Annotated in this window: 63 protein-coding genes and 1 tRNA gene (2 of these 64 running past the window's edge); 49 read left to right on the top strand and 15 right to left on the bottom strand. The window is 51.5% G+C overall.

All coding sequences use genetic code 11. The features are described from left to right. Both HPS54_RS01730 and HPS54_RS01725 read left to right on the top strand, forming a co-directional pair. Positions 1-660 carry the 3' end of a glycoside hydrolase family 88 protein gene (locus HPS54_RS01730; RefSeq protein ID WP_172343733.1) on the top strand. It extends 2,955 nt beyond the left edge of the window, so 660 of the gene's 3,615 nt are visible here — the last part of the coding sequence; its start codon lies beyond the left edge, outside the window; its stop codon occupies positions 658-660. A 15-nt stretch (positions 661-675) separates the two neighbouring features. Beyond that, positions 676-891: a hypothetical protein gene (locus tag HPS54_RS01725; RefSeq protein WP_172343731.1), complete on the top strand. Its 216-nt coding sequence runs from the start codon at positions 676-678 to the stop codon at positions 889-891. Between the two features lie 174 nt (positions 892-1,065). Here HPS54_RS01725 and HPS54_RS01720 read toward each other — a convergent pair whose 3' ends face one another. Together HPS54_RS01720 and HPS54_RS01715 are read right to left on the bottom strand one after the other, a co-directional pair. Continuing rightward, positions 1,066-2,181, bottom strand: a complete 1,116-nt coding sequence (locus HPS54_RS01720) for a CapA family protein (RefSeq protein ID WP_216653011.1) — start codon at positions 2,179-2,181, stop codon at positions 1,066-1,068. Between the two features lie 11 nt (positions 2,182-2,192). After that, positions 2,193-2,744, bottom strand: coding sequence for a C40 family peptidase (locus HPS54_RS01715; RefSeq protein ID WP_172343729.1), 552 nt, complete (start codon positions 2,742-2,744; stop codon positions 2,193-2,195). A gap of 404 nt (positions 2,745-3,148) precedes the next feature. On the opposite strand from HPS54_RS01715, the gene HPS54_RS01710 reads away from it, so the two are divergent. Together HPS54_RS01710 and HPS54_RS01705 are read left to right on the top strand one after the other, a co-directional pair. Beyond that, a complete protein-coding gene (locus HPS54_RS01710; protein WP_172343728.1) occupies positions 3,149-4,330 on the top strand; it encodes a phosphoribosylaminoimidazolecarboxamide formyltransferase in 1,182 nt (393 codons plus the stop codon). A gap of 281 nt (positions 4,331-4,611) precedes the next feature. Then, positions 4,612-4,800 carry a hypothetical protein gene (locus HPS54_RS01705; RefSeq protein ID WP_172343727.1) on the top strand — a complete coding sequence of 63 codons (189 nt, stop codon included), beginning with the start codon at positions 4,612-4,614 and terminating at the stop codon, positions 4,798-4,800. Positions 4,801-4,917: 117 nt separating this feature from the next. Here the strand turns inward: HPS54_RS01705 and porT are convergent, their stop codons facing one another. Continuing rightward, the gene (gene porT, locus HPS54_RS01700) at positions 4,918-5,664 is read right to left on the bottom strand and encodes a type IX secretion/gliding motility protein PorT/SprT (protein ID WP_172343726.1); all 747 of its coding nucleotides are present in this window, start codon (positions 5,662-5,664) and stop codon (positions 4,918-4,920) included. A gap of 233 nt (positions 5,665-5,897) precedes the next feature. On the opposite strand from porT, the gene HPS54_RS01695 reads away from it, so the two are divergent. Continuing rightward, on the top strand, positions 5,898-6,065 hold the full coding sequence (locus HPS54_RS01695; protein WP_172343725.1) for a DUF362 domain-containing protein: 168 nt from the start codon (positions 5,898-5,900) through the stop codon (positions 6,063-6,065). Positions 6,066-7,554: 1,489 nt separating this feature from the next. Here HPS54_RS01695 and HPS54_RS01690 read toward each other — a convergent pair. After that, positions 7,555-7,989, bottom strand: a complete 435-nt coding sequence (locus HPS54_RS01690; protein ID WP_172324768.1) for a helix-turn-helix domain-containing protein — start codon at positions 7,987-7,989, stop codon at positions 7,555-7,557. Positions 7,990-8,170: 181 nt separating this feature from the next. Between HPS54_RS01690 and HPS54_RS01685 the strand changes: the two genes are divergently transcribed. The 10 genes from HPS54_RS01685 (at position 8,171) to HPS54_RS01640 (ending at position 14,404) form a co-directional block, all read left to right on the top strand. Then, positions 8,171-8,557, top strand: coding sequence for a hypothetical protein (locus HPS54_RS01685; protein WP_172324770.1), 387 nt, complete (start codon positions 8,171-8,173; stop codon positions 8,555-8,557). Between the two features lie 966 nt (positions 8,558-9,523). Then, positions 9,524-10,591, top strand: a complete 1,068-nt coding sequence (locus tag HPS54_RS12870; protein WP_253951902.1) for a Mu transposase C-terminal domain-containing protein — start codon at positions 9,524-9,526, stop codon at positions 10,589-10,591. Positions 10,592-10,618: 27 nt separating this feature from the next. Then, positions 10,619-11,470 (top strand): AAA family ATPase, encoded by an 852-nt coding sequence (locus HPS54_RS01675; RefSeq protein ID WP_172343723.1) that lies wholly within the window; start codon positions 10,619-10,621, stop codon positions 11,468-11,470. After that, entirely contained in the window at positions 11,437-11,742 is a 306-nt protein-coding gene (locus HPS54_RS01670) for a hypothetical protein (protein ID WP_172343722.1), read from the top strand. The genes HPS54_RS01675 and HPS54_RS01670 overlap by 34 nt, the downstream gene beginning before the upstream one ends. A gap of 5 nt (positions 11,743-11,747) precedes the next feature. Beyond that, complete coding sequence (locus HPS54_RS01665) at positions 11,748-12,383, top strand: ATP-binding protein (RefSeq protein ID WP_172324777.1); 636 nt, start codon at positions 11,748-11,750, stop codon at positions 12,381-12,383. Positions 12,384-12,396: 13 nt separating this feature from the next. Beyond that, positions 12,397-12,879 carry a hypothetical protein gene (locus tag HPS54_RS01660; RefSeq protein ID WP_172324779.1) on the top strand — a complete coding sequence of 161 codons (483 nt, stop codon included), beginning with the start codon at positions 12,397-12,399 and terminating at the stop codon, positions 12,877-12,879. A gap of 2 nt (positions 12,880-12,881) precedes the next feature. Then, the gene (locus HPS54_RS01655) at positions 12,882-13,052 is read left to right on the top strand and encodes a hypothetical protein (protein WP_172324781.1); all 171 of its coding nucleotides are present in this window, start codon (positions 12,882-12,884) and stop codon (positions 13,050-13,052) included. Positions 13,053-13,073: 21 nt separating this feature from the next. Further along, positions 13,074-13,526, top strand: a complete 453-nt coding sequence (locus HPS54_RS01650; protein ID WP_172324783.1) for a DUF4406 domain-containing protein — start codon at positions 13,074-13,076, stop codon at positions 13,524-13,526. A 20-nt stretch (positions 13,527-13,546) separates the two neighbouring features. After that, entirely contained in the window at positions 13,547-13,714 is a 168-nt protein-coding gene (locus HPS54_RS01645) for a hypothetical protein (RefSeq protein ID WP_172324785.1), read from the top strand. 24 nt (positions 13,715-13,738) lie between these two features. After that, positions 13,739-14,404: a DUF3164 family protein gene (locus HPS54_RS01640; protein WP_172324787.1), complete on the top strand. Its 666-nt coding sequence runs from the start codon at positions 13,739-13,741 to the stop codon at positions 14,402-14,404. Positions 14,405-14,798: 394 nt separating this feature from the next. Here HPS54_RS01640 and HPS54_RS01635 read toward each other — a convergent pair whose 3' ends face one another. Both HPS54_RS01635 and HPS54_RS01630 read right to left on the bottom strand, forming a co-directional pair. Beyond that, complete coding sequence (locus HPS54_RS01635; RefSeq protein WP_172324789.1) at positions 14,799-15,281, bottom strand: hypothetical protein; 483 nt, start codon at positions 15,279-15,281, stop codon at positions 14,799-14,801. Further along, positions 15,278-15,736 carry a phage virion morphogenesis family protein gene (locus HPS54_RS01630; protein ID WP_172324791.1) on the bottom strand — a complete coding sequence of 153 codons (459 nt, stop codon included), beginning with the start codon at positions 15,734-15,736 and terminating at the stop codon, positions 15,278-15,280. The genes HPS54_RS01635 and HPS54_RS01630 overlap by 4 nt, the downstream gene beginning before the upstream one ends. 57 nt (positions 15,737-15,793) lie before the next feature. On the opposite strand from HPS54_RS01630, the gene HPS54_RS01625 reads away from it, so the two are divergent. Further along, the gene (locus HPS54_RS01625; protein ID WP_172343720.1) at positions 15,794-16,030 is read left to right on the top strand and encodes a hypothetical protein; all 237 of its coding nucleotides are present in this window, start codon (positions 15,794-15,796) and stop codon (positions 16,028-16,030) included. On the opposite strand, the gene HPS54_RS01620 is transcribed toward HPS54_RS01625, so the two are convergent. Genes HPS54_RS01620 through HPS54_RS01595 form a run of 6 tightly spaced genes read right to left on the bottom strand, consistent with a single transcriptional unit; the run spans position 16,013 to position 21,652 of the window. Beyond that, on the bottom strand, positions 16,013-17,599 hold the full coding sequence (locus HPS54_RS01620; protein WP_172343719.1) for a phage minor head protein: 1,587 nt from the start codon (positions 17,597-17,599) through the stop codon (positions 16,013-16,015). The two genes, HPS54_RS01625 and HPS54_RS01620, sit on opposite strands and share 18 nt — an antisense overlap. Positions 17,600-17,658: 59 nt before the next feature. Further along, a complete protein-coding gene (locus HPS54_RS01615) occupies positions 17,659-18,909 on the bottom strand; it encodes a phage portal protein family protein (RefSeq protein WP_172343718.1) in 1,251 nt (416 codons plus the stop codon). Between the two features lie 26 nt (positions 18,910-18,935). After that, positions 18,936-19,361: a phage protein Gp36 family protein gene (locus HPS54_RS01610; RefSeq protein WP_172324801.1), complete on the bottom strand. Its 426-nt coding sequence runs from the start codon at positions 19,359-19,361 to the stop codon at positions 18,936-18,938. A gap of 5 nt (positions 19,362-19,366) precedes the next feature. Beyond that, a complete protein-coding gene (locus HPS54_RS01605) occupies positions 19,367-19,627 on the bottom strand; it encodes a hypothetical protein (protein ID WP_172324803.1) in 261 nt (86 codons plus the stop codon). Beyond that, positions 19,621-21,174: a hypothetical protein gene (locus HPS54_RS01600; RefSeq protein WP_172324805.1), complete on the bottom strand. Its 1,554-nt coding sequence runs from the start codon at positions 21,172-21,174 to the stop codon at positions 19,621-19,623. The genes HPS54_RS01605 and HPS54_RS01600 overlap by 7 nt, the downstream gene beginning before the upstream one ends. A gap of 1 nt (position 21,175) precedes the next feature. Next, a complete protein-coding gene (locus tag HPS54_RS01595) occupies positions 21,176-21,652 on the bottom strand; it encodes a terminase gpP N-terminus-related DNA-binding protein (RefSeq protein WP_172324807.1) in 477 nt (158 codons plus the stop codon). 186 nt (positions 21,653-21,838) lie between these two features. On the opposite strand from HPS54_RS01595, the gene HPS54_RS01590 reads away from it, so the two are divergent. The 31 genes from HPS54_RS01590 to rodA all read left to right on the top strand — a co-directional run bounded on the left by HPS54_RS01590 (position 21,839) and on the right by rodA (position 50,491). Next, a tRNA-Met gene (locus HPS54_RS01590) sits at positions 21,839-21,910 on the top strand. A 119-nt stretch (positions 21,911-22,029) separates the two neighbouring features. Then, positions 22,030-23,052, top strand: a complete 1,023-nt coding sequence (locus HPS54_RS01585; RefSeq protein ID WP_172324809.1) for an HK97 family phage prohead protease — start codon at positions 22,030-22,032, stop codon at positions 23,050-23,052. A gap of 35 nt (positions 23,053-23,087) precedes the next feature. Beyond that, positions 23,088-24,173, top strand: coding sequence for a phage major capsid protein (locus tag HPS54_RS01580; protein WP_172324811.1), 1,086 nt, complete (start codon positions 23,088-23,090; stop codon positions 24,171-24,173). 2 nt (positions 24,174-24,175) lie between these two features. Continuing rightward, on the top strand, positions 24,176-24,643 hold the full coding sequence (locus HPS54_RS01575) for an N-acetylmuramoyl-L-alanine amidase (RefSeq protein ID WP_172324813.1): 468 nt from the start codon (positions 24,176-24,178) through the stop codon (positions 24,641-24,643). 19 nt (positions 24,644-24,662) lie between these two features. Beyond that, on the top strand, positions 24,663-25,040 hold the full coding sequence (locus tag HPS54_RS01570) for a hypothetical protein (protein ID WP_172324815.1): 378 nt from the start codon (positions 24,663-24,665) through the stop codon (positions 25,038-25,040). Continuing rightward, positions 24,964-25,545 (top strand): hypothetical protein, encoded by a 582-nt coding sequence (locus HPS54_RS01565; RefSeq protein WP_172324817.1) that lies wholly within the window; start codon positions 24,964-24,966, stop codon positions 25,543-25,545. Before HPS54_RS01570 ends, HPS54_RS01565 begins: the two co-directional genes overlap by 77 nt. An 11-nt stretch (positions 25,546-25,556) precedes the next feature. After that, the gene (locus HPS54_RS01560) at positions 25,557-26,735 is read left to right on the top strand and encodes a DUF2586 family protein (RefSeq protein WP_172324819.1); all 1,179 of its coding nucleotides are present in this window, start codon (positions 25,557-25,559) and stop codon (positions 26,733-26,735) included. A 1-nt stretch (position 26,736) separates the two neighbouring features. Beyond that, entirely contained in the window at positions 26,737-27,171 is a 435-nt protein-coding gene (locus tag HPS54_RS01555) for a hypothetical protein (RefSeq protein ID WP_172324821.1), read from the top strand. An 89-nt stretch (positions 27,172-27,260) separates the two neighbouring features. Next, the gene (locus HPS54_RS01550; protein WP_172324823.1) at positions 27,261-27,611 is read left to right on the top strand and encodes a hypothetical protein; all 351 of its coding nucleotides are present in this window, start codon (positions 27,261-27,263) and stop codon (positions 27,609-27,611) included. 29 nt (positions 27,612-27,640) lie between these two features. Further along, positions 27,641-27,832 (top strand): hypothetical protein, encoded by a 192-nt coding sequence (locus HPS54_RS01545; RefSeq protein WP_172324825.1) that lies wholly within the window; start codon positions 27,641-27,643, stop codon positions 27,830-27,832. 18 nt (positions 27,833-27,850) lie between these two features. Then, a complete protein-coding gene (locus tag HPS54_RS01540; protein ID WP_172324827.1) occupies positions 27,851-30,016 on the top strand; it encodes a phage tail tape measure protein in 2,166 nt (721 codons plus the stop codon). A gap of 1 nt (position 30,017) precedes the next feature. After that, positions 30,018-30,629 (top strand): DUF6046 domain-containing protein, encoded by a 612-nt coding sequence (locus HPS54_RS01535; RefSeq protein ID WP_172324829.1) that lies wholly within the window; start codon positions 30,018-30,020, stop codon positions 30,627-30,629. 21 nt (positions 30,630-30,650) lie between these two features. Then, positions 30,651-31,604, top strand: coding sequence for a hypothetical protein (locus HPS54_RS01530; protein WP_172324831.1), 954 nt, complete (start codon positions 30,651-30,653; stop codon positions 31,602-31,604). After that, positions 31,604-32,212, top strand: coding sequence for a hypothetical protein (locus HPS54_RS01525; protein ID WP_253947653.1), 609 nt, complete (start codon positions 31,604-31,606; stop codon positions 32,210-32,212). Before HPS54_RS01530 ends, HPS54_RS01525 begins: the two co-directional genes overlap by 1 nt. A gap of 4 nt (positions 32,213-32,216) precedes the next feature. Further along, complete coding sequence (locus tag HPS54_RS01520; protein WP_172324833.1) at positions 32,217-32,498, top strand: hypothetical protein; 282 nt, start codon at positions 32,217-32,219, stop codon at positions 32,496-32,498. Positions 32,499-32,570: 72 nt separating this feature from the next. Then, positions 32,571-33,020, top strand: a complete 450-nt coding sequence (locus HPS54_RS01515) for a hypothetical protein (RefSeq protein WP_172343717.1) — start codon at positions 32,571-32,573, stop codon at positions 33,018-33,020. After that, a complete protein-coding gene (locus HPS54_RS01510; RefSeq protein ID WP_172324837.1) occupies positions 33,020-33,679 on the top strand; it encodes a hypothetical protein in 660 nt (219 codons plus the stop codon). Before HPS54_RS01515 ends, HPS54_RS01510 begins: the two co-directional genes overlap by 1 nt. A gap of 479 nt (positions 33,680-34,158) precedes the next feature. Next, positions 34,159-35,232, top strand: coding sequence for a hypothetical protein (locus tag HPS54_RS01505; protein ID WP_172343716.1), 1,074 nt, complete (start codon positions 34,159-34,161; stop codon positions 35,230-35,232). Between the two features lie 16 nt (positions 35,233-35,248). Next, entirely contained in the window at positions 35,249-36,751 is a 1,503-nt protein-coding gene (locus tag HPS54_RS01500) for a hypothetical protein (protein WP_253951901.1), read from the top strand. Positions 36,752-37,172: 421 nt separating this feature from the next. Further along, positions 37,173-38,573, top strand: coding sequence for a reverse transcriptase/maturase family protein (locus tag HPS54_RS01495; RefSeq protein ID WP_172324841.1), 1,401 nt, complete (start codon positions 37,173-37,175; stop codon positions 38,571-38,573). Between the two features lie 35 nt (positions 38,574-38,608). After that, on the top strand, positions 38,609-38,977 hold the full coding sequence (locus HPS54_RS01490; RefSeq protein ID WP_172324843.1) for a hypothetical protein: 369 nt from the start codon (positions 38,609-38,611) through the stop codon (positions 38,975-38,977). Positions 38,978-38,988: 11 nt separating this feature from the next. Continuing rightward, a complete protein-coding gene (locus HPS54_RS01485; RefSeq protein WP_172324845.1) occupies positions 38,989-39,864 on the top strand; it encodes a hypothetical protein in 876 nt (291 codons plus the stop codon). Next, positions 39,861-40,367, top strand: coding sequence for a hypothetical protein (locus HPS54_RS01480; RefSeq protein WP_172324847.1), 507 nt, complete (start codon positions 39,861-39,863; stop codon positions 40,365-40,367). The genes HPS54_RS01485 and HPS54_RS01480 overlap by 4 nt, the downstream gene beginning before the upstream one ends. Before the next feature lie 10 nt (positions 40,368-40,377). Further along, complete coding sequence (locus HPS54_RS01475; RefSeq protein WP_172324849.1) at positions 40,378-41,709, top strand: hypothetical protein; 1,332 nt, start codon at positions 40,378-40,380, stop codon at positions 41,707-41,709. 356 nt (positions 41,710-42,065) lie between these two features. Then, the gene (locus HPS54_RS01470) at positions 42,066-42,899 is read left to right on the top strand and encodes a DNA adenine methylase (protein ID WP_172324852.1); all 834 of its coding nucleotides are present in this window, start codon (positions 42,066-42,068) and stop codon (positions 42,897-42,899) included. A gap of 939 nt (positions 42,900-43,838) precedes the next feature. Further along, positions 43,839-44,432 carry an IMP cyclohydrolase gene (locus tag HPS54_RS01465; RefSeq protein ID WP_172343715.1) on the top strand — a complete coding sequence of 198 codons (594 nt, stop codon included), beginning with the start codon at positions 43,839-43,841 and terminating at the stop codon, positions 44,430-44,432. A gap of 211 nt (positions 44,433-44,643) precedes the next feature. Further along, positions 44,644-45,666, top strand: coding sequence for a rod shape-determining protein (locus HPS54_RS01460; RefSeq protein ID WP_172343714.1), 1,023 nt, complete (start codon positions 44,644-44,646; stop codon positions 45,664-45,666). Positions 45,667-45,780: 114 nt separating this feature from the next. Further along, positions 45,781-46,656 carry a rod shape-determining protein MreC gene (mreC, locus tag HPS54_RS01455; protein ID WP_172343713.1) on the top strand — a complete coding sequence of 292 codons (876 nt, stop codon included), beginning with the start codon at positions 45,781-45,783 and terminating at the stop codon, positions 46,654-46,656. Positions 46,657-46,663: 7 nt separating this feature from the next. After that, positions 46,664-47,158: a rod shape-determining protein MreD gene (gene mreD / locus HPS54_RS01450; protein WP_172343712.1), complete on the top strand. Its 495-nt coding sequence runs from the start codon at positions 46,664-46,666 to the stop codon at positions 47,156-47,158. A 32-nt stretch (positions 47,159-47,190) separates the two neighbouring features. Then, on the top strand, positions 47,191-49,044 hold the full coding sequence (mrdA, locus tag HPS54_RS01445) for a penicillin-binding protein 2 (protein WP_172343711.1): 1,854 nt from the start codon (positions 47,191-47,193) through the stop codon (positions 49,042-49,044). Continuing rightward, positions 49,025-50,491, top strand: a complete 1,467-nt coding sequence (rodA, locus tag HPS54_RS01440; protein WP_172343710.1) for a rod shape-determining protein RodA — start codon at positions 49,025-49,027, stop codon at positions 50,489-50,491. Before mrdA ends, rodA begins: the two co-directional genes overlap by 20 nt. On the opposite strand, the gene HPS54_RS01435 is transcribed toward rodA, so the two are convergent. The 3 genes from HPS54_RS01435 to HPS54_RS01425 all read right to left on the bottom strand — a co-directional run bounded on the left by HPS54_RS01435 (position 50,492) and on the right by HPS54_RS01425 (position 53,460). Further along, on the bottom strand, positions 50,492-50,971 hold the full coding sequence (locus HPS54_RS01435; protein WP_172343709.1) for a gliding motility lipoprotein GldH: 480 nt from the start codon (positions 50,969-50,971) through the stop codon (positions 50,492-50,494). Then, entirely contained in the window at positions 50,968-52,191 is a 1,224-nt protein-coding gene (locus HPS54_RS01430; RefSeq protein ID WP_172343708.1) for a regulatory iron-sulfur-containing complex subunit RicT, read from the bottom strand. The genes HPS54_RS01435 and HPS54_RS01430 overlap by 4 nt, the downstream gene beginning before the upstream one ends. Before the next feature lie 105 nt (positions 52,192-52,296). After that, positions 52,297-53,460, bottom strand: coding sequence for a DNA polymerase III subunit (locus tag HPS54_RS01425; RefSeq protein ID WP_172343707.1), 1,164 nt, complete (start codon positions 53,458-53,460; stop codon positions 52,297-52,299). 184 nt (positions 53,461-53,644) lie between these two features. Between HPS54_RS01425 and xylE the strand changes: the two genes are divergently transcribed. Together xylE and HPS54_RS01415 are read left to right on the top strand one after the other, a co-directional pair. Further along, the gene (gene xylE, locus HPS54_RS01420) at positions 53,645-55,105 is read left to right on the top strand and encodes a D-xylose transporter XylE (RefSeq protein WP_172343706.1); all 1,461 of its coding nucleotides are present in this window, start codon (positions 53,645-53,647) and stop codon (positions 55,103-55,105) included. 400 nt (positions 55,106-55,505) lie between these two features. Then, positions 55,506-55,780, top strand: partial view of a 5'-nucleotidase C-terminal domain-containing protein gene (locus tag HPS54_RS01415; protein ID WP_172343705.1) — the 5' end (the start) only. The gene runs 499 nt beyond the window's last position; the window shows 275 of its 774 coding nt (coding positions 1-275); its start codon is at positions 55,506-55,508; its stop codon lies beyond the right edge, outside the window.

The following is a 55,780-nucleotide window of genomic DNA, read 5'->3' as shown; positions in this document are numbered from 1 at the left end:
ACTCTGCCGTTTAATATGACGGAAAATGAAGTAAAGACAGTTTTCGGTGAAGGTACACAGATAATAATTCTCGAGAAAGCAGAGATAAGCGGAGATGCCGCAAACCTGCACTTCAGATATCACGAGATACAGAACATTCTCGCCGGCTATCCTTATCTGATAAAGCCGACCAAAGCAGTAACATCGTTTGCCCTGAATAATAAATATATAGACCCGTCTATTGTGCAAAACGACATAGACTGCGGCAGCTACACTGCCAAAGGAACACCCGGATATTCCACCGCCAACGTTGAAAATGCTACCGGCACTGCAGGCTACAGCGTAAACTACAAGAAAGGAGACATCTTCCTCAGCGACGGCAACGGCAAACTGTATATATCGCAAGGTACATCCTACGGCAAAGGATATCGCTCGTATATAGAGAAAAAAGACGGCACACCGGCAGCAAAGTCCATAGCAATGTCGTACACGGGAGTGGAAGACAACAACGAACACGGCGGCACAACATCTATCGGCTTCACGGAACTTTCACGTGACACACTGTCAGAAATCGGATTAGGGGGGGTATATAACCTCAACGGACAAAGAATTTCCGAAACGACCAACGGACTGCCAAAGGGCATATATATCGTGAACGGACAAAAAATGATTGTAAAATAAATAAAAGACATTTCAATGAAAACGATATATATCAAACCCTGCTGTGAGATAATAAGAGTATATACAGACGGCGGCATGCTGGCAGGTTCATCCGATAAGAACATAACAGTAGACACTTCACCAGACGTTAATGAAGACATCACCGGTCCCGAATATGGCGACGGAGAGGTTCCCGACGAATCAAAACCCAACCCGGGATATAATATATGGGACGACGAAGAAGAGTTCTAACCGTTGATTTTTAACAGGCGACAACATAAAATAACGTAGGTGCGACGAAGTCAGACTTACGTTAAAATAAAAAAGGAATGTCAGGATTATTATTTCTGACATTCCTTTTTTATTCTATCCCTTGTCCGAAAGCACTGTCACAAACGTGCGACAAGAACAAGATACAGCAGCGGTTCACTTTTTGTCTTTCTCAATCACGCCGTTATCCGATATGCTTATCTTGCCGCCTTTTATATCCAATCCGGTAAGAGTTCTTATCTCTTTCACGACAACTCCTGTGGTGTCGCGCCGCGGTCCTATGCCATAACGCTGTACAAACGGGTGTATCTGTCCTGACAGAAACTCGCCACTGCGGTTCACCTTTATGCTCACCACCGGAGCATAACCGGAAATTCCCGTAGTGTTTATTCCGTATGGAGTACAGAAGTTTCCAAGACTGTAAGCAATGAAACGGTCTTTATAAACCTCCATACAGCGCACAACATGCGGTCCGTGCCCATAAACAATATCGGCACCGTTGTCTATACAGAAATGTGCAAAATCACGCAATGAGCCGCGATCTTCATTAAGAAAAGTTTCTTTGCCATATGGAAGACGGCGACAAGCCTTTCCCTCCGCTCCGCCATGAAAAGACACAACAATGATGTCCGAACATTCTTTCAAACTGTCGAGTATAGCTTTCACACCGTCAAGTTCCTGCGTACGGAATGTATATCCGTTATGTCCAAAGGCACAGAAGCCGAATCTTATACTGTCACGCTCAACAACAGCCATTGCCGTCCGCCCTCGCAGACCTGCATACTTTATGCCCTGCCCCTCTAATACTTTCTCTGTAGACATGACTCCATCTATACCGAAATCGAATGCATGATTGTTTGCCATGCTAAGAAAATCATATCCGGCATCTCTCAACAACGAGGCATAGGCAGGCGGAGTGCGGAAAGAATAGCTGTGAACCGTCTTCTTCTTTGAAGTATCTTCAACATCACACAACGTGCCCTCAAGGTTACCGACGGCAATATCGGCATTTACAAGAAACGGTCTTACATCGCGGAACAAGTCTTTTCCGCCGTTTGCAGGCAGCCTCACTTCCGGAAAAGTTGTGCCCATCATTATATCTCCTGTCAGCGATACCACAAAAGTATCACGTCTGTTCTCCATACCCACTCCTGCGGTATCGGTGTCCGCAACCACACTGTCATTAACGACAACAGGCACGGACAACTGTCTGTCCGTACCTGCCGATGTACAAGCAGCTATATTCAAAGCTGCCAATATTGCCATTATCATAATATTCTGCATTACATAACCCTCCGCGCACCAACATAACGCCGTGCGTAATAGGCATCGTTGGAGTTGCTGACCTTGACGCCCTTTATACTCGCATGAATGAAATTAAAACTGCCGTTGACATGATTGACATCCACAACTATACCTACATGACCAATGGAACGTCCCGAACGCGGACTGGTAAAAAACACGAGGTCGCCGCTCTGAAGGTCGTTCTTCACAACAGGCTCACCCTGACTGTACTGGTCGCGCGACGAACGATTGAGCTGAATGTTCAGTTTTCCATAGACATAACTTGTAAATCCGGAACAATCGAAGGCGTGTGGTCCCGACTGTCCCGAGCGGTAACGTGCCCCTATGTGAGAGAAAGCTTCATCAAGCATATTGTCTACAGCTGCAACGTCATAGTTATAATCAGCATCGCTTCCGCCATAAAGAAAGTCATAATTACCAATTTCATCATATTCGCCGTCATTGTCATTGTCGTTATCAGGCACGGCAAAGACCGGAGATATGAAAATGAAAAACAACAGTATGAAAATTCCAAATATTTTATTATTCATCACAATAGACTAAAGTATTTATTATATCTTACATAAAGGTAAGTAGTTCGAAACCTAAACAAGGCAGGTTTTTAAACAACGATTGCGAAATTAATAAAAAAATATCAAACTATACCGTGTGTTCACATCTTTTTTAAATGGTGAAAAACAAGGCAACCGCAAACCGCATATCAAATTACACATTCATTTTCAGCGACTTACAATAACACACTTATAATAAAGGTTTAAATAATATTATTTACATTGTTTAACAATCAAGTCTATTATTAGTTAAGACATTTAAACATTAACATATACTTTAGGCTACACTATATTCAGCACAACAAGCTATCAATTAATACAAAAATTTGCGTAAGTTCTATATTTACAGTAACTTTGCACGCATAACATCTTCAACAACAGAAATGAAAGAATTAGCACTAAAGTACGGATGTAATCCAAATCAGAAGCCTTCACGCATATTCATGACCGAAGGCGAACTACCCATAGAAGTCATAAACGGCAGACCGGGATACATTAACTTCCTCGATGCCTTCAACAGCTGGCAACTGGTAAAAGAACTTAAGGCTGCCACGGGACTGGCTTCGGCTGCAAGTTTCAAGCACGTGTCTCCCGCAGGGGCGGCAGTAGGTCTTCCGTTGAGCGACACACTCAAAAAGATTTACTTTGTTGACGACATCAAAGAAGAGATGTCACCGATAGCATGTGCATACGCAAGGGCACGCGGTGCCGACCGCATGAGTTCATACGGTGACTTTGTGGCACTCAGCGATACCTGCGATGCCGTTACAGCCACACTCATCAAGCGCGAGGTAAGCGACGGTGTCATCGCTCCCGACTACACACCGGAAGCAATAGAAATTCTGAAATCAAAGCGCAAAGGGACATACAACGTAATAAAAATCGACCCAAATTATATTCCCGAACCCATAGAACGCAAACAGGTGTTCGGCATAACATTCGAACAGGGACGTAACGAGATAAAACTCGATGACCCTGCATTGTTCGAAAACATACCCACACAGAACAAGACATTCAGCGAGGAAGCCAAGCGCGACCTGATAATAAGTCTCATAACACTTAAATATACTCAGAGCAACTCAGTATGTTATGTAAAGGATGGACAGGCAATAGGCATCGGCGCCGGGCAACAGAGCCGCATACACTGTACGCGTCTGGCAGGCAACAAGGCTGATATATGGTGGTTGCGCCAGCATCCCAAAGTAATGGGTCTGCCGTTTATCGACGGCATACGCCGCGCCGACCGCGATAACACGATAGACGTGTATATCAGCGAGGATCACGAAGACGTGTTGGCAGAGGGCACATGGCAGAAGTTCTTCAAGACAAAACCCGAGGTATTGACAATGGCGGAAAAGAAAGAATGGATTGCCAAGAACACGCAAGTGGCATTGGGCAGCGACGCATTCTTCCCCTTCGGCGACAACATAGAGCGTGCACACAAGAGCGGTGTTGAATACATTGCACAGGCAGGCGGCTCTGTACGTGACGACAACGTAATAGAGACGTGCGACAAATATGGCATGGCAATGGCTTTCACGGGTGTGCGTCTGTTCCATCACTAATTTTTTATTAAGGTTTTGAGGTTGTAAGGTATTGATGTTATGAGGTGATAAATGTTGTATTATGATAATACAAACTAAGGTTTTGAGGTTTTAGGTGATAAGGTTGTAAGGTGATAAATCACATTTGAAATATAACATTATCACCTCATAACTTCAAAAGTCAAAATCTTAAAATCCACACTTCACACCTAAAAACCTCATGACCTTAAAACCTCTACCCCCAGCCTTGCACTTCACACCTCAAAACCTTATAACCTAAGAACCTCAAAACCTCAAAAGACATGGACAATATAGATGAGATAATTGCAGGAGGAGGGATAGTATTCCGTCCTGCAAAGTCCGACAAGGGCAAAGACAAGAAAGTGAAGACAAAAGCCAAGAAAAAGGCATATATAACCGGTGCACACGGCAGCGGCTCCGCCCGACAGAAAGCAAAATACAGGGAACAGAGAGCCAACAGAAAGAAATAAAACAGGAACAATAAAAATCCGGAGCACAAAACGACTCCGGATTTTTATTTCTTATAGGGCTTACAAGTCTTATAGTACCTATATGTCTTATAGGATTTATAAGCCTTAAAAGAACAATCACTCAAAATAAAACGTCAATGCAATCATCTTGCTCCTTGCTTCTTTCACCGACTTGGCATACATAAGCATATTCTTATCGCGCAGCTGGTCGGGATGTTTTGTGTCGAGGCTGTTTATCAGACTGTAGCTAAACTTAAGTTCAGGACGTAACTTGAAGAAAGGAAGATAAAAGTCGCAGCCCAGACCGATCTCAAACAAGCAATCATAAGGCTTCAACTTTATATAGTCATTATCCTTTGGCGAAAGATTAAGCATGGGGTTCAGTCCCGCCACAATATACGGACGGTAATTGTTAAGACGCGGTGCTGCAAAAATAATGCTTGCTGTAGATGCAACATATATCGACTTAAGGTCCTGACTCTCCGTCACCGCCTCGCCCGTATCCATTTTGTCCGTGTGATTGTAGAAAGTAAGATGCCGCGTACCGAAATACATTGTCGGCGCAAGACGGAACGCAAAATTATCACTAAGCCTGAACTCGCCAAGCACTCCCACGGTAAATCCCGTGTCCCATCGGTCTTGATCGCATGTAACAAGTTTCTCTGCCGCCACCCCGTCTTCACCGGTAATCATCTGCGGTCCCACATTTTCAAACTCCATATCCTGTAAATGAGTACCCACCAGGACACCGAAATGGAACGGACGCAAGTCCGTATATGGACGATTCTGCACCTTTGTACCCTGCGCGCCGGCTCCCAGCACACAGAGACTTAATATAATAATGTGTATAAGTCTGCGTTTCATATATCTTTATAACGCCCTACCCCCTTCTATTATTGTATCCGCACTCCACAGCCGTTACACTTTCCCACCTCATACACAAAAACTACGGCACATCTTACGTAAACATATCAAGTTGTTAAAGAAAATAAAAAGAAATACCCTACATTAGGTATTTAGAATAAATATACTACCTTTGCATAACCTAAAAGTAGGTAATAAACATTAATTATTAACAATAAAAACTTAATATTATCATGGCATACGTAATTGGTGACGACTGTATCGCTTGCGGTACATGTATCGATGAGTGTCCGGTAGGCGCTATCTCTGAAGGCGAAAAGTATTCAATCGACCCTGAAACATGTACAGAGTGCGGTACTTGCGCTGATATTTGTCCTTCTGAGGCAATCAGCCTTCCTTAATGAAAGGAACATAAAGGAATTTAAAGGTGGCTCAATAATGAGCCACCTTTTTTAGGTGTTTAGCCTTGATTATCAAAACTTTTAATTGTAAATTCAGTAATTTGTGAGCAATCCATTCAGTAATTTGTGAGACTATTGGATTTTTTGACATACAAGAACCTGTTGGAAACAAGACTAAGATTGTATCGTTTCTAACCACATTGCAATCAAAGAGGCGGATCATCATTAAACCACCTATTTATAAAAGGCAATGCACGCCTCATCTTTTGAACACCGTAAGCCACGATCGTCAATACGTGGCATTACAGTAACCTGTCTGACGCCTAAGGTGGACGACGTGCAGTAACGCCTCTGCTTTTCAAGTCTTCTATAAACCAATTAGCATATCCTCTAAATAATTATAAAACCCATCGGTTGAAAATGCACGGGCTTAAGCCCTCAACCGGGCTGACATAATGAAACATATATCGCCATTCGTGTGTCATTGTGATTTCAAAAAAAGTGCAGAGATTTTTCTCAAACTACGCTTCACGGCAGCATGCGGATATGGGCAGGAAAACGAAACGAGCATAATGTGTGAGTGTGGGAAATGACGGGATGGCCTTTATTTATAGGAAGTTACAGAGGTTTGGAGGGTTGGACGCTGGAAAAACGAAACGTGCAAAAAGTTGAATTTGCTTTAATTCTGGTTTAATTTTGGAGGCGCACCCGTTAAATGGGGCTTTAACGCAGGTTTAATTCTGGTTTAATTTGGTTTAATCGACAGCTGGAAATGGTGGGGTTTGAGCTTTGAGCTGGACGCACCAGACGCTGGAGCTGCTGACGGCATGGAGCCGCTGGGCATGACCGCTAAAAACGGCACGCCTGGCGGCTTTTCTTTTGCCTGACGTGGGAACGGACGGAAACGGCGCGAAACGCGGCGACAGCGGGGGTTATGGGGCTTTCTGCGGTGTGTCTGGGCGTGTGGTGGGATACCATTTGCGTGTGGCCACGAAAAAGCCCCCATTTCGGAGGTTCCAGGGCATCGGACAGGGGCGCAGCTGGGTGGCATGGTGGCCGCTCATGGGCGACGAGGCAGGCGGCTGGAGGGGTGTTTACACGACCGTTAAATGACCCGTTAAATGGGCAGGGCTGGAGGCCGAAAAAATGCTGCCCAAAAGTGCCTTTTTCGTTCCATTTTCGAGGTCGCAAAAAGGGCTAAAAATGGGGTTGGGGGGGACAGTTGGGGGGGGACAAATGGGTGGACAATTCGTGCAAGCATAGACCCCTTTAAGGGAAAAAATCAAGGCAAAAACCGCGAAAATCTGGCAGAACCCCCCCTTTAATTCCATTTAACGCATAGGAAAAACACCCCTAACAAATAGGGTATTTTGCACTGAAAATAAGCAAGTTAAACGCATTTAACGGCGATTTAACGTGCAGAAAAAAGCGTTTTAGTGCCTTTTACGTTATTTCAGGGGGTCGCGGGGTGCCCATAGTGACCACCCCATTACCCTGCATTTGCAGTAGTTTCGGTGTTCGCAGCATCGGCACTTTTTTGTAGTCTATCCTTTAGCTGCACTATCTGCTCACGCAGACGGCCTATTTCTTCGGCCTGCTGTATTATTTTTGCATCTTTACGCTGAATATATGGCTCGTACTGCTTAAAAAAATCAACTAAATGCGACTGGTCAGTTAGAGGTTGTGGCGTTTCCTCTGGCTGGTTAGGCAGTGTATGATACCCCAACCCTGTGAGCAACCACATGGCATTAACCTCGTAAGATATTACGATTTTCTCCAAAATATCAGCTTTTGGCATTACGCCCTTTAGATAGCTGCGTATATTTGCCTCGGAAACACCTAATTTATCGGCAAATACGGTGTTTTTTCCGCCTGCTTTCTCATTGATTAGCAGCCTTATTCTGTCGTTTATTGTTGTACTCATTGCATTATTTTTTGAGTTAAACCGTAATTTATTACGATTTTATTTGGTCATGTCGCAAGAAATTGCGAACTTTGCAGCGTTGTAACATATTACAGCGCGGACAAAATTACAAAATTTTGCCCACATACGAAAAAGGAAAACCCTAAAAGTAAGTATTGTAAACCCATAAAGAATAAAGGACATGACAGCAAGAAAACAAATCGAGGTAAGCAAGCAGACCCGTGAAATGCTTGTAAAATCTTTCGAGACTACGAGTGTGAGCGTATGGCGCGCATTATCATTCAGGGACAACAGCCCCAAGAGCCAGCGCATACGCAGAGCAGCAGAGCAGAACGGCGGCGTGCTGCTTATGCTGACCCCCGCCATGGAGACCATACACGACGCGGACAACTTCATGCGGCAGTATCTGCCTGGCGGTGTACTCATTGAGTGCAACAAGAATAACAGCCATGTTGACCTGCTTAAAAATGGCAAAGTCGTAAAGAGCTGGGACAATGTCCTGCTTAAAAATCTGGAGGAAATACAGCAGGAAGCTGTAAAGCTCTGCGGCACTCATGTGATACTGTAACGAGAGGAGGGCACTATGGAAATGTATAACAATGCGCTTTGCGTAAGTCCGCAGGAACTTACAGGCATTATTAGCCTGGAGGCTCTAAAGAAAATGAGCCAGCGCGGCACAGTGCAGCAGGTACGCCGTGCCTGTTATGGTAGCTGCGCGTTATATGTGGTCGAGAGCCTGCCCGTGCAGTACCGCGCAGAGGTTTACCGCCGTTATCCAGACATTAAGGAGCAGGCCGAAAGCAAGCCATTTGTGGAAAGCGTGGAGCCTGACGGCAAGGCGATGCAGTTCTTTGCCGACTACGTATTGAGCGACGGGCGGCACCTGACGACCGAGAAGCAAAGAGAGTATGCCAATAACTGCTCGGTGCTGGCCGCTTTCGGCCAGATGCTGGACAGAGCGAACAGCCACCGCATGAGGCAGAGCAAAGGCAGGATAAACGCGGGCGAGTTCTGGGCAAAGGCTGCCGCCGCGCTGCCGCGTCTGTGCGACCGCTGGCCTAACAGCCTGCCGCAAAGCCCGCGCCGCCTGCGCATGAAATATGCGGAGTATCAGGCACAGGGCTATGAGTGTATGATTAGCCGCAAGTTCCAGAACAAGAACGCCGCCAAGGTGCTGGACGCGGAGCAGACCGCCAGCTTGCAGGTGCTTTTGGCACACCACAACAACCTGCCCGACACGGAGGTGGCGCGCAGATACAACCAGGTGGCCAAGGTGAAAGGCTGGCCGCAGATAACAGCCAGCGCAGTGGCCGTGTGGCGTGAAAAATGCGACCTGGTAACGGCAGCCGCCCGCCGTGGTGCTACCAATTTCCGCAACGAGCGCACCATGCAGGTGAAGCGCAGCAGGCCGACCGCGCCGTTCCTCATGTGGTCGCTGGACGGCTGGACATGTGAGCTGCTATTCCAGCAGACGACCGTAAACAAGCAGGGGCAGCGCACGACGACCTACCACAACCGCCTGACGCTGGAGGTGGTGCTCGACCCGTGCTGTGATTACCCCATTGGCTACGCCATAGGCAGCCATGAGACACCCGCGCTTATTACCGAGGCACTGCGGAACGCCGCCCAGCACAGCCGTGAACTTACAGGCCAGATGCTGCGCAGCTGTCAGATACAGTGCGACCGCTACGCCATTAAGACCATGACCGACCTGTACGAAATGATGGCTCGCCACGTTACCCCTGCCCGTGCTCACAACGCAAAGACAAAGCCCGTGGAGCCTTATTTTAAGCACCTTAATATGGGCTACTGCCAAAAGTTCGATAATTGGTCGGGCTACGGCGTAACGACAGACCCCAAGAAGCAGCCGAACAGCGAAGCACTCAACGCGCTGCGCCACACGTTCCCAGACGAGCAGGGCGTGCGTGAACAGATACACCAAATAATGGCCTACGAGCGTGCCACGAAGCGCGAACAATTCATGCAGATGCTGGGCAACCTGAAAGAGGAAAACCGCCTGCCGCTGTCGAAAGAAAGCTATTTGCTGTATTTCGGAGCCACCACAGGACTGACCAACGCGCTGGAGGGCTGCGGCCTGCGCCCCACACTGCTGGGCATTAAGCGCGATTATGACTGTTTCGACCTGACATTCAGAGAGCACGCAGGCGAAAAATGGCAGGTGCGCTTTGACCCCGACGACCTCACCGAGGTGCTGGCAGTGAACGAGGACGGCAGCCGCCGTTACATGCTACGCGAAAAGTACGTCCAGCCCATGGCATTGGCAGAGCGCAAGCCAGGCGACGCGGAACAGCTGGCGGCTGTGCGGGACTTTAACAAGCAGCTGGAAAACCATGTAACGGAGCAGCTGGGCGAGGCATGGGAGACCGTCGACCGCATGATACAGGACACCGACCGACAGTCTGCGCTCCTGTTAGGCCGCCTGCTGCTGACCGACAGCCACGGACAACACAAGCTGCCAGCAGCGCAGCAGCGCATGAGCCAGGCCGACATAGCCGACGTGCAATATGAGACTGTGGAGCCTACGCCCGCCATGCCTGTGGGCTGGCAGGCCGAAGACCCCGAAAACTTCGATATTTTCTAAATGCAACAACCATAAAAACGTAAAACGATGATAAAGGACGAAAAACAACAGATTGCCGCACGCCTGAAAGAGTATTGCGACAAAATGGGCAGCCAGAACAAGGCAGCCCGCAGCCTTAACGGCACCAGCACTGCCACCGTCAGCAAAATGCTGTCAGGGCAATGGGACACAATCAGCGACGAGCTGTGGCGCGCAGTGGCCGCCCAGATAGGCCACGACACCAGCGCGTGGCAGATAGTGAAAACAGGGGCGTACAAGCGCATGGCGTTCTTAATGGAGCAGGCCAAAGAGGAAAGCCTTGTAATAGCCATTACGGGCTTTGCAGGCTGCGGAAAGACCGAGGCCATAAAGAGCTACGCCAAGGGCAGACAGAACGTGTACCATTTAATGTGCAGCGAGTATTGGAACAGGCCGACGTTTATAAACAAGCTGCTGCGTGCGCTGGGCAAAGATGTGGGCGGCAGTGTGAGCGACCAAATGGACGCCATAGTGGAGACGCTGAACAGTGCAGACGCGCCGCTCATCATTCTGGACGAGGCCGACAAGCTGCGCGACCAGGTGCTCTATTTTTTCATTTCCCTGTATAACCAGCTGGAGGGGCACTGCGGCATTATCATGGTGGCCACGGAGTACCTTAAAAACCGCATAGAACGCGGCGTGCGCCTGAAAAAGAAAGGCTATGAGGAAATATACAGCCGCATAGGCCGCAAGTTCGTGCAGCTCCAGGTTATCAATGGCGAGGACATAGCCGCCGTGTGCAAGGCCAACGGCGTGAACGACCCCAAGACCATACAGGAAATAATAGCAGGCGCGGAGTGCGACCTGCGCCGCGTAAAACGCGCTGTATGGGCAGCGAAAAAGAAAGGAGGGGCACAGTAATGGCACGCTTTAATATCATACGCCCTAAACGCACGCCTAATTGGGTGCTGTCGCTGCTGGTAGGCTTTCCCTACGACAGAGGGGCAGAATACGCCGACGCAGAGTGTGAGTCCGTTATAAATGGGGTGCTGGACTATGTGCGCAGTTTTCAGTATTTGCGCAGGAACGCATGGGAGTGCCTGGGTTCCACACATTTTATAACTTCAACAGACCGCAGCATAATTATAAGCACCCCTAACGGCGTGCCACAGCTGACAATATCCCTAAATTAGAAGACATGCGCAGGGCGATAAGTAATAAGAACGTGATGCAGGCCAAGTTTGAAACAGCCCCTTTTACAGGGGCGTGGCTTGCAAGCCTGGGACGGCCAGAACTGCGGGGCGCGTGGATAGTGTACGGCGGCAGCGGAAGCGGTAAGACGACCTACGTAATGCAGCTGTGCAAATATCTTACCAACTTCGGACGCGTGGCCTACAACAGCCTGGAGCAGGGTTTGAGCTTGTCGCTGCAAAAAGCCTGGGAGCGTGTCGGCATGGAGGAAGCAGGCAGCAAAATAATACTGCTGCAAAAGGAAAGCCTCAAGGACATACGGGAACGCCTGACCAAAAAGAACGCGCCCGACATTGTGGTAATAGACAGTGTAAATTATTGGATAGGCTTTACCATGCGCGACTACACCCGCCTGAAAGACGACAACCCCAACACCCTGTTTGTCTTTATAGCCCATGAGGACAAAGGACAGCCAAAGGGCAACATGGCCAAAAACATACGCTACGATGCTGACATAAAAATCCGCGTGGAGGGTTACAAGGCATTTGCCACCACCCGCTACGAGGACAGCGACAAAGGCGAGGGCGGCCAGGACTTCACTATCTGGGAGCAGGGCGCACGTGAGTATTGGGCAGAACTTTAACACCACCAAGACAATGAAAGAAAACAAAACCATGGACGAAATCCACAGAGGGCTGCTTAAAAAGTTCCACACACTTTGCAGCGTGCTGGGCATGAGCGACGACGAGAAGCGCAGCCTCATAGAGGCATACGGCGTGGAGAGCAGCCGCGACATAGACACCCACGACCTGGTGGACATTTGCGGCAAACTGTCGGCACAGGCGGGCGGCCACAAGCAGCAGGACTATGACAAGCTGCGCAAGCAGTGCATGGCAGCCATAGGGAGCTGGCTAAAGATGTGCGGGCGTGAGAGCAACGCCACGGTCATAAAGGCCATAGCGTGCAGGGCGGCCAAGAAAGCCGACTTTAATAAAATCCCGCTGGAGCGTCTGCGCAACCTGGTGTACCTGTTTAACAACAAGGTGAAAGACCACGACGCAGTGGACGACGTAACCACAGAACATAAAAAGGTGGTCTTTCTGTACCCCACAGAAAGCGGCCTTAAACACATGAACTGACCATGAGCACGGACAGCATGATGCGCGAGACCCAGCGCAAAATAAATGAGGCCACCATAGACATGGACACCGAGGCATATTGCTGGTTTATGCGTGAGCTGGCAGAGTGGTGCCAGACACAGGCAGACATGCAGGAATACCGCGACGACGTGGTCTATGATGAAAACGAGTAACAACCAATTAAATAAAACGAAATGAGTAAAAAGAAAGACAAGAAAAAGCAGAGTATTACCGTGCACGGGTACTGCTTTAAGTGCGACGTGCGCGAGTTCTACAAGCCCGTAAGTGGTGGCGACCCGATACGCGAGGCATTGGACAGGCTGGCGGGCTTAAAAAAGCTGCGCGAACAGAACGCCCCAAAGTGTTACATAAGTGGAGCCATAGCCCACCACGACCTTGTGGAGCGCATGGACACGTTCGACAGAGCAGCCGCAGTGCTGGAAAAGGCAGGCTATGAGCCTGTAAACCCGTTTCACAACGGTGTGCCGCAGTCAGAGCATTGGACAAAGCACATGCGCAGGGACATAGGTCTGCTGGTGCGCTGCGACTATATTTACATGCTGAAAGGCTGGGAGCTGTCGAAAGGCGCGAAGCTGGAGCTCGACGTGGCCAGCTCATGCGGCATAAAGGTGCTATTTGAACATTAACCCATAAAAACAAAAAGACAATGAAAAAGAATGTATTAAACTATCTGAAGGTGGCAGTTCGTCTGCCGTTGGCCGTTTTAGGCGGCCTGCTGAAAATCACAGCCGTGGTGTTCCAGGTTCTGTCGTTCCTGGTACATGGCGACACCGAGGGCGCAAAGACTTGCACCGACACGTTAAAGAGAATATAAACACCTATTAAAACCCCGTTAAACATGGACGAAAACAAAACAACGACTGTCGAAATGACAGCAGAGGAACAGGCACAGTTTGCAGCGTTCAAAGAGGAACAGGAAAAGAAAGCCCGCCAGCAGAGGCGCAAGGAAAACCGCGAAATGTACGCGCAGCTTGTGGACGAGCAGGTGGCTTTGGCCATTCCAGAGCTGCAAAGCCTGTCTGAACAGATTAAGGCCGTAAAAAATACGGTGTTCGGCAATTTCCGCACGGTTCTGGACATGAAGGCCGACGTTATGAGCCTGACCAAGCAGAGCGGCCAGCACAGCCACACGTTTACCACCAGCGACGGAAACATGCGCATAACTTTGGGCAGTAACACCATAGACGCATACCGCGACACAGTGGAGGACGGCATCGAAATGGTGCGCAACTACATAGAGAGCCTGGCAAAGGACGAGAACAGCCGCACGTTGGTGAACGCTGTAATGCGTCTGCTGGCACGCGACCAGAAAGGCACGCTAAAGGCCAGCCGTGTGCTCCAGCTGCGCAAAATGGCCGACGACAGCGGCGACGAGACATTCCAGGAGGGTGTGCGTATCATCGAGGAAAGCTACCAGCCTGCCGAAACAAAGCAGTACATTCGCGCCGAGTACAAGGACGAGAAAGGCTGGCACATTATCCCGCTTTCAGTAACAGACGCATAGGCCATGAAAGCGGCCATAAAAAAAGCACGGCCCCCGTAAGCCGTAGCCCTGGAAACCGCGCACCCGATGTGTTATAAAGGACGCTGCAAAAGTACAAAAAAATCGGGAAATGGGCAAATTTCGGCATTACAAAAGCACGTATGACCGTGTAAAATTGATTAAGGCGTTGACCGAGCAGCACTATGAGCCTGGGAATAACGCAAAATGCTACAAGGCGGTGTGGAAAAAGTATATTTACCCCATTTACCCGATGTGTTATAGAACGTACTTAAATTATCTGAATATACCACCAGAACCACCCGCCCCACCACAATCGCAGCAACCCGACCTTTTCGGCGGTCTGCTGGAGTTTTAGGCAAAAGCCCGTCAGCATTACAGAGCTGGCGGGCTTTTCTCATTTCAGGCGTAGTGTGTCTATGGGGTGCAGCTGTGCCGTTCTGGCTCCAGCAGTGAACTGCGCACGGGTAACGTAGCGTTCAATGCTTTCTATTAGTTCGGCGTGGTTGTGGTTGGTGGCCGAGGTGGTCAGCATAAAGGTGCTGAAATTGTCGCCCGCCAGCGTCGCCATGGCCGCGTGCACCTGGTCTATCAGGTCGAAATAGTCCAGAGCCGCCTCGAGGCGTTTGTCGTCTATGCCAGCGGTGTAGTTTTTCGTGCGTGTAATGATGTGGAGCCGCACGGGCACGTCGGCCATGCAGACGCGGTTAGCGCACTGCCGCACGTCGTACTGTTCAAACTCAATAAAGACCGAGGGCACAGGCCACGCCGTAGTGCTTTTGATTTCGGCGAGGTGCTCATTCCACAGGTCGATAAACTTAATGCCTGGCACCTGTTCTTTAATGCGCTGGGCAATCGCTAAAAATAGTTTCTTTCTCATTTTTTCAGTGTTTTTATTAGTTCCTGGTTGTATTGCTCCAAGTTGTCGTCGATAACATTCTGTATAATGCGCTGCGTCTCTTTGCCGTCGCCGACAAACTGACGCTGTGGCACCTTAACGGCACGGGTGTGCTGCTTTACGGTGTACGTCTTACCCTTTTTACTCTTTCGGGTGTGCTGTCGCACCGTTACCGAGCCTTTGCCGCCCTCATTGTGCAGGGTGGCATAGGGCTGGTTGGAGGTGAACTTAACCCCGTCGGGCGTTTCCTTTGCCTGTATGGACTTACGGAGGCTGCCCGTAACGACCAGCAGCGAGCCGAGGGCGTTTGGGTTCCTGCGCTTTTTCCACTTTTCGGTAAAAAAGGCTTTGCGGTTGAAATTCTTGTCAAATTCCTCTGCAAGGTCTACCCGCATGTCGCTAATTATGTCTTTTTTGAGCTGTTCGGGGGTTCTCATTGTTATTTTTTACGATTTATTTGTCTACATATCAGGAATAATTTGTAATTTTGCGGCATGAAGAAGCAAACTATACCAAAACAAATTCAGGAAGCCTTTGCATCAGAGGTGCAACGCTACGGCAACCACATTTACCATTTGGGTAAAGAGGCGGGGGTCGCTTACTACGGCTTTGCCTATCCTGACGATTTGGACATTTGCCTTCCCTCTGTCTATGGCTACGACGGCCATAGCGTCGTTATCACCGACAGCGCAGAGGTCGCGCGCCTCTTTTCTCTATTCGGTGTCGAATAAGTCCATATAACCTGCATTAAAAATTTTGTTATCTACGCGGAGCACGCCACGTTTTGGGTGTGGGTTTCCTGCGCCTTTCTTGCATAGTTCGTCTATGTCTCTTTTTGCCGCTGTTCCGTTATATTCCTGTGGCTCTATATATGCCAGCGTACCATCGGCGAAACGCTGTAAAATAGTAGCATGACCGCCGCGACCTTTCCAGCCTATTGTGAGAATATAAACGCCCTCCTCCTTTGTTACTTCCTCAAAGTATTCGTGATAGCGTTTTTCTGTCATGGTCTTATAGCCTTTTTTCTCTTTCCATTCATAGGTGTAGGCTGGCTTTGCAGGTGTACCGTCTGCATTTGTCCACATGTCGAAGCTGTGCCCATTCATAGCCCACTCGTTACGACTGCCTGAACGCTCCACGCAGCCCTTTGCCGTAACATTGAAGCCACGCAGGCGCAGTGCGTATGCAGGTGAACATGTGGCGCAATTTATACTATACCGCTCATCCCGTGACTTTTTATAGTCAGGGTTCAACTTGTAACGCTTACCTGCTTTATCGCGGTATGTGCCGTTGGGGTCTTCAATAAACTGCAAAACGTGTTTAGGGTTCGCGCTCTGTTTGTCTGCATCATCCAGGCTCATGGGTACACCTTTGCGTATTTTAGCCGCTTTTTCTATGTCTATGTAATTTTGCACAATGGCCTCCTTTTCCGCATCGGTCAGGCTGTCGGGCAGTTCTGCTTTATAACGGTCTTTTCTGACCTGTTCGCTTTCTTCCTGGACGACTTCCTGTACTACCTTTTTCGCCGCCGCTGGAGCCTTAAAATACGGGTGTTTCGGCGGAAACAGTTGCATTTCCTTACCAGCGTTAAAGCGGAAAATCTGCTGCTTTGCCGCCTCTGTGGCACTGTCGCCCAGCTCCATGGCCGCCTTTGGGTCGCTTTCGGTGTATTTGCCACGGCGTACCTGTACGGCGGTGCATCGGCAGCCCCAGCCATTCGGCGGGTAGTATTTAGACCAGAACGGGTCGGAAGGCGGCAGTGTTATGCCGTCCAGGGCTGCGTGGTCTTCGCGCACGCGGTTATCCTCTGCCGTGCGGTACTGCAACAGGTAGCGGTCGCCGTCGGCCTCTATACCCACCCATTTGGCTGCCATTTGGCTGGTGCTTATGGCGTGTTTATATTCGGCATACAGATAGGCTTTGTTATACTTGTTGTTGAGCTTTATCACGTCGGCCTGAAAATCGGCGTACTGCTTTATTTCGCCTTTGTCGTTCAGCAGCGACAGCCCTATTTCGCGCATGGCGTGGAACGTCTTAAAGCCTGAAAATATAAAGCTGTTTTCTTCCAGGGCATAGCGCAGCGTGTCGGGCACGTCGGTAGGCAGGTGCGTGTTTACGCCCCTGTTAATGGCTGCCGCCGTCTCGATCAAGAGTTTGCGCGCCGCAGGGTCTTTAACCTGGTTTATGTCGAAGCCGCCAGCCTTATAGATAAGGTCGGCCACAGCATCGAAGACAGACGGGGCAAGGCTGGGCGCGTCGTCATCGGCGGCCAGCTGGAGCGTGTCGTCCTCATAAAGCATATTTACTGCTGCATGGAAAGCCCCGTATTTTTCGCGCAGGTCAGCAGCGTGCGCGGGGCTTACCCGAAAAAAGCGTCGGGCTGTGTCTTTTTTTCACGCACGCCTGTGATAGGCACGTTGTATTTGTCTGTGAAATACTGCGGGTCTATTTCGTAATACTCCAGAAGCACGCGCTCCATTTCGCGCTGTTCTGACGGTGTAAAGGCCGCCGCGTCGTCCCACTCAAAGCGCAGGCCGCCGACAGGGAAGCCGTGCGCCTGCATGAACGGCAGCAGGTGGTCGTTCACATTGTTAGACAGCATTTTTTTGTCGGCCTCTATGACATTCTCGAACACGTCCAGGTGCGTTTCAGACTGTGAAAGCGAGCTGCCCGCGTCTATGGTCATGGTCTGGTTAAGTATGCCCTTTGAAATTTCGCTGTTACATCTGTCCACGCGCTTGTCATAGACGTTGTAAGCGTCGCCCCTGCTGCTTTCCTTTATGTCTATTTCGGTGCCGTCAGGGAACAGACCCCAAAACGCGCTGCCCATGTTTTCGAGGGCACTTTCAATTTTGGCACGTTCCGCGTCGTCTGTGGTGGTGGCCTTTGCTATACGCATAGGCGCGCCGAAAATTTCGCCGAACATGTCCCAGAAACCTAGCATATTTTTTTTGCTTATGCACTGCGGGGCGCATTTCAGCAGCAGGCCGAGGTCGTAGGGTTTGCCTATCTCCAGGCACCAGCTGGCCAGCTCACCCTCGCGGTAGCTTATGCCGCTGCGCCAATCGTCGCCCGTGTTCCGCAGCAGCATACCATGCTCCTGGCACACATGCTTACGTGGCACCAGCTCCACGCCCTCAAAGCTCAACCCGTCCGAGGTCTTCACAATGTCGCCAAACTGCACAAGGCTGTGCCCCCAGAAACGGGAGTCCAGAGCCAGGGAGCAGTAGTCGTTAAACCATTCGCGCTCAAACATAGCCGTGGCCTTTTCCACCTCTTTGCCGTCTGCGCCCACCATGCGGAACTTTTGTTTCATCACCATGCCTTTACGCTGGCCTATGCAGCCCTCAAGATGCAGGTCAATGAGGCAGTCGGTATAAATGTCGTAAAGGTTCTGCCGTTTGGGGTTGTCTATGTTTATGGCCATTTGCCAGGCCTGCCGCCACATGCCCACGTCCTTTTTTGTCAGGCTGTCGGTCTGTCGTATGAGTTCGGCGGTAAGGCGGCGACCCTCTTTGCTTTTGACAAATTCGGCAATGCGGTGCACCTCTGCACTGCTGTACGTCTGGCCGCCTGTAAAGATATTGCCTATTTTCTGTAAAATGTTCATTTAACGGGTGTTTAACGGTTTGTAAATTACCATGTGCAGCTGCCCACCTTATCCAGGCCAGAGCCGAAGCGCACGGGGTTGTGGCTGTCAGTGTCGCCGTCGTCGCTTATGTATCTGGGCAGGTCAGGCGTGGCCTTTGAGGCTTGCACGTCTTTGAGCCATTTAATGCTGTCCTCATACATCTGGTCGCGTCTTTCGCTGCCCATGTCTCCAGGCAGACGGTGTACAAGTATATACAGCGCAATGTTTACGGCGCAGTCCACCAGCATGGCGTTACGGCAGTCGCCTTTCTGGGCAAACGCCTTTTTCATGTCGTAGCGGTCGCGGGTGTAGCTGCTTATTTTCTCCATGGCGGCCTTTTCGGCCTGCTTTCGTATGTCGGTGTGTGCCTGGAGCTGTTCAAACTCGAAATCGTCGCACACGGACTTGTAGTCCTCATCTGTAAGAAACATTTGCTTTACTTTTTAATGGGTTGCGGGTCTGCCACATAAAGGGCTATTTCGCGGGCTTTCTCTGCCGTGAAGCCCTTTGCAAAGCGGTGGCACCGTATGAGCTTTTTAACGCCCTGCATCGACACGACAACGGGCTTTCCGTTCTGTACCAGCACCAGGAAACGACGGCGCAGGAGGTTAGCATCTTTCTGCGCCTTTTTTATGGCGCGTTTTCTGCGCCACTCAAATACGGTGGCGCGCACAAGTTTTTTAATAAAAGTTACCATGTTACATTTTTTGCGTTTCGCCGCTTTCCGAAAGACGGCGTGAAGTTTGTAATTTTAGAGTGTTTTTGCAGTATGCTAATAGCCGACTCGTCAGCGTCTGGCGCATCATCGTGGCCGCGCATACCCTTTTGGAATGCCAGCGTCTGGTCAAGGCCGCGCAGCATGTCGGGGTCGTCCTTTTGGCTCTCGTCGTAAAAGACAAAGCCGCGCTCCCACAGCGGTGCGGAGGCCTCAATACGCTGGAACTTGTCGGGCTTTTTGCGTTTGTCGCCAATAATAGGCAGCTGGTAGCCGCGCAGGTCGCCCTCCTTTGTAAAGTCGTCCATTAACATGTCCTGCATGAAGTTGGCCTCCATGTAGAACTTTATGGCCACGCCTGTGGCCTGTGCCCATTCGTAGAGGTCGTAACACCAGCGCACCATTTCGGCCACGGTAGCCTGCCGCACGAAAGCGCGCAGGTGCCACAGCTGGCCGCCTTTGACCTTACCCCAGAGCTTTGCGGCTTTGTAGTCGTTCTTTGTTGAGCCTTTCCATGAGGGGTCGATATACAGGACTATTTCCTCAAACTGTCGCCACTGTGGCCGTTTTGCCCACCTTATCCATTCCTGGCGGAACACGGCACCCTCGACAATCGGGTTGTTCATGTACTCTTTTTGAAATGAGCGGTACCCCTGGAAGTCCTCAATGGCCTGCACCTCTGCGCGTGTCCATTTGGCCGCCCATGAGACGTTGCCGTTCTCGTCCAATATATTGACCTGCGACACGCGCACGCCTTTGGTCTCTGAAATCTTTTGCAGTACGCTGTTTTTGGCTATGAGGTTGCCGACCATGATAAAGCGGCCACGGCCACCGTCCAGGGCACCGAACAAAGCCTCCTTTACCCAATCGGTAAGCCTCTGCACGCGGCTGGGGTTTTCGCACAGCTCGTCGTCGTCCAGGTCGTCTATGACAATGTAGTCAGGGCGGTGGCTGCGGTATCGCAGACCACGGGGCGACTGACCACGGCCACGGGCAAAAAAGGCCGTGCCGTCCTTTGTAACAAATTCGCCCTCCTCCCATGAACCGCTGTTGTACTGTTCGCCGAAATCGTTAATATAACGCTGGTTGTACTGAAGCTCTGCCTGCACGTCAGCCAGCAGGGTATTTGCGTTGTCTTCACTCTTACCCACCAGCACCATGACGTTAATTTCGCGCTGTTCCTGACACTTTAGCCACAGGGGGATAAATATGTCCAGGTGTGTGGACTTTGCCGCGCCACGGTGCCATTTATAGACCGCCCGCAGGTTCCTGTTTGCCTTTACCTCTTTGGCCGCCTTAATGTGGAAAGGCGCGCATGGTGTTTGCGCGCCTGTCTGCGAGTTCTGGGTGTAATGGGGAAAATAGTAATCGACAAACGCGGAATAATCGGCACGCACACGCTTAATGCGCTGCTCCCGCTGGGCGTTTGTTTCGCCGCGCCCTATCATGGTGGCCGTCTGCACATCAGCACAGTGCTGTTTCCACAGTTCGAGTGCCTCTTTTCTTGTCAGTTTGTCGTAATTTGGCATGTTACTTTATAAGTTTGTTTTGCATCAGGTAGTCGATATATTGGTTGTGGTATCTGTTTATGGTTTTGAGCAGTTCGGGTGTTATCTCATCATCAAACTGCGCCTGGAACTGTAACCACTTACTAAAGGCCATAAAGACCTCGATAACGTCCACTATGCTGGTGTGTTTGTCCAGCTTTTCAATGGTGGCCGAGAATTTGGCCAGCTTGTCGCCCAGGCCGTTTATGGCCGTCGGGTCTTCGCTGTTGTTTACGCTCTCAAGCATTTTGTCAATGGTGCGCAGCAGCTTGTTTACAAGTTCGGGGCGTGTGATATTCTGCGCCGCCCGCTGTTCCTGCCAGCCCTCACCGTTCACCCACTTTGTAATGGTCTGCGCGCTTATGCCTGTCTTTTCGGCTATGACCTTTTGGCTGTCTCCCTGCATAAACAGAATGCGGGCGTAGTCTTTCTTTTCCTCACGTTCTTTTTTAGTTGCCATTCATAACTTTTTAATGTGTTAGGGCAGCATATGGAAAATACCAAACGCTGCGGGGTTAATACTGTTAAAACTGCTGCAAAATTCCGCATTATTATTGGGAGTAAAAAAAAGTGTGTCAAGTCTTTACACTCTTTTTGCGGGGGCAGAAAAAAGCCCGCAAATTTGCACAGAAAAACCTAACCACATCGCGGCGTAGAGCAGTGGTAGCTCGGGAGGTTCATTCCCTCCAGGTCGCAGGTTCGAGTCCTGCCGCCGCAACAACCCAGAGTAGAAAAATGACGCTGACGGCACAGGCTGGCAGTCCACGCAAAAGAGTGCTTAAACGGGTTTAGCACCAGGGCTGCCGCCTACCGTCTTTTTAAGACCTACGCAATGAAATGGCAAAAGAAATGATTATCAGCACCAGCCGCCTGAACAGTTACGGCAGCCGTGTGATTACAGCGGGCATCGACATTTCGCAGTACTCAAAAAATCCCGTGCTGCTGTGGATGCACCGTAGGAGTTTTAGCAATGGCACCCCGCTGCCTATCGGCAGGGTGGAAAACTTGCATTTTGACGGGGACGCGCTGAAAGGCACGCCCGTGTTTGACGTGAACGACCCATTCGCCAAACAGATAGCCGACAAGTGGGAGGGCGGGTTCCTGAAAATGTGCAGCGCAGGGCTGGACATCGTGGAGACCAGCGTCGACCCCGTGCACCTGCTGCCTGGCCAGACGCGTGCCACTGTGCTGCGCTCCAAACTTACCGAGGTCAGCATTGTGGACATCGGCAGCAATGACGACGCTTTGCAGCTGTCAAACAGCGGCCAGCTGCTGACGCTGGCGGCGGGTGAGGCGTGCGAGGCTCTGCCCCTGCTGGAGCTGTCCAAGACCGACGGGCAGGACGACACGACAGACGACAAAGGAAAGGCCAAGGGCGGCAAGCCTGCGGCAAGTATTAACAATAACAATAATAAACGCATGAAGAAAGAAACCTTACAGTTGCTCGGTCTGGCCGAAGAGGCGACCGAGGAGCAGGTACACAGTGCTGTGCAGCTGCTCAAACAGAGTGCCGACAAGGCGCAGAGCATGGAGCTGGCCGCTATCACTGCGGCGGTTGACCAGGCAGTCAAGGACAAACGTATTACGGAAGCCAAGCGCGACCACTTTATCCAGCTGGGTAAAAATGTAGGCGTGCAGCAGCTTAATGAAACGCTGGAGTGCATGTCGCCCGCCAGCAAGCCGCTGGACATGATTAACCAGCAGCCTGGCAGCAACGGTGCGCCCGCTGGTGCGGAGCATCAGACCTTTGCCAAACTGTCCGAGGTGCCCGCCGACAAAATCGAGAGCCTGAAAAAGGAGCAGCCCCAGGAGTATGCCCGCCTGTATAAGGCAGAGTATGGCATCGACCTGCCCCGCTAACCGTAGTTAAACAACCATTTAACAAGTTATAAACAATGAAAGCAATTACAAAAATTTTCAGCTGTCTGCTTATGATGCTGGTAGGCATCGGAGTAAACAGCGCAATGGGAGCCACAATTTCCTGTGCCGTAGGCGGCACCCCTGTGGTGGGTGCACTTGCAGCCAACGGCGTGGCTTTGCTGGCAGGCGGCTTTATGCCTGCAAACGCCCTCCATGCAGGTGTACTTACTGAAATCTGGACAGGCGAAATGATTAAGGCGTTCCGCACCGCGCCCGAGTCTCTGGGCTGGTACGACCGCATCCGCTCTTATGACCAGTATGTGGAAAATGACGTTATCCACTTTACCGAAATCGGCGGCGACCCTAAAGTGCTGGTAAATAACACCACCTACCCGCTGAACATCACATCGCTGGACGACGCGGACAAGCCTGTGAGCCTGGACAAGTTCGACACCGAGGCCACCCCCGTAACAGACGACGAGCTCCACGCTGTCAGCTATGACAAAATGGCCAGCGTGCAGGAACGCCACCGCGAAGCTCTGAAAGAGAAGAAACGCGAAAAGGCCATACATGCCATCGCTCCAGACAAGGCCGAAGCTGGTAAGACCATAGTCCTGCGCACCACAGGAGAGAAAGACGCTGCCACCCTGCGCAAGCGCATGGTGCCTGCTGACCTCATCGCATTAAAGGCCGCATTTGACAATATGGGCACACCTGCAAAAGACCGTATTTTGGTGCTTTGCAGCGACCACGCAAATGACCTGCTCCTTGTCGATCAGAAATTCCGCGAACAGTACAACATCAACCAGACAGAGGGTAAGATTGCCCGCCTTTACGGTTTTGACATCTACGAGTATAACGGCACACCGTTCTACACCAGCGCAGGCAATAAAAAAGCCTTTGGCACCACGGCAGCCGCTACCGACCGCCAGGCCTCTGTGGCTTTCTATTGCCCTGGTATGATGAAAGCGAACGGCAGTGTGAAAATGTATTACAGCGAAGCAGAGAAAGACCCGCTTTACCACCGCAATTTGGTGAACTTCCGCAACTGGGGTATCTGTCTGCCTCTTAAAGCCGACAAGACCCGCGCGGCAATCGTCAGCACGGTAGAAACTGCCTAAAGATGAAACAGGAACTTAAATATCTGGTACTTCACTGCACTGCCACCCCCGAGGGGCGCGACGTGTCGGCGGCTGAAATACGCCGCTGGCACACGTCGCCCGTCTCTGCGGGCGGCAGAGGCTGGAAACAGGTAGGATATACAGACCTGGTGCACCTCAATGGCAGCGTGGAGCGTCTGGTCGCCAACAACGAGGACGCATGGGTAGACCCCTGGGAAATCACCAACGGCGCAAAAGGCTACAACAGCATAAGCAGGCATATAGTCTATGCTGGCGGTGTGGCAGCAGACGGAAAGACCCCCAAGGACACCCGCACCGCAGCCCAGAAGGCAGCCCTGGAAAAGTATGTTAAAGACTTCCACACCGCGCACCCGAAAGTAAAAATTATCGGCCATAATCAGGTAGCCGCAAAAGCCTGCCCGTCTTTCGACGTGTCAGCCTGGCTGCGTGAAATCGGCATAAATCAGTAATAACCCATTAACCCCCTGAATGAGCAGCATAACGACAATTATACTCGCAATTATCGGCAGCAGCACCATAAGCGCGTCCCTGGGCGCGTGGTTAGGCTCCATATTGACCCGCGACAAGTACAAGGCTGAAATCGACGCACTGCGCGCCGAGGTGGCCGCCAAAATGTCAGCTGTGGAAAATTCGGAGCTGGACAACGTACGCAAAGCCAATCAAATGCTTGTGGAGACTGTCGTTGAGCCGCTCCAAAAGGAAATAACAAGCCTACGCCGCAATGTTGATAAATTCCGCAAAGCTATTGAAAAAATCCCTGGCTGTCCTCATGCTAACGAGTGCCCTGTATCTCGTCAGCTGTGGGACGACGAAGGTAACGACGACAACCGCCAGGGCGCAGTATGACCGCGCCGCTGAAAGCGTCGCCGACAGCATCGGAGCTGAAACAACCGCGACGCAGACACGAATAAAGGCGCAGGTCGATAGTCTGTTGCAGGCTGCCTTACAGCAGACATTTGACCAAGAGAGTGAGGCCAGCGTTGAACAGACCCTGCACCTTTTACTATTCGATACGACACAGCCAGCCGACACGGCCACAGGGCTGCCGCCTGTCAAAGCAGCTTTAACGCAGACCACAGCGACCAAGCGAAAGGACACGACCAGAAGCACGGCGCAGGCCGACATTAAAGCGGAGCTGACCAAGGAACAGACCGACAGCACGCAGACTGTTACCGACCGCACGGCACACGTGCAGACGGAACAGCAGACGACCGAGGCCGCCAGGACCGACACCACGGACAACGTAAAGACCCAGCGCAGCAGCTGGAAAGCCTGGGCGGTCATTATCCTGGCACTACTGCTTGCAGCAGCGGGCTGCGTCTTTTGTCTGCGTAGATATTACAAACATTAAAAACAAAGAAAATGAACTCTTTAGAAATCAAAAGACAGAACGGCAACGTCCCCAAAAGTCTGCCAGGCCAAGACCATGTGTCAGGCATGATTTTCTACGTAAACGAAGCCGACATCCCCGAAGACTTCAAAGCCGAAGCCGTGCAGGCCGTCAGCACCATAGACGCAGCCGAAGCGTTGGGTATCACGTCAGACGCAACGTCCTGGGCTGCCCGTGTCATGCACTACCAGCTGTCCGAGGTGTTCCGCATTAACAACGGCATAACGCTGTATGTGGGTATTTTCACGAAGCCCGCCGCGCACACCTTTGCAGAGCTGGCCACCGTGCAGAACTACGCCGACGGCGCAATCCGTCAGTTCGGCATTTGGGACGGCCTTACAGAGCTGACAAAGGAGAACGTCACCCTGCTGCAATCGCAGGCCGACGCTTTAGACCTCAATAACGCCCCTGTATCGGTGGGCTACGCACCGAGCCTCAAAGGGGGCTACCAGGCACTCCCTACCGACATAGCAGGAGCCGCCCCGCGTGTGTCCGTTATCATCGCCCAGCCAGGCGGTACCAACGACACGGGCGCGCTGCTTTTCGCGGAGGCTACCAACAAGACGACCAAGAACGCCGTCAGCTGCATAGGCGTGTGGCTGGGGCATGTGTCTGCGGCGGCAGTTCACGAAAGCATTTCATGGGTTAAGAAATTCCCGTCTGGCATTTCCCTGCCCGCCTTTAGTGACGGCACCCTGGTGCGTTCAGTGGACAAGGCATGGCTGGAGAAATTGGACACAGCGCGCTATTTGTTCCTGACCCCCATTGTGGGCGTGTCGGGCAGCTATTGGAACGACAGCCATAACATGGACGCGGCCATTAGCGACTACAACGCCATAGAGCTGGTGCGCACCATGGACAAGGCGTGCCGTGGCATACGCACTTACTTGACCCCAGAGCTGGGCGGTAACGTGTATATAGACGCAAACACGGGCAAGCTCCAGAGCTACACCGTGGCTTATCTGGAGACCGTGGCCAACAAAGCCCTCGAGGACATGGAGAAAGCAGGCGAGCTTTCAGGCTATGAGGCTAAAATCGACCCTGAGCAGGACGTTTTGAGCACCAGCACCGTAGAGGTGGTAATCAAGAACGTGCCCGTGGGTGTTATCCGCAAAATGAAAGTAAAAATCGGTTACGTAAAATCACTGTAATATGGTAGGAAACAACGGCGTGCCATTCATCAATGGCAAATTATATGATTGGGCAGACATCGTGCTCGTCATAGCAGGTGTGCCCGTTACAGGCATTACGGGCATCGAATACAAGGACGATCAGGACATCGTAACAAAGTACGGCGCAGGCCGCTACCCTGTCGGCTACGCGAAGGGGCGCATTACTGCGACGGGCAAAATTACACTGTACCAGGAAGAGGTCGAGGCAATCCAGCGGCAGAGCCTTACGGGCAGGCTTCAAGACATCGCGCCTTTTGACATCATCGTCAACTATCTGCCCGACACGGGCATCGTATCAACCGACAAGCTGCGCAATGTCATTTTCAAGAACAACGGGCGCGGCTGGAAAGAGGGCGACACAGGCCAGGAGGTGGAAATCGACCTCGTAATGTCGCATATCGAGTGGAACAAATAAGCGCGGGTGGTGGGCGGCCATAGTGCCGACCCACCGCCAACGTAAAGCAGTTTTAAGACACATTAAAAACCCATTAAAGACCCATTAAAATGAATACAGACACCAAGGCTGCACAGGCAGAAAAGCACACCTACGACGGAGGTGTAACACAGGAAACCATTAACAAGTGGAAAGCCCAGCACAGAAAGGTTACGCGCATCGACGTAGAGGACGACGGCGACCTGCATGTGGGCTATTTCAAACGTCCGAGCATGGAGACCATGGCGGCGGTCAATAAGCTGGCAAAATCAGACGAAATGCGAAGCGCGCAGACGCTCTTCGACGGTTGCTGGTTGGGCGGCAGTGAAGACCTGCGCCATGACGCTGTGCTCTTTACTGCATGTATGGGGCAGCTCAATGTGGCGTTTGCCTCTGTATCTGCAAGCCTAAAAAACTTGTAGAGGCGCACCAGCTCAACGCACAGGACGACGTGGAGGACAAACCCGAGGACGGCTTTCTGAAAGCCTGCGCCCTCATCAGGTCAAACCTGCACATCGACCCGACCGCTGGGAGTGCCGAGGACTTCGCAGCATATTATGCGCAGGCCGTATGGCTGGAAAATTGGAGGCTGAAACGGCAGGCCGAAATGATAGCCGCACTTTTTACACCAAAAGACAAATAAACAAGTAACACAGCAACCATGCAGGCGTTTAATTATCAGTTTAACGTAAACGGCGACTTTACTTCCAAAATGTCGCAAATGAACGAGGCGGTCGGCGAGTTTTCCGCAAAGGTGGAGAACGCGCAGGGCTGGGTCGTGAGCATGGCGCAGAAAATGGCGGCCTTTGAGCTGGCCAGCGGCTACGTGGAACGCCTGGCGAGCACCTTTGAGGGGCTGGCAAGCAGCGGCGTAAAGCTGGACAGCCAAATGCACGACCTTTCAGCTGTGGCAGGTGTTACAGGCGACTCGCTCAAAGAAATAGAGGGCTACGCCCGCCAGAGTGCAAAAGCCTTTGGCACGGACGCGTCCGTGGCCGTGGAGGGCTACAAACTGCTGCTGTCGCAGCTGACCCCAGAGCTGGGCAAATGCCCCGAAGCTCTGCAAGCCATGGGCAACAGCATACAGATAACAAGCAAACTTATGGGCGGCGACGGCGTGGCCGCCGCGCAGGTGCTGACCACCGCCATGAACCAATACGGCGTAAGCCTGGACGACCCCATAGCAGCCAGCAAGACCATGGCCGACATGATGAACACCATGGCCGCCGCTGGTCAGGCTGGTAGTGCTGAGCTGCCCGCAATCAAGGCCGCCCTGGAGCAGTGCGGTATGGCCGCCAAGGCTGCCAACGTCAGCTTTGAAGAAACGAACGCGGCCATCCAGGTGCTGGACAAAGCGGGCAAAAAAGGCAGTGAGGGCGGTGTGGCTCTGCGCAACACCATGGCTATACTGTCGCAAGGCAGATTTTTGCCGAAAGACACCCGCGAGGAGCTGGAGGCTGCGGGCATCGACGTGCTGGCTTTAGGCGACAAGAACAAGACCCTGAAGGAACGCCTGGAAATGCTCAAGCCCGTGCTTAATGACAGCGCGCTATTTAGCAAGCTGTTCGGCATGGAGAACGCCAACGCCGCCCGCGCCCTGGTGCAGGGCACCGACCAGCTGGCAGCCTTTACCGAGCAGGTAACGGGCACCAGCAGCGCGGAGGAACAGGCGGCCATTATCATGGACAGCTACGCCGAAAAGCAGGCGCGCATAAACCAGCAAATCGAGGACGTGAAAATTAGCCTTTTCCAGGCTACGGGCGGCGCGACCATGTGGGCGGGTGCCCTGTCTTCCGTTCTGGTGCCTGTGGCGCAGCTCATGCCCCTGTTTTCAGGTCTGGGCAGTCTTATGACCTGGATAAAGGGCATACAGTGGGCGAACATGTGGGGCAACATTCGCGGCTACATGTACGCCGCCCGCATACAGGCTGCCTTAATGAACAGGGAGCTTGTGACGGGTCAGTTTGTCAGCAACGGGTTTATGATAAACATCACCCGCGCCACGCTGGCAGTGCTGCGCTTTGCCACGGTGGGCATCTTTGAGGGGCTTAAAGCCCTGGGCGCGTTCCTGCTGTCATTGGTTACGACGGGCACCGCATCGACCACTTTTGCGGGCATAGCCTCTACGGCTTTCGGCGCGTTCAAAATGGCGGCAGTTACTGCCTGCCGTGCCGTAAGCGTGGCCATTATGAACATACCCATCATCGGCTGGATAGCTGCGGCCATAGCCGCGCTGGTGGCTGTGGGTGTGTACTTCTGGAACACGTCGGCCAAGTTCCGCGCTGTCCTGAAGGGAACGTGGGCATCATTTAAGGCCATGTTTACAGGCATCGCAGAGCTGGCCAAACAGGTGTTTGGAGCCATAGGCGACCTGCTGAAAGCGTGCTTTCATCTGGACGGGGCGGGCATCAGTGCAGCCCTGAACAAGTTAAAGGCGGGCTTTTCGGACTACGGCAAGCAGATAGGCTCCGCCTTTAAGACGGCCTACGACGAGGAAATGGCCGCCAGCGCAAAGGAGCAGGAGGTCAAAAAGAAAAAGGAGCAGAAGCCGACACAGGCGGCCATACCAGGCATCCCAGAAACGCCGCAGGTGCCGACCATACAAAGCCCGACAGCTGGAGCCACCGACGTAACGGGCGGCAAGACCAGCACCAAGAGCGCGGGCAGCACAGGTGCCGACAAGATAAGAAACATAACTGTGAATATCGAGCGGCTGGTGGATAAGTTCGAGGTGCACACGGCCACTTTAACCGAAAGCGCGGAAAGGGTTAAAGAGACTGTAACCGAGGTTTTGCTTTCCGCGCTTAACGACACGCAATTAGCATAATATGTTACCGCTTAATTTCAACTTTGTAAGCGTCGCAGCCATAGGCGCAGCGCATCAGCTCAAGGGCGCGCTGTACCGCTTTAAGCCTGCCCGTACCGCCGCCCCACCAAATTGGGACAACAACGGCGCGACCATGCAGGCCAAGGAGATAGCGGCACCCATGACCGACCCGTCTTTCTGGGCTGACCGTTACGCGCTCTGTACGCTCTATTTCCGCAAGGAGAACGGCGAACAGCTGGAGATGAACGACGCGGTCGTGTCAGTAAGCCGAAAAAAGAACATAGTAACCACCCAGCTGGTGGGCATGGACGGCACGGTAAAAGAGTATGTGAACGCAGACGACTACACCGTTAAAATTGCCGTGGGCGTGCAGGCCGTAAAGGACGGCGTATTTGTGGACGAGTACCCCACCGAGGGCATCAAGGAGCTGCGGGCGTTCTTTGACCTGAACGAGCCCATCCTGGTAAATTCTGCCTTTCTGGAGATTTTCGACATAGACAGGCTGGTAATAACCGACTTTGCAGTGGCGCAGGCCACGGAAAGCAACTACCAGCCCATTACGCTGTCGGCTCTGTCAGATACGGAATATAATGTTTACAGCACCGAGTATTAACACCTATTAAATGCCTGTTAAATGTACGTATTAAGCGCAAAAATAGAGATACAGGGCGACAAGTCGTGGCAGGTGCCTTTCGTGTCTTCGGTGGAAATCACCAGGGACACCGAGAAGCTCACGGACGAGTGCAAAGTAACCTTACCGAAACGCATAAAGTGGGACGGTGAGGCGCAAATCCCTGTGAAGCGCGGCGACAGCATCAAGGTGTGGACGGGCTACGGCGAGGACATGGAGCTGGCCTTTGCTGGGTATGTGCGCAGCGTGGGCATTAAAACGCCCATAGTGCTGACCTGCGAGGACGAAATGTTTAAGCTCAAACAAATGGCCTGCACCAAAAAGGCATATAAAAACGTGAACCTGGGAACGCTGCTGAAAGACCAGGGGCTCGAAAATGTTAAGGTGTTCGGTGAGCAGAACCTGGGGCAGTTCCGCGTTACGGACGACACGGTGGCCGCCCTGTTGGGCAGGCTCCAAGACAGTGGCATCCGCAGCTTTTACCGCTATGAGGACGGCACGCCCGTACTTTACTGCGGGGTGCTTTTCGAGCGCGACACACAGCCCAGCCAGGTGTTTGCCACGGGGGTGAACATCATAAGCGACAGCAGCCTCGAGCAGCAGCTGGCTGCAAACATACGCCTGTGCATTAAAGCCGTCAGCATCATGCCCGACAACAAAAAAATAAAAGTGGAGGTGGGCGACAAGGACGGCGAGAAGCGGACGATCCATACGTACAACAAGACGGAAAGCGAGCTAAAGGCATGGGCAGAGCAGGAAATAAAACGCCTAAAGGTGGACGGCCTTACAGGCAGCTTTACCACATTCGGCTACCGTCTGGTCGATAAGCTGGACGCTATCGGCATAAAGATAGACGGCAACAAAATGGGCGTATATCAAGTAAAGAAAAACGTAATAAAGTACGGCACGGGCGGCTATCGTCAGGAAATAACGCTCGGCCTAAGAGTAGCGAAATAATGAGCGGACTAAAACACATAATACGGCAGCTTGCCACCGAGGGAGAAAGTGCCAGCATCATGGTGGGCACTGTGTCCGCTGTGGACACGGAAGCCCGCACGGTGGACGTGGAGCCTATCAACGAGGACGCGCCTGTGCTGGGCGTGAACCTGCAAGCCAACCAGGCGGCGAAGCTGGGCGTGGTGCTTTTCCCCCGCGTCGGCAGCTATGTGGCTGTGGCCATGCTGTCGGGCTATTCCGCTGGCGTGGTGGTGCTGACCGAGGACGTGGAAAGCATCGAGGTGAACATCAACGACGGCACAAAGCTGACCATAACAGAGGGCGGCATCAGCCTGAACGTGAAAGACAGCATAACGCTGGACATCGACGACAGCTCGGCAGCTTTCAACGGCGGCAAGCTGGGCGGCCTTATCAACGTGGCCGACCTGACCAGCCACCTGAACACAATAGAAAAGGACATTAACAACCTTAAAACGGTCTTTTCCTCATGGGTGCCAGCACCGCAGGACGGTGGCGCAGCCCTCAAGGGTGCCGTATCATCGTGGGCGGGTCAGCAGCTGGCCTTATCCCAGCGCAGCGACTATGAGGACGACAAAGTAAAGCATTAAGGCAATGAACGGACTAATAACAGACACCAACACGGGCGACCTGCTTATCGGCAGGGGCAAACAGGCCGAAATTACAGGCTGCGAGGCGCAGGTCTGTGAAAGCGTGCTGCTGGCCATGCGCGGCGAGTTCAAAGAATTTCCGCTGCTGGGTGCCGAGGTGCGCCAGCAGTTGGGCGGCTGTGTCGACCCGTTCTGGCCGCAGGAAACAAAAAAAATGCTCCGAGCCTGTAAGGTGGCCGCCGAAACGGTCAGACTGAACGAGGACGGAACCTTAACAATAGAGTAAATGAAAGTAACGGTAAAAGACAGGCAGAGCCTTTTTGACGTGGCCATCCAGGTGCTGGGCAGTGCCGAGGGCGTGTTCGCCCTGTCAGAGCGCAACGGGTTGAGCATTACCGACCGCCTGACGGACGGCCAGGAGCTTGAGTATGACCTGGGCGACATCGTGGACAGCCGCACGGCGGAGCTGGTGGCGGCGCGTGGCATCTGTCCTGCTACCGAGATACCGAGCACAGACGAGCGGGCACTGCTGCTGCGTGTGCGCTCTATCCACGCGCCGAACATCTTACCACCGCCGCCGCTTGTGCGCCCTGGCATCATTACGACCATAGGCACCATGTACGACAGCGGCGTAACGACACAGCAGCCTAAAGCCATGGGAGTGGCGGCAGAACCCGAGGAGAACGTATTAAACGACGTACTGAACGAGGCCAAGAAAGCCGCCGCAAGCAATGAGCCGCCACCGAACAAGAGCGGCCAGGCTGTAACAAGCATATTTAGTAATGAATTTAACGACAGTTTCGCATAATGGAAATTACAAACATCACGCTCAAAGACTTTGACAGGCTGACGCTCCAGGAACGGGCGGCAGCTATCCGCGACGCAGTGGCAAACAAGGCCGTAACGCCCCACATGGTGGGCGCGCTCTTTGCCGACCTAATAGACACCTGCGGCGACATTCGCACGGCTTTGCAGCTCTTTCTCAACACCAACGTGCCCGAAATTACGCAGGACATCGACAAACGTCTGGCAGGTGCTGACGAAGCGGCCACAGCTGCAACAGTGGCAGCCCAGCGTGCTGAAGCTACCCGTCTGCTGGTGGAAGAACTGACGGCCACCCTGCAAGCAGAGGCAAGCACCAAGCCCGCCCCCAAACAGGTGGTAATAGACTACTGCCCGACGGAGGTAACGCTGGCCGAGGGTGTGCACCCGCAAATTAAAGCGCGTGCCGTGCCTGGCTATGGTGAGGGCGGCGTGCTTTTCATCGCAGACAACCGCGCCTTAATGATAACTCCCGACGGCATCATCACGCCGACAGCAGCAGGCACCACCGTGGTGAACGCTGCCTCGGTCTATAAATCGACTGTTTACAAGCAGCTGACCATAGCCGTGGTGCCGCCGCGCATACGCACCACATCATCAGGCACCATGCGCCTGGACGCAAACGGAAATATAAGACTGACATAATGGCTACACAATACCAGAACTATAAAAGCGACTTTGTGCTGCGTGAGTCCTTTGTGGACATCACAGGCAAAGCGGTGCCACTGCCTACCGACATAGACTTCACGCTCCGCTATTGGACACAGCACGGGCGTGAGTACGTCGCCAGCAGGCAGGGCGGCGTTTACACCAACTGCACGCCAGAGGGCGGCGACCTGCTGGTCTTTTTCAAGGCGCACAACCTCTGCGAGGGTGAGCTGCACCATGAACTGCATTTGCAGCTGGATAACCCAGCCTTTGAGGGCGGCGTGCAAAACGTCTTTTACCCTGCTGACCTGCACATCCTCTTATGGGATAAGCCGAGCAGCACCGACAAGCAGGGCAGTGCGCTGGTAGCTGACTACACCCGTGGCAACGCCTTTACTTACGACGACTTCACGCCCGAACAAATCGAGCAGCTGCAACGGCCAGCCCAGGAAGCTGCCGACCGCTACGACAAGGCCATGGCCGAGTATGACACGAAAGCCAGCGAGCAGGTGGCGCGCATCGAAAAGTCGGCCACCGAGCTGGAGGGGCTTGTGGGAAAATTCGGGAGTGAAAGCGCGGAGCTGGTCGCCACCATGAACAGCACCACCGACGAGGCGCGCAAGGCCGTAGAGGCGGCAGAACAGCGCACGGCGGCAGCTGTCAAGGCAGCCACCGACGCGGCAGCAGAAGCCCAGGCAGCCAAACAGCGGGCAGACGAAGCGGCACAACGTGCGGCCACCGCACAGAACGCCGCAGCAACAGCAGCGCAGGAGGCGGCCACAGCCACACGGCAGGCACAGACGGCCACCGACGCAGCCAGCACGGCCAAGCGGGAGGCAGACGCGGCAGCACAGGCCGCACGGTCAGCTGCTGGGGACGCGACATCAAACGCCCAGGAGGCGAGGACGGCAGCACATGAAGCCCGCACCGCCATAAGCACCCTCGAACAGGTAACAAACGACGGGCGCAGCATTGCGGAACGTGCAGAGGCAGCAGCAACGGCAGCCACCGAGGCAAAGAAAGCCGCCGACACAGCCACGGCAGCGGCCAACAAGGCAAAGGCCGACGCGGACACAGCAGCCGCAGCAGCCAGGAAAGCAAAGCAGGACGCAGACACGGCCACAGCGGCAGCCATAGCGGCGGCGCAGCGTGCAGAGGCCGCCACGCAGGCAACAGAGCAGCAGCGCGCCATACTTGAGGCACTCATAGAACGGGCGCAGCATGTAACCGCTGGCGTGCCTACGGGCATGGAGGTGGAAAGCCCCGCCACTGTTACCATGGGCAACCCCGTGAAGCAGTATGTGCGCGGCAGAGTTCTGCCGACATCTGCCCTGCAAAATGTCCTTTACCTGTCAGACGGCAGAGCGGTGGACGTGCTGCCAGACGGTGAAATCGTGCCGAAAGCGGCAGGCACCAGCAGGGTGCATGTCATACCGACAGACGGCACACGCTTTTATAAGACTATCCAGGTGGAAACGGTAGCCCCACGCATCAGAACTGCGGGCAGCACCATGCGCCTGGACGCACAAGGAAACATACGTTTAACATAAATAAAACATCAGTAAAATGGCTTTTACATCAGAACAGGAGCAGGGCATCAAAGACATGCTGACTGCATTTCAGAACGGTAAGCGCATTAACGACCTGCCCGAAGCGACAGGCGCGCTTAAAGACATGAGCGTCGAGGTAATGGACGAGACGGGCGAAACGCGCCGCATGGAGCTGGCCAAGGCCATAGAACAGGCAGGAAACCCCATAGCTGGCCGCTACTGGAACGAGGCTAACAACACCAGCACGGCAGCAGGCTACTACGGCAGCCTGGACGCTTTGCGCCAGCTGCCCGAAAAATTGGGGCTGGGGCGTTATCTGGTAACAGACGACCGCAAGAGACGCAAGCTCGACCCATTCGATAGCACCCGTTATGCTGACGGCACACCTGCCGCCCTGGACGGCACGCAGGGGCAGTGCATGTGGTGCTGGAACGGTTTTTACGCCAACATCTGGAAAGAGGGCAACAACCTTATCAAGGCCGTAACATTCGACAAACCCGTGGGCAACGGCGTGAGCATCTGGGTACCCGCTGGCGGTATTTCGTGGCTGGGTGCTGGTGTCATGGACAGAACAAACCAGAAGCTGTGCAGCCTCATTTCAGACGCAGAGCAGTACCGTGGCGGCGGTGGCGCAGCTCTTAACCCTGCCAGCTACGCAAAGGCACCAGCCGCAGACAGCCCGCAAATTACCATGCTGGGCATGGCGGCCACCAACATAAGCACGACCAACTTTGGCAACTTTGCCCGCAAGCGTGGGCAGGGCTGGGAGGCTAATTGGTTTGTAGCCCGTTTCGTCGTTGAGTTCCTCTTTGAGGTCATCATGGGAACCGAGAACAGCCAAGCAGCATTTAACGCCGACAAGGACGAGAACGGCCTGTATCAGGGCGGCTTTGGCACGGGCGTAACCGACATGCAAGACTGGGGCGGCTATAATGGCTATTACCCGCTCATCCCTACCAGCGTCGGCCTGGAGGCAGGCGACGGCGTTTGCCTGGTACCTTTCAGCCTGCCGCAGACAGAGGGAACAGAGGGCGAAGCATACAAGACATTTAACGTGCCTGTATTCTTTGGCCTGGTACATGCTGGCTTTGGCCACCTCTGGAGGTGGACACGCGGCCTTATCATGGACGCAGGCGAGGAGAAGTCGCTGGTCTATGTAACCCCAAGCATGTACGCGGACTATGACCCCGCCACGGTAGAGGATAAAATCCTTGTGGCCGAGTGCCCGCAGGTAGAGGGGTACATCAAGCGCAAGAGTTATCAGGGTTTGTGCTGTATGCCCACAGAGGTAGGAGGCAGTGCGACCATTCGTTTTGCCGACTATTTATACACGAATGCCAAGACCTCTAAGGGTCTCCGTGTCCGTGCTGCTGGCGGTGACGCGAACGATGGTGCGTTTGCGGGCGCGTCGTCTACGTATACGCTTAACGCGGCTACGAATGCGCTTGCGCTCTACTCCGCGCCGCTCTGCTATTTTGAGGAAGACCCTGTCATCCCCGAAAGTCAGAAAATAGGATAAAGCGAACTTTGAAAGCATGGAAAAAGCCAAACGGCGGGGCGAGGGCGAAAGCGACCAACCCCGCCGTCAGGCGGGTGAAAAATTTTAGTTCTGCAACATAAACGGGCTGCCACGTTTGGCAGCTGGCGGCACCTCTCTGCGTGGTAGGTCTCCGTGTCCGTGCTGCTGGCGGTAACGCGAACAATGGTACGAATGCAGGCGCGTCGTACACGAATACGAATAACACGGCTACGAATGCGAATGCGAACTACTCCGCGCCGCTCAATTTTGCATAAAGAAGAAAAAAGGAAATAAGCTATTATGAGGTGAGCCATGCCCCATGGCAAAAAACAACAACGTAAAAAGGGTGTTAGTAGGGCGCAAGCATCGAAAGCTCCCGAGTATGCAAAGCAGACTAAAAACATGCACAGCATTATAATGAATGAAACGCATAGGCTATTTATTTGACAAGGTTTGCGACCTGGATAACCTGCGCATGGCAGAGGCCAACGCAGGAACAGGCAAAGGCAGCCGCCAGGAGGTGGCACAGTTCCGCGCCAATCTGGAGCAGAACCTGGCAGAACTACGGGCAGAGCTGGTAAATAAAACCTACCACACGTCCGAATATACTTGCTTTATCAAACATGAGCCGAAAGAGCGCGTAATTTTTAAGCTGCCTTACCGCGACCGTGTGGTGCAGTGGGCTATAATGCAAGTGCTGGTGTCTATATGGACACCTATTTTCACCAGCGACACATACGCCTGTATAAAGGGGCGCGGCGTGCACTCTTTGCTGGTGCAGCTGCGTAAAGACTTGCGGAACGACCCAGAGGGCACGAAATACTGCTACAAGATAGACATCCGCAAGTTTTACCCGTCAATAACGCACAGCATACTGAAGCAGGTAGTGCGGGAACGTATAAAAGACCCCGACCTCCTTTGGCTGCTGGACGACATCATCGACAGTGCGGACGGTGTGCCCATTGGCAACTACATAAGCCAATACTTTGCAAATCTGTATCTGGCGGAACTTGACCACATAGCCAAGGAGCAGTGGGGCGTAAAGTATTACTACCGCTACGCGGACGATATAGTCATACTTTCGGACAGCAAAGAGTTTTTGCACGGCATACACACCAAAATGGTGCAGTACCTGGCAGAACACCGACGGCTGGAGCTAAAGCCAAATTATCAGATTTTCCCCGTCGAGGCGAGAGGCATTGACTATGTGGGCTATGTCGTAAGGCATAACTACTGCCTTGCCCGCAAACGCAACAAAAAGGCTCTGTGTAAGATAGTGGCCAAGTTGCGCCACAAAGGGCTGACAGGCGAAGAAATCAGGCTGCGCGTAGCATCAAGGCTGGGCTTTATAGTACATGCAGACAGTAAACATTTAATAAACATTTTAGGCGTGAAAAAATTACATGAAGTTAGAAAGACCCCAGGCAACCACGGGCAAATGGTGGGCGACAAGCTCCACATCGACAAAATAACGGGGCGGGAACTCCACCTGCTGCGCTATGAGCTTACGCCGTCAAAGATGAACTCGGGCGACTGTCTAAAGTTCCAATATGAACTATATGAGCAGCTGCGCGACGACAAAGGCCAGCCGCAGATCGACGAACACGACCAGCCCGTCATGGGCTGGGTTAAGCACATCACCTTTACAGGCTCCAAGACGCTGGCCGAAGACATGGCCGACCTGGACTTGTCAGAGCCTGTGCAGTGCCAGATAGTACGGCAGCCGTGCGGCGACAGAAAAGACCGCGCATTTTACAAGCTGGAGGAATGGAACGAGCCGCAGCAAGCGGTCGGCCAGGAACCTGTACCAGCGAGCCATTAAAAAGACATTTAACAACCATTTAACAACTCATAAAAATGAACACAGCATTTAACCCCCAGCGTCAGAACTATGCAAAGTATGACGACAAGCATTTCCTGCTTTTCCTCAATGAGCAGGAAGCGGAACAGACCAACGAGAACGGCGACACCGTTAAGGGCTACACCTACACAGGCAACCGCCCCGACGGCTCCACGCTCATAGAGGCCACGGACGTAACCGAGGAAAACAAGCGCAGCAAGTTTATTGCTGGCCTTATCGGTACCGAGTACACCACGGACGACCAAATCGCCCTGCTGGCCAACGGCGAGGACAGCAACGAACACGCCGAGGAGCTGGCCATTTTCCACGAAAACAGACGCATGGCAAAAAAGGCCGTGGACGAACTTTTGGCACGTAACATCTAAACCCCTGCACAATGGCACGCACAGTAAAAGAAATAAAAGACGCTATGACGGCCACGTTCTGCCAGGAGCGTGCCGTTGTATCAGCATACGGCCTGAACCCTAAGAAAACCTTTGACCAGCAGTTCAGCAGCGTAAGCATTGAAAACATACTGTTTTACTGCTTTGCTTTCGCTGTCTGGACGCTGGAGGTGCTTTTCGACAAGCACCGCGAGGAAGTGGAAACGAAAATCGAGCAGCTGGAGCCTCACACGCTCCGCTGGTACGTGCGCAAGGCCAAGGCGTTTATGTATGGCCGCCAGCTGGTGCCAGACGCAGACTACTACGACACTGCCGCCATGAGTGAAACGGACATCGACGCTGCCAGGGTGGTAAAATACGCCGTGGCATCAGAGAGTAACACAGTGGTGTATCTGAAAGTGGCCGCCCGCGACGACAAAGGACAGCCCACAAAGCTGAACCCGTCGCAGTTTGCCAGCCTCACCAGCTACATGAACACCGTAAAGGACGCAGGTGTGGCCATTAAGCTGGTAAACGAGGACGCGGACAAGATACAAATCAGCATGGTGGTGTATTACGACCCTACGGCCATGGACAGCAACGGAACGACCAACGACGGCAAGGAACCCGTGGTCGAGGCGGTTAAAGCTGTCATTACCAACCTGCCGTTTAACGGTGTCTTTCGCAAAAGCGACCTGCTGGCTGCCGTTACTGCCGTGCCTGGCGTGGAAGTGGCCGACGTGGAGCGTGTGCGCGTGAAGACGGCCAACGCTGCCGCATTTATGGACGTGGTGGGCTACGACAAGCCTTACAGCGGCTATTATGCCATAGACAGACTTAACATCACTTACAACTCCTACGACGCATTAAATAACCCGACAGCCGAATGATTTACAAAATAGATTTTAGGCGGTTATTTATCAACCTGCTGCCCACGTTCCTGCGACAGCCTGTCATTTACGGCATGTTGCACGCTGGCGCGGTGGTGCTGGGCGATACGACGTATCAGAGCTTTACCGACGCACGCGAAGAACATAACTACAAGCTGAACCATAACGGCCAGGTGTGCTATTTGCGGGCGGTCTTAAATGACGCTTTCGGCGGCGGCTTTGATATTCTGGAGGTGGAGAGGCGGGGCGACTGGCTCTACGCCATTACAGAGAACGGCACGGGCATTTTGCTGACCGTCGGCGAAGACAGCAACGCCGCAGAGGTGGCGGGCGGCCAAAAGGTGCCGTTGGTCTATAACGAGGCACTGCTGAACGCCACGCAAAACAGCTTTATAGTAAGCGTGCCTTATTCCATATACCAGACGAACCTCCCAGCGGTGGCCGCCCTGGTAGATAAATACAAGTTAATCAGTAAACGCGCCATTTACGTGGCGAATAGTTAAAACAAAAATTATGCAAACAGCATCTTATACAACAGTGAAGACAGCGACGGGCGGCGAGGGTAAATACCCGCTTTCTACCCAAACGCTGGAATTTATACAGCAGCAAATTTTACTGCTGCAAGAAATAGTCGCCATTTGCGGCGGTAAGGTCATTATAAGAGAGCCTGACGGCACCAACACGGGGCTCCTGGCTCTTAACGGCGAGGTGCTGCACATAGCAGCCACCCCGAAGCTAACAACGTCTATAAAATACGTGTTAGTTACCACCAAGAAGACCGACATCCTGGCAGACGGCGAAACATACAAGGAAGCCCGCACGGTGCGCACGGCCAAGTTCTCCGCGTCGCAGTCCACTGCCGACAACGTGGAGACCTACAAAATAGGCGACTTTGTGAAGCTGACCTCAAACTCCACGCTGGCCGAAAAGGTCAATAATATGCCGTCCATAGTCCTGCAATACCTTTCGGACACCCTGGCAAGCAAGCTCGACCGCCTGACGCTCACAAACGCGACACAGGCGCAAATAAACGGCCTGAAAAATGCCTGCGTGGTGAACTGCATAGACAGCGTGGCCGTTCTGGGCTTTAAGAACTACTGCCTCACAGTTAAATGTGTCGGCAGCGGTGTGGTGGAACAGGTACTGACCACGACAGAGGGCGCAGAGTATTACAGAGCATATAACGCGGCCACGAAAAAGTGGTCGGGCTGGTCTGTCATTTCCGACAGTATGCACATAGAGGTCAAGAGCGTGGGCAGCACTCTGTATGTGCGTCATGGCGTGCTTCCCGTAGATGCAAAAATCATCTTACTGCGCAAAAAGAAGCGCAGCGGCTGGCGCAGAACAGGCGGGGACAAGTCCTACACCCAGAACAAAGGAAAGAGGCAGAGACGGCAAAAGAAGCTGCAATATGTCCACTTTAAGGGTGTCATATTGTCAAAGGGCGAACCTGGTAAATGGTATGTACCCAAATGTGTGGACGTAAGAGACAAGAACGTCGACGCTAACCTCATAGACAGGGAGGTCAGCTCCATAGCTGGCCTGCTGGTAAAGCAGAAGCAGCCGAACAAGAACGGCGGCCTTGTCTATAAGCTGGCAGGTGTCCGCAAGTACCTGACCAAGACAGAAACGGGCAAAAACTTTAAGCGTAGCGGCTACATAAACATGGCCGTCCAGGTGGCGAAGCTCAACGACAAGTGGGGAAAAGACGCAGGCGGCGAACTGGCGCGCTTTAAGCTGCGAGTCGCGCCCAAAAAGGTGTATGCTGGCTCGTCTGGTGGTATCTTTACGCCACAGCACGATAGATATAAGCACGTTTATATACGCACGTTTTCGGTCGAATAGGGACAAAAAAAGATAGTGGGGAGAAATCCTCACTATCAAGTCCCTGCGGTCGTAACTCAATGTGTGCCGTGCTCAAATTCCTGTTTTTTCAAGGTCTTTTTTAATGAAATCACCAAATTTTCGGAAGCCTTTAGCTCCACGCGGGTAATTCCAAGTGCAAAGGGACGACGTTAAACGATGCGGACTGAACCCTATTAAGGCCAAGCCTGTGTTTCAGGGTTGGGCGCAGCAAGTTGCCCGGACAGTCCCCACATTCCAGGGACGAGCAATAGACCGAAGCCCAAATAACATGCTGCAAAATTAGTCATTTTTGGCAAACTGCGCAAGCAAACATGGATAAAATCAGTATATTATGAATGAAAAAAGTATTTAAGACATCACCGCTGCCGTTTAGAGGGCAGAAACGCTACTACATTAAGCGGTTTAGCTCTGTTCTGGAGCAGTGCGAAGACATTACAACAGTCGTCGACCTTTTCGGCGGCTCTGGCCTGCTTTCACGCGTGGCAAAAGACAAACTGCCAAATGCCCGCGTAATTTACAACGACTTCGACCACTTTAACAAGCGCGTGGAAATGATAGACCGCACAAATGCGCTCTGCGCCGAAATTGCGCCGCTTGTCAAAGGTGTGGAAGATAACAAGCGAATACCTGACGACATAAAGCAGGAGTGCTTAAAGCTCATGCGAAAGTATGAGCAAACAGGAGCAGTCGATTATATCACGCTTTCTGCGTCGCTGCTGTTTTCTGGTAATTGGGCAACAAGTTACGAACAGTTTGCAAAGCAGACGTTCTATAACAGAGCTGTAAACACACATTACGATGCAGCAGGTTATTTCGACGGGCTGGAAATTCGGCATCAAGATTATAGGGAATTGTTCGCAGAGTTCAAAGACCAGGAAAATGTGCTGTTTATTCTCGACCCGCCTTATTTGCAGACAGAAGTAACAGCGTACAAAAGCGACACATATTGGCAGCTGAAAGACTATTTAGACGTGTTAAACATGCTGAAAGGCACAAAATATGTCTTTTTCACGTCTGGAAAGTCCCAAATAATCGACCTTTGCAAGTGGATAAATACAAACTTTCCAAATGCAGAGCTGCTGAAAGGTGCAGAACTTTGGGAGCAAAACAGCAGAGTGAACGACTTTAACAGCTACAAAGACATTATGATTGCGAAAGTATCAGCATAAAACGCCCAGAAAGGCCACAGAAATGGCCGACAAACGCTTTGAAATGTTTTGCTGGTAAGTTGTGGGGCAGAGAAAGAAAAGAGTGCGACAAAGGCTTAAAATGCGCTGCGTGAAATGAGGCGGAAAGCTGGAGCCGAAAGCTGGGACGAAAAGCCAAACGGCAGAATAAAATAAACGCTGGTTAAAAGCCTTTCAAAAGGTCTTTAATCAGCGTTTTTATGTCGTTCAAATTCTTTCCAATTCTCCAAACATTGGAAAGAAAAGCCGTTTTTTTTGAGAGAAAAAAGGAAGCGAAAAAAAGAGAGTTTTTGCTCGTTTCGTTTTCAAAATGCTGCTCGTTTCGTTTTCGCGATTATACGGACGCTCCAATTTGCCCGACCGACATGCAAAAAACATTAAAGAATTGCCGTTTTCTACGTGAAATGTCGCACTTTACACTCCAAAACATGGCATTTTACACAAGAAATTGCCATACTTTGCAATAGAAAGTTGCCTGATTTCCACCCGAAATCAGGCAACTTTCTCATTCCGGACACCGCTCTTTATTGCACACTTTGGCGTAATCAAAAGTAACGCACAACATAACAACAACTTACAGTTGCACGCGCATTTTCGCGATTATTTACACACAAAAGAATTTTATTTTGAAATATCGCAAATACAGGAGGTGCGGTTTTATCAAAATGTAAGCATGAAACAGGCTTCTTGAACAATATGTTTTTATCCCGAACTCGCGTAATAATAAAACAGGAACTGAGCAAAACAACTGCAGCCCGAACTTGCTTGAAATCGCTGATACGCAGTTCATAAAATACGGGAAATATTCGTAAACACAACTTTTTCGAACAGAGGGTCAAACTTTTATATAAAAAATATATTATAATCATGGCTTTTTCGTAACTTTGCATTCCAATTATATATTAATGTACATTAAACAATATGGCTGAAACAAAGAAGATAAAGACGGCACTTGTGTCGGTTTTTCACAAAGACGGTTTGGATGAGTTGCTTGCCAAGCTTAACGCAGAAGGTGTAAAATTCCTCTCGACAGGAGGCACACAGAAGTTCATAGAGTCGCTTGGCTATGAGTGTCAGGCAGTTGAAGACGTAACGACATATCCCTCGATATTAGGCGGACGCGTAAAGACACTACACCCGAAAGTGTTCGGAGGCATACTCGCACGCCGCGAAAATGAGGGCGACCGCGAGCAGATGAGACAGTACGAGATACCGGAAATAGATCTCGTGATTGTAGACCTCTACCCCTTCGAAGACACAGTGGCAAGCGGAGCAAGCGATGCCGACATTATAGAGAAAATCGACATAGGCGGAATATCACTGATACGTGCCGGAGCAAAGAACTTCAAAGACGTTGTCATCGTACCGAGCAAAGCAGAATACGGCATACTGCTTGACATTCTGAACAAGAAAGGTGCTGAGACAGACATCGAAGACCGCCGTATGTTCGCAACACGCGCTTTTGGTGTGAGCAGTCATTATGACACGGCTATACACGGCTGGTTTGATAAATGAAGAATGAAGAATGAAGAATGAAGAATGTTCCGCATGAACAACATCTGCGGGGCTACATTTTTCTTTCTGCGTTCTCTTCTTCAATATAAAGACAGGGATTTTAAACAAAAAAACGATTAACGGAATGCAGCGGAAGAAATCCTGAGTATCAAGCCGCACGGCAATGATATTCTTCATTCTTCATTCTTCATTCTTCATTTATAAAAAACAAATGGGATTTTTTTCTTTTATACAAGAAATTGCAATGGACCTCGGTACGGCAAACACAATCATTATCAGCGATGACAAGATTGTTGTCGACGAGCCGTCGGTAGTAGCCCTCGACCGCAGTACAAACAAGATGATTGCCGTGGGAGAGAAGGCAAAGATGATGTATGAGAAGGCACATGACAACATACGCACGGTGCGTCCGCTGCGCGACGGTGTCATAGCTGACTTCAGCGCATGCGAACAAATGATGCGCGGACTAATAAAAATGGTTCATACGGGCAGCCGTCTTTTCTCACCGTCGCTGCGTATGGTGATAGGCGTGCCGTCGGGTTCGACCGAAGTAGAGCTGCGTGCCGTACGCGATTCTGCCGAACATGCCGGCGGACGCGACGTCTACCTGATATTCGAACCTATGGCAGCAGCCATAGGTATAGGCATTGACGTAGAGGCTCCTGAAGGAAACATGATTGTGGACATAGGTGGCGGAAGCACCGAGATTGCCGTAATATCACTCGGAGGCATCGTATCGAACAACTCCATACGCACCGCCGGCGACGACCTGACGGCAGAAATACAGGACTACATGAGCCGCCAGCACAATGTGAAAGTGAGCGAGCGCATGGCAGAGCGTATAAAGATACATGTAGGTTCGGCGCTTACCGACCTCGGCGAGGATGCTCCGGAAGACTACACCATACACGGTCCGAACCGCATAACGGCGCTTCCGCTGGAAATTCCGGTATGCTATCAGGAGATTGCCCACTGTCTGGACAAGACAATCGTGAAGATAGAAAACGCCGTATTGTCCGCTCTCGAGAACACACCGCCCGAACTTTATGCCGACATTGTTAAGAACGGTATCTATCTTACAGGCGGAGGCGCATTGCTGCGCGGTCTCGACAAGCGTCTTACGGACAAGATAAAGATACAGTTCCACGTAGCGGAAGACCCGTTACACAGCGTTGCCAAGGGAACGGGAATTGCCCTTAAGAACGTAGACCGTTTCTCATTCCTTATGAGATAACGCCATTATTCCATACGGTTCATGACTTATTGTCCGGCAATTATGCCATATCGGCAGCACTGACAACAGGTCATGAACCGTTAATAACGGTATACAGACTATATTGCGACAAACATGCGTAACCTGATAGCATTTTTTGCAAAATATCATCACTGGTTTCTTTTCGCGTTTCTGGAGATTATATGTGCTGTACTGCTGTTCAGATATAACAGCTATCAGGGCAGTGTATACTTCTCGTCGGCAAACGCCGTGGCGGGCAAGGTATATGAATGGAACTCGGCTATAGAACATTATTTCAGCCTGACAAAGACCAACAGACAGCTCACGGAACGCAACCTGTATCTGGAACAAAAGGTAAAGATGATGTCGGAATATATGGCATCGACTGAGAAAAAAGGCGCCAACCGTTTGCAACGCAGTCAGATGCAACTGCTGGGTGCATACAAGCTGATACCTGCCAAGGTAATTACCAACTCCACAAACAACAGCAACAATCTCATTACTCTCGACAAGGGCACCGACGACGGTGTGCGCCCGGACATGGGCGTGGCATGCGGCAACGGTGTGGTTGGCGTGGTGTATATGGCATCACGACACTACTCTGTAGTAATTCCTGTGCTCAATCCCAGATCGAACATCAGCGTGACGATACGCAAGCGTGGATATTTCGGCTACCTTCATTGGAACGGAGGAGCAAAAGACCTTGCATACGTAAACGACATTCCGCGGCATGCTAAATTCAGACTTGGCGACATTGTGGAGACAAGCGGATATTCATCAATATTCCCACCAGGAATAATCGTAGGTCAAATTCTCCATGTATACAACTCAAAGGACGGGCTGTCATATCGCGCCCAGATTAAGTTGACCACCGATTTCGGAAACTTGAGAGACGTGTGCATAATCGACAACAGCGCCATGGAAGAGCGTATCGAGATGATGAGGGCGGCGCAGGACTCGCTAAAATCAAAGGAAAACCAAAGAAAGTAAAACCGGCATGAACATATTGGTACGCATAATAGTCTTTATAGTACTGTGTCTTGCACAGGTACTTGTGCTGAACCATATACATTTATGGAACAGCATGATACCTCTGCTCAACGTTTATTTTGTGCTTATGTTCAACCGCAACTATCCCAAATGGGGAATACAGTTGTGGTGCTTTGCCCTCGGACTGTGCATAGATATATTCTCCAACACTCCGGGAGTGTCTGCGGCGGCAATGACACTGACAGCTGTAATACAGCCGTATGTACTAAATCTGTTCATACAACGCGACACACAGGACAACATATTTCCCACCATAAGTACATTGGGGCTGTCGCGGTACTTCTATTACACACTAATTACCGTTTTCGTATACACCACGGCTTTTTTCACACTTGAGACATTCAGCTTCTTCAACTGGCAGCAATGGCTGCTCGACATAGCGGGAAGCACCGCACTGACAACGGTAATGATTCTTGCCATAGAAAATCTGCGGAAAGACTGACAGCGGCATATTTACAGCATATACAACAGTGTATGAACAAGAACTACGAGTTTGAATACAGACAATACGTTATCGGAGGGGTGGCGGTGCTTATCGTCATCATATATCTTATACGCCTGTTCACACTCCAGATAATGAGTGACGACTATAAGAAAAACGCCGACAGTAACGCATTTCTTAAGAAAGTCGAATTCCCGGCACGCGGTGTCATAACCGACCGCAACGGTCGACTGCTTGTCTACAACCAGCATTCCTACGACATAATGGTGGTGATGAAAGAGGCAAAGAACAGACTCGACACCACGGAGTTCTGCAACACTCTCGGCATAACAAAAGAGTACTTCATAAAGCGCATGAACGATATAAAAGACCGGAACAAGAATCCCGGTTATTCGCAGTTTACGCAACAACTGTTCATGAGCCAGCTTACAGACGAAGAATTCAGCATATTCCAGGAAAAGATGTACCGTTTTCCGGGCTTCTATGTGCAGAGAAGAAGTGTGAGAAGATATACTTATCCCAACGCGGCGCATATCCTCGGCGACGTTGCGGAAGTGTCAAGACAGGACATAGAGGACGACGAGTTCTACATGCCTGGCGACTATATAGGCAAGCAGGGAGTGGAACGCTCGTATGAAAAAGAGTTGAGAGGAGAGAAAGGCGTGCAGATATTCCTGCGCGATGCACACGGTCGCATACAGGGGAGCTATCAGAACGGTGCGCTCGACCGCAGTCCTGTGGCGGGAAAAGACCTCACATTGAGCATCGACATCAACCTGCAGGCACTGGGAGAAAGGCTCATGCAGGGGAAAATAGGCAGCATTGTGGCAATAGAGCCGTCGACAGGAGAGGTACTTTGCATGGTGTCTTCGCCGACATTCGACCCGCGTACAATGACCGGACGCAACCGCGGCAAGGTTCATTCGGCACTTGCCATGGACCCATGGAAGCCTTTGCTGAACCGCTCTATCATGGGACAATATCCTCCGGGGTCCACATTTAAGACATCACAAGGACTGACTTTTCTCACGGAGGGGGTGATAACGCCGGGTACAACATTCCCGTGCAGTCACGGTTTCTATCACAAGGGACTGCGCGTGGGGTGTCACGGACATGCCTCGCCGATAAGTCTTGTGCCGGCAATAACAACCTCGTGCAACGGCTATTTCTGCTGGGGACTGTACTATATGATGGGCAACAGGAAGAAATACAAAAGCGTACAGGAAGCCATGAACACGTGGCGCGACTACATGGTGAGCATGGGTTTCGGTTACAAATTGGGCATAGACCTTCCCGGAGAGAAGCGCGGACTGATACCGAATGCCGAATATTACGACAACGCCTACAGAGGCTCGTGGAACGGAATGACAATTATAAGCATCTCTATAGGACAGGGTGAGGTTAACCTTACCCCTCTTCAAATAGCCAATCTCGGCGCTACGATAGCCAACAGAGGATATTTCTACACCCCACATGTGGTAAAAAAGGTGAAAGACATGCCGCTCGACAGAAAGTTTACAGAGCGCCATTACACAAAGGCAAGCAAGAAAGCATACGAATATGTGGTGGCGGGCATGCGCGGAGCGGTGACAAACGGAACCTGCCATGCCGCCAACCGAAGCGACTATGAGGTGTGCGGAAAGACGGGAACTGCACAGAACCGCGGACAAGACCATTCTATCTTCATGGGCTTCGCACCGAAAGACAATCCGCGAATAGCCGTATCCGTATATGTGGAAAACGGCGGTTATGGTGCCGAATTCGGTGTTCCTATAGGCGCACTGATGATGGAACAGTATATAAACGGAAAGCTCTCGCCCGAGTCCGAGACCAAAGCAACGGCTTTCCAGAACAGACATATAACGTATGGAGCAAGGAACAGATAGACAATTCGGTGTGCTGCGGTCGCTCGACTGGTGGACCGTGGGCATATACATATCCCTTCTGGCTTTCGGATGGATAAGCGTATGCGGGGCAAGCTACGACTTCGGAGAGCCTGATATTTTCAGTCTGAGCACACGTTCTGGCATGCAGATTGTGTGGATTGTCACCTCGATAGGACTCGGTTTTGTACTTCTGATGCTCGACAACCGCTTCTACGACACGTTTGCATACATCATATATGCCGCATTGCTGCTGCTGCTGTTTGCCACCATATTCAATCCGCACAGCATAAAAGGTTCGCGGTCGTGGCTCGTATTGGGATCGTTGCGCCTGCAGCCGGCAGAGTTTGCAAAGTTTGCCACAGCCCTTGCAATAGCCAAACTTATGAGTGCATACGATTTCAACATACATCGCCGCAAGGATTTCCTTATCGCATGCAGCATAATCTTTGCCCCCATGCTATTCATCATCGCCCAGAACGAGACAGGGTCGGCACTGGTTTACCTGTCATTCTTCCTGATGCTCTACCGCGAAGGCATGCCGGGAAGCGTGTTGTTCACCGGCGTTGCCATGGTGATATATTTTGTTGTGGGTGTTAGATATGCAGATGTGCCACTGTTAGAAACGCCTGCATCAGTGGGAAAATTTGCCGTGATGTCTCTCATCCAGCTGTTCTCGGCAGGTATGGTATATATATATTGCAAGAACAGGAAACAGGCATGGAACATCATACTGCTATCCGTCGGCATCACAATGGCGGCATTTCTCTTATCCAAATATGTCGTTCCGTTCGACATTGTAATCATTCAGATAATAACAACGGTGGCTATTGCATGCCGACTGGCATACCGTGCGTTGAGCACACGCATCAGAAACTATCTCTACATCTCACTGTTTGTCATCGGTTCAATAGGCTTTTTCTATTCCGCTGACTTAATACTCAGCAAGATGCAGTCTCATCAGCGCACACGTATCAACGTGCTTTTAGGACTACAGGACGATCTGAAAGGAGCCGGATACAACGTACATCAGAGTGAAATTGCCATTGGTTCGGGCGGACTGAAAGGCAAGGGATTTCGCAACGGAACGCAGACAAAACTTAAATTCGTACCGGAACAGGACACAGACTTTATCTTCTGTACCGTCGGCGAAGAAGAAGGTTTCCTCGGATGTGCATTCGTTCTGAGCATGTTCCTGGCTCTGATACTGCGTCTCATCAAATTGGCTGAACGACAACCGTTCAAGTTCGGGCGTATCTACGGTTACTGCGTGCTTAGCATTTTCCTTTTCCACCTGTTCATAAACGTGGGCATGGTGCTCGGACTTACGCCTGTAATAGGCATTCCACTGCCCTTCTTCAGCTATGGCGGTTCATCGCTATGGGGCTTTACAATTCTTCTGTTCGTTTTCCTAAGGATAGATGCTGCGCGCAACATGGCACGAAAATAGTCAGTCACACTTCACTATCTTCACCCCTATATCGGATATCCCAGACAACACTTCGCGCTTCATATCATGCCTTATACGTATGTTCAGAGAGTCGCCACCGTTCAAGTCTATATCACATAAATCAAACTCATACTGATATAAACTCACCCCTTTACCATTAACATTACCTTTCTCGTCCGTCAGCGTACACTTCAACACATCAGACCGGACAATGTTACGTGGAACGCTCTGCTGTTCAACGACAAGGGTAACGCCGGTAAAGGGAAATGCGCCGGTGGTGCGCATACATACCACTTCACGGTATTTTCCGGCTGTGGCGACACGCGGAACAGAGAAAACAAGCGTGTCGCCCTTATCCCAACCGGTCTGCACGGTATGTCTGTAATCATAATATACCGTGCCGGCGGTGCATGCCGTCATCGCAGCAAACGACACGATGACAACAGCCTTCACCAATAGTTTGTTCAGTCCGACCGTCATTCAGGTTTGTTTTTGTCATGCTTTCTATGACCGTGCTCCCTCTTCGGGTGCTCGCCATGTTGCTTCTGATATTCGCCTACCTGTTTCTGACGCGGTGCCGAAGACTGCGGACGACCGCCGCGGCTCTTCGTTTTCTTCTTCTTTTTATTCTTGTCAAAGCGCGTTATGCTCTCATTGGCAAGAAGGTCTATAGGCTTCTCCTGTTCCGTCTGACTGCCGTCTGCCTGCAACGACTCAGGCTTCTCCCCACGCTTGTTCATCTCCATAACCTCCAAGGCACGGCTTCCGCTTATCGTTTCAAGGTTGGCGCCCATACGCTTGTCGGTGGAATAAGTAACCATATTGGCAAGAATGTCGCTCTTGAACAAGTAGTAGTCACTGTCAAGAGTCTGCAATATCACATCCTTTGGCGGCAGTTTGCGTCCCGCCTCGATATAATTGTCCACCTCATAGTTAAGACAACACTTCAGCTTGGCACACATTCCGGCAAGTTTCTGAGGATTGAGCGAGATGTCCTGGAAGCGTGCAGCACCCGTACTTACCGACACAAAGTTCTTCACCCACGTCGCACAGCACAACTCCCGACCGCACGGTCCCGTTCCTCCGATACGTCCCGCCTCCTGTCTCGCACCTATCTGCTTCATCTCTATACGCACGTGGAACGCCTCGGCAAGAACCTTTATGAGTTGGCGGAAGTCCACACGCTCATCGGCGATGTAGTAGAATATGGCCTTGTTTCCGTCTCCCTGATACTCCACGTCGCCAATCTTCATCTTCAAGTCAAGGTCTTTGGCTATCTGGCGGCTGCGTATCATGGTGTCGTGCTCACGGCTCTTCGCCTCGTAATACTTATCCATATCCACCTGCTTGGCAATACGGTATATACGCTTTATGTCGTCCGCCGACTTCAGGTTAGCCTTCTTCACTTGCAAAGGCACAAGTTTTCCGGTAAGTGTAACCACACCGATGTCGTGCCCCGGACTTGCCTCAACGGCAACGATATCACCCTTTTTCAAATCCAGACGGTTCACGTTGCAATAGTAACCCTTACGCGTGTTCTTGAACTGAACCTCTACAAGATCGGTTGTTTCTGCGTTTCCCGGCACGTCGGCAAGCCAGTCGTAAGTGTTGAGCTGCTTGTCCTGACGTCCGCATCCGCGCCGGCACAGCCCACGGCTGCACCCGTCTCCAACGACATATTTCAAGTTCTTGAAATCCATTTTATCCTTTTTGTTTATATGACATCAATGTCAAACCATGCTGACAAATACGCTCTTTGGCGTCGACACATTATATATATATGTAAAAAAATCACCGCAACGACGTCACTGACGGCTTCCCTGCACCAACATTACGATGGTGTTAAGTGCAATATCGAAGAAAACTATCTTGGAATTGGCATTCTGACCGATGTCGCGAATAGCCCTTCCGAACAGTTCCGACAGTTCCATAACATTTGCCTCGTTTATAAACCGTGCGAAATTGCGTGCAAAGTCCTCCTCGTCACGTGTCATGTACACCAGTTCGGGATTACGGAAGTTATACATGAAGTTCTCTCTTACCAGTCTCAGAAAGTATGCCAGCATGCGCTTCTGCTTCTCCCTGCCATATCCGGAGACCGCCTCGCTCCATTTCTTAAGGCTCTTTATGTCGCGCTTATATGCCAGTCTCATCAGCATTATGAACATGTCAAGGAACGTTCGGTTCTCGTTTCCGGTGTCAAGTTCTTCAACTGCCTTTATCCAACTGCCGTCGGCAACACGGGCTATACGCACCGCCGTATCCTCGTCTACCAGTCTGCGTTCCACCAGTGAGCGGGCAATGTCTTCCACGGCTATGCGCTTTATGTCTATGCGCTGCGTACGGCTACGTATGGTCTCGAGCAGTTTTCCCGGTTCCTCACACACCATCATGAACACCGTACGATGCGGCGGCTCCTCCAATATCTTGAGGAGTTTGTTGGCACACTCACCGTTCATGCGCTCGGGCAGCCATATTATACATATCTTATAACCGCCCTGACTCGACTTAAGACTGAGTTTCCTGATAATGCTGTCGCTCTCTCCCACCCCAATCTGTGCCTGCTGGTTGGCGGCATTCATCGCCCCGAGCCATTTGTCGATGGTAAAATACGGTCCTTCGGCAAGCATCGTTTTCCATTCTTTTCCGAAGTCGTCGCTCGTCATCTTATGTTCCGATGCGGTACCGGCAGGACGTATAACGGGATAAGAGAAGTGCAGGTCGGGATGCGACCACTTTGCGAGCATAGCCTCAACATTGTGCCTCGCCGACTCGGGAAGCATCTCGGTACCGTCTTCGGGCTGTCGTCCTTCGCCAAGAAGATACGACGCGAACGCCATTGCCACTGCCATTTTGCCGCAGCCGTGAGGTCCGCAAAACATCATGGCATGAGGCACACGATCCTCGCGCACCATTTGCACGAGCCTCTGCCTTACTTCGTCCTGCCCTATTACCTCACTGAAATTCATCGCCCGTATACTGTGTTCTCATTGTCGCCGTATGCCTTCATATTTTCAATGTATATGTGCACATACGGTTGCAAATTTACTAAAAATATCTGTCTTTCTTACCGAAACGTCAATAAATATTGGGGAAACAACGGGCATAAACGTATTAAAGGACAAGGAAATAAATCAATAATCTATAATAACAATGAGTAAAAATCAGACAGGTAGCAAGGCTTACCTTATTTCTATCGTAATGGTTGCCGTATTGGGCGGACTGCTCTTCGGCTACGACACAGCAGTGATTTCCGGTGCCGAAAAAGGTCTTCAGGCATTTTTCCTCGGCGCTTCCGACTTTGCCTATACCGACGCCTGGCACGGCTTTACTTGTGCAAGCGCCCTTATAGGATGTATCATCGGTAGCGGCATCTCGGGCTTTCTTGCCTCGAGATGGGGACGCAAAAGGTCGCTGATCTTTGCCGGACTGATGTTTTTCGTGTCCGCTCTCGGCAGCATGACACCCGAGTTTCTTTTCTTCGAACATGGCGTTCCGACGCTCAACCTTCTCGTTGCGTTCAACATTTACCGCGTAATAGGCGGCGTGGGCGTTGGTCTGGCATCGGCGATATGCCCCATGTACATCGCCGAAGTTGCCCCGTCGGACATCCGCGGAACCCTTGTGTCGTGGAACCAGTTTGCCATTATCTTCGGTCAGCTGGTGGTATACTTCGTGAACTTTGTCATCCTCGGCAACAATGTCAATCCCGTCATCGAGGCAATGCGCATTCTAAACGCCGACGAGGCCGCATGGACAATATCCACGGGCTGGCGCTACATGTTCGGAAGCGAGGCTGTTCCTGCCGGACTATTCGCCCTGCTGATATGCTTCGTGCCCGAGACACCGCGCTATCTTGTGATGATAAACCGTGACGACAAGGCACTCGCCATACTCCAGAAGATAAACGGCAAGGCGGAAGGACATGACATTCTCGAGGATATAAAGAACACCATAACGGAGAAAACGGAACATATCTTCACATACGGCTGGCTCGTGATATTCATCGGAATAATGCTCAGCGTATTCCAGCAGGCTGTCGGCATCAATGCCGTACTCTACTATGCACCGCGCATATTCAGCGACATGGGCATGACAAACCCGATGGTCAACACAATAGTAATGGGTGTCGTAAACATACTCTTCACGCTCGTTGCCGTGTTCACCGTGGAGAAATGGGGACGCAAGCCGCTGCTCATCACCGGCTCGGCAGGCATGGCGCTCGGCGCTTTCGGAGTGGCTCTGACATTCGGCGACGCCAATATGAGCATCGTAACTATGCTGAGCATAATGATATACAGTGCCTCGTTCATGATGTCGTGGGGTCCCATCTGCTGGGTGCTCATAGCGGAAATATTCCCCAACACCATTCGTGGTGCCGCCGTGGCGATAGCCGTGGCCTTCCAATGGGTGTTCAACTGGATTGTAAGTGCCACCTTCGTGCCGATGTTCAACATGCGTCTTGACAGCGATCCTAACTTCGGGCACTGGTTCACATACGGACTATACGGCATTATATGCGTTGCAGCGGCATTCTTCGTATGGCGCCTTGTGCCCGAGACAAAGGGAAAGACGCTCGAGGACATGAGCGAGTTGTGGAAAGAAAAGAGATGAGATTGTAAAAGGAGAGAAGGAAGATTTTTTAAGGAGATAAAGGGAGATAGGAGAAGATAAAGGGAAGATAGAGGACAAATGCCTTGTTTTTTTATTACAGGCTATTGTCTTTTATCTTCCGTGGCGACAGCCACATATCTTTTCCTATCTCCCTTTATCTCCTTTAAAAATCCATCCTTTTCCACCCAGCTGAAAACTCACTGAAAATCAATATATTACAAAACGCGTTCCAAAATGTGGTGTTTTGCATCCTAAAAGGGCACCTTTTAGCGTCTGAAAGGGCATCTTTCAGACGCTAAAACGCCACCTCTTGGAAACAAGTGACAGCCATACGGTTTACGTTTCGGAAATAAATCGTATATTTGCATAGCCGAAAAACAGATTAAACATCATCATTATCATGCAAAAGAAACACATCATCACGTTCATCGCCGCGGCAATTGTCTGCGGCACATCGTGCTCGTCTCACTACACACCGGTGAGCGTGGAAAGAAGCAGGATACTTATAGACAACAGATATGACAACACCCAAGGCAACGACGGGACAGCACAGTTCATAACCCCCTACAAGCAGGTGGTGGACAGCATCGTAAGTCCGGTAGTTGGCATATCGGCAAGATATATGGCGGCAGACAGACCTGAAAGCCTGTTGTCAAATCTGCTGGCAGACATCCT

This window comes from Xylanibacter caecicola (assembly GCF_013166515.1).
GTDB classification, from domain to species: domain Bacteria; phylum Bacteroidota; class Bacteroidia; order Bacteroidales; family Bacteroidaceae; genus Prevotella; species Prevotella caecicola.
This window is presented reverse-complemented; position numbering and strand designations above follow the sequence as displayed.

What these genes read in the sequence shown, in the direction of transcription:
- HPS54_RS01670 (WP_172343722.1), top strand. Translation starts at nt 11,437, where the DNA reads ATGGGCAGCGAAAAAGAAAGGAGGGGCACAGTAATGGCACGCTTTAAT.
- HPS54_RS01615 (WP_172343718.1), bottom strand. Translation starts at nt 18,909, where the DNA reads ATGAACATTTTACAGAAAATAGGCAATATCTTTACAGGCGGCCAGACG.
- HPS54_RS01595 (WP_172324807.1), bottom strand. Translation starts at nt 21,652, where the DNA reads ATGGCAACTAAAAAAGAACGTGAGGAAAAGAAAGACTACGCCCGCATT.
- HPS54_RS01600 (WP_172324805.1), bottom strand. Translation starts at nt 21,174, where the DNA reads ATGCCAAATTACGACAAACTGACAAGAAAAGAGGCACTCGAACTGTGG.
- HPS54_RS01525 (WP_253947653.1), top strand. Translation starts at nt 31,604, where the DNA reads ATGAGCGGACTAAAACACATAATACGGCAGCTTGCCACCGAGGGAGAA.
- HPS54_RS01710 (WP_172343728.1), top strand. Translation starts at nt 3,149, where the DNA reads ATGAAAGAATTAGCACTAAAGTACGGATGTAATCCAAATCAGAAGCCT.
- HPS54_RS01720 (WP_216653011.1), bottom strand. Translation starts at nt 2,181, where the DNA reads ATGATAATGGCAATATTGGCAGCTTTGAATATAGCTGCTTGTACATCG.
- HPS54_RS01725 (WP_172343731.1), top strand. Translation starts at nt 676, where the DNA reads ATGAAAACGATATATATCAAACCCTGCTGTGAGATAATAAGAGTATAT.
- HPS54_RS01565 (WP_172324817.1), top strand. Translation starts at nt 24,964, where the DNA reads ATGCTAACGAGTGCCCTGTATCTCGTCAGCTGTGGGACGACGAAGGTA.
- HPS54_RS01485 (WP_172324845.1), top strand. Translation starts at nt 38,989, where the DNA reads ATGGCACGCACAGTAAAAGAAATAAAAGACGCTATGACGGCCACGTTC.
- mreC (WP_172343713.1), top strand. Translation starts at nt 45,781, where the DNA reads ATGCGTAACCTGATAGCATTTTTTGCAAAATATCATCACTGGTTTCTT.
- mreD (WP_172343712.1), top strand. Translation starts at nt 46,664, where the DNA reads ATGAACATATTGGTACGCATAATAGTCTTTATAGTACTGTGTCTTGCA.
- HPS54_RS01630 (WP_172324791.1), bottom strand. Translation starts at nt 15,736, where the DNA reads ATGAGAACCCCCGAACAGCTCAAAAAAGACATAATTAGCGACATGCGG.
- HPS54_RS01620 (WP_172343719.1), bottom strand. Translation starts at nt 17,599, where the DNA reads ATGCTTTATGAGGACGACACGCTCCAGCTGGCCGCCGATGACGACGCG.
- HPS54_RS01560 (WP_172324819.1), top strand. Translation starts at nt 25,557, where the DNA reads ATGAACTCTTTAGAAATCAAAAGACAGAACGGCAACGTCCCCAAAAGT.
- HPS54_RS01460 (WP_172343714.1), top strand. Translation starts at nt 44,644, where the DNA reads ATGGGATTTTTTTCTTTTATACAAGAAATTGCAATGGACCTCGGTACG.
- HPS54_RS01465 (WP_172343715.1), top strand. Translation starts at nt 43,839, where the DNA reads ATGGCTGAAACAAAGAAGATAAAGACGGCACTTGTGTCGGTTTTTCAC.
- HPS54_RS01555 (WP_172324821.1), top strand. Translation starts at nt 26,737, where the DNA reads ATGGTAGGAAACAACGGCGTGCCATTCATCAATGGCAAATTATATGAT.
- HPS54_RS01675 (WP_172343723.1), top strand. Translation starts at nt 10,619, where the DNA reads ATGATAAAGGACGAAAAACAACAGATTGCCGCACGCCTGAAAGAGTAT.
- HPS54_RS01625 (WP_172343720.1), top strand. Translation starts at nt 15,794, where the DNA reads ATGAAGAAGCAAACTATACCAAAACAAATTCAGGAAGCCTTTGCATCA.
- HPS54_RS01575 (WP_172324813.1), top strand. Translation starts at nt 24,176, where the DNA reads ATGAAACAGGAACTTAAATATCTGGTACTTCACTGCACTGCCACCCCC.
- HPS54_RS01430 (WP_172343708.1), bottom strand. Translation starts at nt 52,191, where the DNA reads ATGGATTTCAAGAACTTGAAATATGTCGTTGGAGACGGGTGCAGCCGT.
- HPS54_RS01645 (WP_172324785.1), top strand. Translation starts at nt 13,547, where the DNA reads ATGAAAAAGAATGTATTAAACTATCTGAAGGTGGCAGTTCGTCTGCCG.
- HPS54_RS01540 (WP_172324827.1), top strand. Translation starts at nt 27,851, where the DNA reads ATGCAGGCGTTTAATTATCAGTTTAACGTAAACGGCGACTTTACTTCC.
- HPS54_RS01640 (WP_172324787.1), top strand. Translation starts at nt 13,739, where the DNA reads ATGGACGAAAACAAAACAACGACTGTCGAAATGACAGCAGAGGAACAG.
- HPS54_RS01665 (WP_172324777.1), top strand. Translation starts at nt 11,748, where the DNA reads ATGCGCAGGGCGATAAGTAATAAGAACGTGATGCAGGCCAAGTTTGAA.
- HPS54_RS01585 (WP_172324809.1), top strand. Translation starts at nt 22,030, where the DNA reads ATGGCAAAAGAAATGATTATCAGCACCAGCCGCCTGAACAGTTACGGC.
- HPS54_RS01470 (WP_172324852.1), top strand. Translation starts at nt 42,066, where the DNA reads ATGAAAAAAGTATTTAAGACATCACCGCTGCCGTTTAGAGGGCAGAAA.
- HPS54_RS01580 (WP_172324811.1), top strand. Translation starts at nt 23,088, where the DNA reads ATGAAAGCAATTACAAAAATTTTCAGCTGTCTGCTTATGATGCTGGTA.
- HPS54_RS01570 (WP_172324815.1), top strand. Translation starts at nt 24,663, where the DNA reads ATGAGCAGCATAACGACAATTATACTCGCAATTATCGGCAGCAGCACC.
- HPS54_RS01435 (WP_172343709.1), bottom strand. Translation starts at nt 50,971, where the DNA reads ATGACGGTCGGACTGAACAAACTATTGGTGAAGGCTGTTGTCATCGTG.
- HPS54_RS01605 (WP_172324803.1), bottom strand. Translation starts at nt 19,627, where the DNA reads ATGGTAACTTTTATTAAAAAACTTGTGCGCGCCACCGTATTTGAGTGG.
- HPS54_RS01610 (WP_172324801.1), bottom strand. Translation starts at nt 19,361, where the DNA reads ATGTTTCTTACAGATGAGGACTACAAGTCCGTGTGCGACGATTTCGAG.
- HPS54_RS01655 (WP_172324781.1), top strand. Translation starts at nt 12,882, where the DNA reads ATGAGCACGGACAGCATGATGCGCGAGACCCAGCGCAAAATAAATGAG.
- mrdA (WP_172343711.1), top strand. Translation starts at nt 47,191, where the DNA reads ATGAACAAGAACTACGAGTTTGAATACAGACAATACGTTATCGGAGGG.
- HPS54_RS01660 (WP_172324779.1), top strand. Translation starts at nt 12,397, where the DNA reads ATGAAAGAAAACAAAACCATGGACGAAATCCACAGAGGGCTGCTTAAA.
- HPS54_RS01500 (WP_253951901.1), top strand. Translation starts at nt 35,249, where the DNA reads ATGGCTTTTACATCAGAACAGGAGCAGGGCATCAAAGACATGCTGACT.
- HPS54_RS01505 (WP_172343716.1), top strand. Translation starts at nt 34,159, where the DNA reads ATGGCCGAGTATGACACGAAAGCCAGCGAGCAGGTGGCGCGCATCGAA.
- HPS54_RS01690 (WP_172324768.1), bottom strand. Translation starts at nt 7,989, where the DNA reads ATGAGTACAACAATAAACGACAGAATAAGGCTGCTAATCAATGAGAAA.
- HPS54_RS01495 (WP_172324841.1), top strand. Translation starts at nt 37,173, where the DNA reads ATGAAACGCATAGGCTATTTATTTGACAAGGTTTGCGACCTGGATAAC.
- HPS54_RS01715 (WP_172343729.1), bottom strand. Translation starts at nt 2,744, where the DNA reads ATGAATAATAAAATATTTGGAATTTTCATACTGTTGTTTTTCATTTTC.
- rodA (WP_172343710.1), top strand. Translation starts at nt 49,025, where the DNA reads ATGGAGCAAGGAACAGATAGACAATTCGGTGTGCTGCGGTCGCTCGAC.
- HPS54_RS01685 (WP_172324770.1), top strand. Translation starts at nt 8,171, where the DNA reads ATGACAGCAAGAAAACAAATCGAGGTAAGCAAGCAGACCCGTGAAATG.
- HPS54_RS01490 (WP_172324843.1), top strand. Translation starts at nt 38,609, where the DNA reads ATGAACACAGCATTTAACCCCCAGCGTCAGAACTATGCAAAGTATGAC.
- HPS54_RS01425 (WP_172343707.1), bottom strand. Translation starts at nt 53,460, where the DNA reads ATGAATTTCAGTGAGGTAATAGGGCAGGACGAAGTAAGGCAGAGGCTC.
- HPS54_RS01535 (WP_172324829.1), top strand. Translation starts at nt 30,018, where the DNA reads ATGTTACCGCTTAATTTCAACTTTGTAAGCGTCGCAGCCATAGGCGCA.
- HPS54_RS01510 (WP_172324837.1), top strand. Translation starts at nt 33,020, where the DNA reads ATGGAAATTACAAACATCACGCTCAAAGACTTTGACAGGCTGACGCTC.
- HPS54_RS01695 (WP_172343725.1), top strand. Translation starts at nt 5,898, where the DNA reads ATGGCATACGTAATTGGTGACGACTGTATCGCTTGCGGTACATGTATC.
- HPS54_RS01480 (WP_172324847.1), top strand. Translation starts at nt 39,861, where the DNA reads ATGATTTACAAAATAGATTTTAGGCGGTTATTTATCAACCTGCTGCCC.
- porT (WP_172343726.1), bottom strand. Translation starts at nt 5,664, where the DNA reads ATGAAACGCAGACTTATACACATTATTATATTAAGTCTCTGTGTGCTG.
- HPS54_RS01650 (WP_172324783.1), top strand. Translation starts at nt 13,074, where the DNA reads ATGAGTAAAAAGAAAGACAAGAAAAAGCAGAGTATTACCGTGCACGGG.
- HPS54_RS01520 (WP_172324833.1), top strand. Translation starts at nt 32,217, where the DNA reads ATGAACGGACTAATAACAGACACCAACACGGGCGACCTGCTTATCGGC.
- HPS54_RS01705 (WP_172343727.1), top strand. Translation starts at nt 4,612, where the DNA reads ATGGACAATATAGATGAGATAATTGCAGGAGGAGGGATAGTATTCCGT.
- HPS54_RS01475 (WP_172324849.1), top strand. Translation starts at nt 40,378, where the DNA reads ATGCAAACAGCATCTTATACAACAGTGAAGACAGCGACGGGCGGCGAG.
- HPS54_RS01635 (WP_172324789.1), bottom strand. Translation starts at nt 15,281, where the DNA reads ATGAGAAAGAAACTATTTTTAGCGATTGCCCAGCGCATTAAAGAACAG.
- xylE (WP_172343706.1), top strand. Translation starts at nt 53,645, where the DNA reads ATGAGTAAAAATCAGACAGGTAGCAAGGCTTACCTTATTTCTATCGTA.
- HPS54_RS01530 (WP_172324831.1), top strand. Translation starts at nt 30,651, where the DNA reads ATGTACGTATTAAGCGCAAAAATAGAGATACAGGGCGACAAGTCGTGG.
- HPS54_RS01550 (WP_172324823.1), top strand. Translation starts at nt 27,261, where the DNA reads ATGAATACAGACACCAAGGCTGCACAGGCAGAAAAGCACACCTACGAC.